The organism is Uliginosibacterium silvisoli, assembly GCF_036017035.1.
GTDB lineage: Bacteria > Pseudomonadota > Gammaproteobacteria > Burkholderiales > Rhodocyclaceae > Viridibacterium > Viridibacterium silvisoli.
This window is the reverse complement of the sequence record NZ_JAYXHS010000001.1, coordinates 535,257-592,927: the sequence shown is the minus strand read 5'-3', so window position 1 is coordinate 592,927 and position 57,671 is coordinate 535,257. Positions and strand designations below refer to the sequence as shown.

At 63.2% G+C, this 57,671-nt stretch carries 45 protein-coding genes and 1 riboswitch (1 of these 46 only partly in view); of the genes, 17 read left to right on the top strand and 28 right to left on the bottom strand.

All coding sequences use genetic code 11. From position 1 onward, the window contains the following. From VVD49_RS02730 to VVD49_RS02715, 4 genes are all read left to right on the top strand, one after another. On the top strand, positions 1-171 hold the end of the coding sequence (locus VVD49_RS02730) for a DMT family transporter (protein ID WP_327597591.1). The gene continues 756 nt to the left of window position 1, outside the view; the window shows 171 of its 927 coding nt (coding positions 757-927); the start codon falls outside the window, past its left edge; its stop codon occupies positions 169-171. 307 nt (positions 172-478) lie between these two features. Continuing rightward, positions 479-1,456, top strand: a complete 978-nt coding sequence (gene dctP / locus VVD49_RS02725) for a TRAP transporter substrate-binding protein DctP (protein ID WP_327597590.1) — start codon at positions 479-481, stop codon at positions 1,454-1,456. Between the two features lie 206 nt (positions 1,457-1,662). After that, positions 1,663-4,008, top strand: coding sequence for a fatty acid cis/trans isomerase (locus tag VVD49_RS02720; protein ID WP_327597589.1), 2,346 nt, complete (start codon positions 1,663-1,665; stop codon positions 4,006-4,008). Between the two features lie 73 nt (positions 4,009-4,081). Next, complete coding sequence (locus VVD49_RS02715) at positions 4,082-5,698, top strand: phospholipase D family protein (protein WP_327597588.1); 1,617 nt, start codon at positions 4,082-4,084, stop codon at positions 5,696-5,698. 158 nt (positions 5,699-5,856) lie between these two features. Here the strand turns inward: VVD49_RS02715 and VVD49_RS02710 are convergent, their stop codons facing one another. From VVD49_RS02710 to VVD49_RS02680, 7 genes are all read right to left on the bottom strand, one after another. Beyond that, on the bottom strand, positions 5,857-8,772 hold the full coding sequence (locus tag VVD49_RS02710) for an HD domain-containing phosphohydrolase (protein WP_327597587.1): 2,916 nt from the start codon (positions 8,770-8,772) through the stop codon (positions 5,857-5,859). A 68-nt stretch (positions 8,773-8,840) separates the two neighbouring features. Further along, complete coding sequence (locus VVD49_RS02705; RefSeq protein ID WP_327597586.1) at positions 8,841-9,104, bottom strand: hypothetical protein; 264 nt, start codon at positions 9,102-9,104, stop codon at positions 8,841-8,843. Continuing rightward, on the bottom strand, positions 9,101-9,529 hold the full coding sequence (locus tag VVD49_RS02700; protein ID WP_327597585.1) for a phage holin family protein: 429 nt from the start codon (positions 9,527-9,529) through the stop codon (positions 9,101-9,103). Before VVD49_RS02700 ends, VVD49_RS02705 begins: the two co-directional genes overlap by 4 nt. Positions 9,530-9,538: 9 nt before the next feature. After that, on the bottom strand, positions 9,539-9,844 hold the full coding sequence (locus VVD49_RS02695; protein WP_327597584.1) for an ElaB/YgaM/YqjD family protein: 306 nt from the start codon (positions 9,842-9,844) through the stop codon (positions 9,539-9,541). A 255-nt stretch (positions 9,845-10,099) separates the two neighbouring features. Then, the gene (locus VVD49_RS02690) at positions 10,100-10,678 is read right to left on the bottom strand and encodes a Yip1 family protein (RefSeq protein WP_327597583.1); all 579 of its coding nucleotides are present in this window, start codon (positions 10,676-10,678) and stop codon (positions 10,100-10,102) included. A gap of 128 nt (positions 10,679-10,806) precedes the next feature. Further along, entirely contained in the window at positions 10,807-12,738 is a 1,932-nt protein-coding gene (locus VVD49_RS02685) for a YhgE/Pip domain-containing protein (RefSeq protein ID WP_327597582.1), read from the bottom strand. Between the two features lie 342 nt (positions 12,739-13,080). After that, positions 13,081-13,407 (bottom strand): hypothetical protein, encoded by a 327-nt coding sequence (locus tag VVD49_RS02680; protein WP_327597581.1) that lies wholly within the window; start codon positions 13,405-13,407, stop codon positions 13,081-13,083. A 252-nt stretch (positions 13,408-13,659) separates the two neighbouring features. On the opposite strand from VVD49_RS02680, the gene VVD49_RS02675 reads away from it, so the two are divergent. From VVD49_RS02675 to VVD49_RS02660, 4 genes are all read left to right on the top strand, one after another. Next, positions 13,660-14,205, top strand: coding sequence for a hypothetical protein (locus VVD49_RS02675; protein WP_327597580.1), 546 nt, complete (start codon positions 13,660-13,662; stop codon positions 14,203-14,205). Positions 14,206-14,295: 90 nt separating this feature from the next. After that, the gene (locus VVD49_RS02670) at positions 14,296-15,009 is read left to right on the top strand and encodes a YebC/PmpR family DNA-binding transcriptional regulator (RefSeq protein WP_327597579.1); all 714 of its coding nucleotides are present in this window, start codon (positions 14,296-14,298) and stop codon (positions 15,007-15,009) included. Between the two features lie 97 nt (positions 15,010-15,106). Further along, positions 15,107-16,396: an aspartate carbamoyltransferase gene (locus tag VVD49_RS02665; RefSeq protein ID WP_327597578.1), complete on the top strand. Its 1,290-nt coding sequence runs from the start codon at positions 15,107-15,109 to the stop codon at positions 16,394-16,396. A gap of 192 nt (positions 16,397-16,588) precedes the next feature. After that, positions 16,589-17,260 (top strand): hypothetical protein, encoded by a 672-nt coding sequence (locus tag VVD49_RS02660; RefSeq protein WP_327597577.1) that lies wholly within the window; start codon positions 16,589-16,591, stop codon positions 17,258-17,260. Between the two features lie 66 nt (positions 17,261-17,326). Here the strand turns inward: VVD49_RS02660 and VVD49_RS02655 are convergent, their stop codons facing one another. From VVD49_RS02655 to VVD49_RS02645, 3 genes are read right to left on the bottom strand one after another with little or no spacing between them, the layout of a single operon-like run. Beyond that, positions 17,327-17,740 (bottom strand): secondary thiamine-phosphate synthase enzyme YjbQ, encoded by a 414-nt coding sequence (locus tag VVD49_RS02655; protein WP_327597576.1) that lies wholly within the window; start codon positions 17,738-17,740, stop codon positions 17,327-17,329. A gap of 14 nt (positions 17,741-17,754) precedes the next feature. Next, on the bottom strand, positions 17,755-18,318 hold the full coding sequence (locus VVD49_RS02650; protein WP_327597575.1) for a DsbA family protein: 564 nt from the start codon (positions 18,316-18,318) through the stop codon (positions 17,755-17,757). A 38-nt stretch (positions 18,319-18,356) separates the two neighbouring features. Further along, on the bottom strand, positions 18,357-18,902 hold the full coding sequence (locus tag VVD49_RS02645) for a glutathione peroxidase (RefSeq protein ID WP_327597574.1): 546 nt from the start codon (positions 18,900-18,902) through the stop codon (positions 18,357-18,359). 263 nt (positions 18,903-19,165) lie between these two features. Here VVD49_RS02645 and VVD49_RS02640 point away from each other — a divergent pair, with 263 nt between their 5' ends. Beyond that, on the top strand, positions 19,166-21,061 hold the full coding sequence (locus VVD49_RS02640; RefSeq protein ID WP_327597573.1) for a TonB C-terminal domain-containing protein: 1,896 nt from the start codon (positions 19,166-19,168) through the stop codon (positions 21,059-21,061). Between the two features lie 33 nt (positions 21,062-21,094). Here the strand turns inward: VVD49_RS02640 and VVD49_RS02635 are convergent, their stop codons facing one another. Next, positions 21,095-21,574 carry a CBS domain-containing protein gene (locus VVD49_RS02635; protein ID WP_327597572.1) on the bottom strand — a complete coding sequence of 160 codons (480 nt, stop codon included), beginning with the start codon at positions 21,572-21,574 and terminating at the stop codon, positions 21,095-21,097. Between the two features lie 540 nt (positions 21,575-22,114). Between VVD49_RS02635 and VVD49_RS02630 the strand changes: the two genes are divergently transcribed. Then, positions 22,115-23,686: an EAL domain-containing protein gene (locus VVD49_RS02630; protein WP_327597571.1), complete on the top strand. Its 1,572-nt coding sequence runs from the start codon at positions 22,115-22,117 to the stop codon at positions 23,684-23,686. Positions 23,687-23,708: 22 nt separating this feature from the next. Here VVD49_RS02630 and VVD49_RS02625 read toward each other — a convergent pair whose 3' ends face one another. After that, positions 23,709-25,937 (bottom strand): MHYT domain-containing protein, encoded by a 2,229-nt coding sequence (locus VVD49_RS02625; protein WP_327597570.1) that lies wholly within the window; start codon positions 25,935-25,937, stop codon positions 23,709-23,711. 379 nt (positions 25,938-26,316) lie between these two features. Between VVD49_RS02625 and VVD49_RS02620 the strand changes: the two genes are divergently transcribed. Continuing rightward, positions 26,317-28,443: a tetratricopeptide repeat protein gene (locus tag VVD49_RS02620; protein ID WP_327597569.1), complete on the top strand. Its 2,127-nt coding sequence runs from the start codon at positions 26,317-26,319 to the stop codon at positions 28,441-28,443. 18 nt (positions 28,444-28,461) lie between these two features. On the opposite strand, the gene VVD49_RS02615 is transcribed toward VVD49_RS02620, so the two are convergent. The 12 genes from VVD49_RS02615 to VVD49_RS02560 all read right to left on the bottom strand — a co-directional run bounded on the left by VVD49_RS02615 (position 28,462) and on the right by VVD49_RS02560 (position 47,951). Next, on the bottom strand, positions 28,462-29,535 hold the full coding sequence (locus tag VVD49_RS02615) for an acyltransferase family protein (protein WP_327597568.1): 1,074 nt from the start codon (positions 29,533-29,535) through the stop codon (positions 28,462-28,464). A gap of 131 nt (positions 29,536-29,666) precedes the next feature. Further along, positions 29,667-30,785 carry a glycoside hydrolase family 88/105 protein gene (locus tag VVD49_RS02610; RefSeq protein ID WP_327597567.1) on the bottom strand — a complete coding sequence of 373 codons (1,119 nt, stop codon included), beginning with the start codon at positions 30,783-30,785 and terminating at the stop codon, positions 29,667-29,669. Positions 30,786-31,200: 415 nt separating this feature from the next. Continuing rightward, the gene (locus tag VVD49_RS02605; protein ID WP_327597566.1) at positions 31,201-31,998 is read right to left on the bottom strand and encodes a right-handed parallel beta-helix repeat-containing protein; all 798 of its coding nucleotides are present in this window, start codon (positions 31,996-31,998) and stop codon (positions 31,201-31,203) included. Between the two features lie 489 nt (positions 31,999-32,487). Continuing rightward, positions 32,488-36,177, bottom strand: coding sequence for a methionine synthase (gene metH, locus VVD49_RS02600; RefSeq protein ID WP_327597565.1), 3,690 nt, complete (start codon positions 36,175-36,177; stop codon positions 32,488-32,490). 175 nt (positions 36,178-36,352) lie between these two features. Then, positions 36,353-36,448, bottom strand: a riboswitch (S-adenosyl-L-homocysteine riboswitch). 52 nt (positions 36,449-36,500) lie between these two features. After that, positions 36,501-37,121: an FMN-binding negative transcriptional regulator gene (locus VVD49_RS02595; RefSeq protein WP_327597564.1), complete on the bottom strand. Its 621-nt coding sequence runs from the start codon at positions 37,119-37,121 to the stop codon at positions 36,501-36,503. A 15-nt stretch (positions 37,122-37,136) separates the two neighbouring features. Beyond that, positions 37,137-37,649 carry a hypothetical protein gene (locus tag VVD49_RS02590; protein WP_327597563.1) on the bottom strand — a complete coding sequence of 171 codons (513 nt, stop codon included), beginning with the start codon at positions 37,647-37,649 and terminating at the stop codon, positions 37,137-37,139. A gap of 24 nt (positions 37,650-37,673) precedes the next feature. Continuing rightward, entirely contained in the window at positions 37,674-38,180 is a 507-nt protein-coding gene (locus VVD49_RS02585; RefSeq protein ID WP_327597562.1) for a hypothetical protein, read from the bottom strand. A 40-nt stretch (positions 38,181-38,220) separates the two neighbouring features. Then, positions 38,221-38,721: a hypothetical protein gene (locus VVD49_RS02580; RefSeq protein WP_327597561.1), complete on the bottom strand. Its 501-nt coding sequence runs from the start codon at positions 38,719-38,721 to the stop codon at positions 38,221-38,223. Positions 38,722-38,855: 134 nt separating this feature from the next. Then, entirely contained in the window at positions 38,856-41,213 is a 2,358-nt protein-coding gene (pbpC, locus tag VVD49_RS02575; RefSeq protein WP_327597560.1) for a penicillin-binding protein 1C, read from the bottom strand. Positions 41,214-41,445: 232 nt separating this feature from the next. Further along, a complete protein-coding gene (locus VVD49_RS02570) occupies positions 41,446-46,542 on the bottom strand; it encodes an alpha-2-macroglobulin family protein (protein WP_327597559.1) in 5,097 nt (1,698 codons plus the stop codon). A gap of 179 nt (positions 46,543-46,721) precedes the next feature. Continuing rightward, positions 46,722-46,913 carry an excalibur calcium-binding domain-containing protein gene (locus tag VVD49_RS02565; protein WP_327598934.1) on the bottom strand — a complete coding sequence of 64 codons (192 nt, stop codon included), beginning with the start codon at positions 46,911-46,913 and terminating at the stop codon, positions 46,722-46,724. 129 nt (positions 46,914-47,042) lie between these two features. Beyond that, complete coding sequence (locus VVD49_RS02560; protein ID WP_327597558.1) at positions 47,043-47,951, bottom strand: aldose 1-epimerase; 909 nt, start codon at positions 47,949-47,951, stop codon at positions 47,043-47,045. A 284-nt stretch (positions 47,952-48,235) separates the two neighbouring features. On the opposite strand from VVD49_RS02560, the gene VVD49_RS02555 reads away from it, so the two are divergent. The 5 genes from VVD49_RS02555 to VVD49_RS02535 all read left to right on the top strand — a co-directional run bounded on the left by VVD49_RS02555 (position 48,236) and on the right by VVD49_RS02535 (position 53,078). Further along, positions 48,236-49,351, top strand: coding sequence for a branched-chain amino acid ABC transporter substrate-binding protein (locus VVD49_RS02555; protein ID WP_327597557.1), 1,116 nt, complete (start codon positions 48,236-48,238; stop codon positions 49,349-49,351). Between the two features lie 195 nt (positions 49,352-49,546). Then, complete coding sequence (locus VVD49_RS02550; protein ID WP_327597556.1) at positions 49,547-50,479, top strand: branched-chain amino acid ABC transporter permease; 933 nt, start codon at positions 49,547-49,549, stop codon at positions 50,477-50,479. Between the two features lie 4 nt (positions 50,480-50,483). Further along, the gene (locus VVD49_RS02545) at positions 50,484-51,599 is read left to right on the top strand and encodes an ABC transporter permease subunit (protein ID WP_327597555.1); all 1,116 of its coding nucleotides are present in this window, start codon (positions 50,484-50,486) and stop codon (positions 51,597-51,599) included. Then, on the top strand, positions 51,596-52,363 hold the full coding sequence (locus VVD49_RS02540; protein ID WP_327597554.1) for an ABC transporter ATP-binding protein: 768 nt from the start codon (positions 51,596-51,598) through the stop codon (positions 52,361-52,363). Before VVD49_RS02545 ends, VVD49_RS02540 begins: the two co-directional genes overlap by 4 nt. Further along, on the top strand, positions 52,356-53,078 hold the full coding sequence (locus VVD49_RS02535) for an ABC transporter ATP-binding protein (RefSeq protein WP_327597553.1): 723 nt from the start codon (positions 52,356-52,358) through the stop codon (positions 53,076-53,078). The genes VVD49_RS02540 and VVD49_RS02535 overlap by 8 nt, the downstream gene beginning before the upstream one ends. 48 nt (positions 53,079-53,126) lie before the next feature. Here VVD49_RS02535 and VVD49_RS02530 read toward each other — a convergent pair whose 3' ends face one another. Together VVD49_RS02530 and glmU are read right to left on the bottom strand one after the other, a co-directional pair. After that, complete coding sequence (locus tag VVD49_RS02530; RefSeq protein ID WP_327597552.1) at positions 53,127-53,645, bottom strand: acyl-CoA thioesterase; 519 nt, start codon at positions 53,643-53,645, stop codon at positions 53,127-53,129. Between the two features lie 10 nt (positions 53,646-53,655). Next, entirely contained in the window at positions 53,656-55,017 is a 1,362-nt protein-coding gene (gene glmU, locus VVD49_RS02525) for a bifunctional UDP-N-acetylglucosamine diphosphorylase/glucosamine-1-phosphate N-acetyltransferase GlmU (protein ID WP_327597551.1), read from the bottom strand. A 160-nt stretch (positions 55,018-55,177) separates the two neighbouring features. Here glmU and VVD49_RS02520 point away from each other — a divergent pair, with 160 nt between their 5' ends. After that, a complete protein-coding gene (locus tag VVD49_RS02520; protein ID WP_327597550.1) occupies positions 55,178-56,368 on the top strand; it encodes an acetate/propionate family kinase in 1,191 nt (396 codons plus the stop codon). A 35-nt stretch (positions 56,369-56,403) separates the two neighbouring features. On the opposite strand, the gene queC is transcribed toward VVD49_RS02520, so the two are convergent. After that, positions 56,404-57,090 carry a 7-cyano-7-deazaguanine synthase QueC gene (gene queC / locus VVD49_RS02515; protein WP_327597549.1) on the bottom strand — a complete coding sequence of 229 codons (687 nt, stop codon included), beginning with the start codon at positions 57,088-57,090 and terminating at the stop codon, positions 56,404-56,406. A gap of 104 nt (positions 57,091-57,194) precedes the next feature. Next, the gene (locus VVD49_RS02510) at positions 57,195-57,638 is read right to left on the bottom strand and encodes a CBS domain-containing protein (RefSeq protein ID WP_327597548.1); all 444 of its coding nucleotides are present in this window, start codon (positions 57,636-57,638) and stop codon (positions 57,195-57,197) included. Positions 57,639-57,671 lie beyond the last annotated feature (33 nt).

The window sequence follows — 57,671 nt, the reverse complement described above, 5'->3', positions numbered from 1 at the left end:
GCAGTGCCGATTCTGGCCTTGCTGCTGTCCGCATGGTTCGAGGATTTTGACTGGTCGTGGTGGACCTTTGCGGGCATTACCTGCGCGGTGGCGGGTAACGCCATTGTGTTGGCGGAGGCGGCCTGGCTCGCGCAGCTCTGGCAGCGGCTCCGGCACACGCCAGGTCCTTGATTCTGTTGGACAAAACAATCGCCAAGCCTTCCGACCAACGGTTTTCGTGACATTCGTCACGGAATATTTCCGCGGCTGGACCTGCTCGAGGCACCCGCGCCGTGCCAAGTAACTGACAGCAAACGCTTTATTCGCGGGCGCCGCATGCCGTCGATGCCATGCAGGTTTTGGTGTTATTAGCAGATCTGAAGAATTTATTAAAAATACTTACTGGGGTTTACCCTAGTCCCTGTGCCAGCATTCCTCACATGTTCAAGGCTGCCTCGGGTTCCATCAGGCGGGCCAAACCGTCATGGAGGAAAACCGGATGTTGCGCAAACTACTCGTCGCCCTGGCTCTGCTGGGAACACTGAATGCCGCTGGCGCGGCTGAGCTCAAGGGCTGGGTGCTGGAAAGCCAGGACTATCCCAAGCACCAGGGCATGCAGTACTTCTTCGAACAGATCAAAGCCCGCAGCGGGGGCAAGTACGAAGGCAAGATTCTGTGGCGCGAATCGCTGGGCGACCAGAAGGCCGCTTTGCCACAGTTCAAGAAGGGGCAGCTCGACATCGCCGTGCTGAGTAACGCACCGCTGTACGAAGCCGTGCCGGAGATGGAGGTGCTGTCCCTGCCTTTCATCTTCAAGAACACCGAGCACATGCTCAAGACGCTCGACGGCGAAGTCGGCAAGGGGCTGGAGGCTTCGCTGGCAGCCAAGGGCTACATCGTGCTCGCGTGGTATGACGGCGGCGCGCGCTCCTTCTACTCACGCAACAAGCCGTTACGCAATCCGAGCGACTTCGAGAAGCTGAAGGTGCGCGTTGCCAACAAGGCGGAACTCAAGCGCATGGTGTCCGCGCTGGGTGCCGAGCCGAACACGCTGGCCTATGACAAGGTCAAAGGCGCACTCGAGCGTGGCGAGATCGACGTGGCTGAGAACGACCTCATCTCCTACCAGTTGTCTGAGCAGTACAAGTTCGCCAAGTACTACGTGATCAGCAACCACAGCGTGCTGCCTGAGGCCATGGTGGTGTCGACCCAGCTGTGGCAAAAGCTCTCGTCTGCCGAGCGCGAGATGTTCAAGCAGACCGCACGCGAATCGGCTGCACGCATGCACGAGTTGTGGGTCAAGAAGACTGCGACGATCCGCACTGCGCTCGAAAAGCAGGGCGTGAAGTTCTATGACATGAATGACAATTCCGGTTTCGTCTCACGTTTGCGCAGTGTCTACACTCCCGTGCTGTCTAACCCGAAATCGGGTGATCTGATGCTCAAGGTGATGACGCTCGCAGGCTCGCAAACCTGATCGGCGATTGACCTCTCCAGAATGCACAAGGGCCGCACATGCGGCCCTTGTGCATTCGGGCAACAGACGGCGGACGTTGCGCCGCAACGCGCGGGCTTCGTGTAAATTCACCGTCATGTCATGTGCTCATGGGAGGCTCGGCATGTTGTGCCGGGCGCCCGCAGCGTGCTCATGGTCTGTCATCGCTTGAATGGAGCAGGTTGGTTATGAAGAAGATTTACCTGGTAGCGACATTGCTGCTGCTGGTCGGTTGTGCCGGGCTCGTGCGCGAAAATCTGGAGGAGCTGTTCGGCAAGCCCAACCCGCAGCGTTTTGACGAAGCCACACCACCGCGTGGCGCGATGTCTTTCCGCGGCGATGTGCAGCCCATTCTCGACAAGCGCTGCGTGGTCTGCCATGCGTGCTATGACGCACCGTGCCAGCTCAAGCTGACCGCCTGGGAGGGCGTTGCACGTGGTGCTACGAACGAGACGGTCTATAACGGGGCACGTTTGCTGGAAGGCAGCCTGTCGCGACTGTTCATCGATGCAGACAAGCCTTCGGAGTGGCGCAAGCGCGGCTTCTTTCCGGTGCTCAACGAATACGCGGCCACGCCGCTGGCCGAGCAGCACGCCAGCTTGCTGGCACGCACGCTGGAGCTCAAGGACCAGCATCCGGTCACCCCGAACGCCTTGTTGCCGGCCGGCATGGATACCTCGCTCGATCGTGCGCAGCAGTGCACGCCCGTCGAGGGCTATCAGGATTATGCAAAGAGCAATCCTGATTGGGGGATGCCGTATGGTCTGCCGGGTTTGACGCCGGAAGAGTCCGGCACCATCCGCAGCTGGTTGCGTCTTGGCGCACCTTACGAGGGGCCGGCGCCGCTGACGCCCATGGCACAGCAACAGATCGCGCGATGGGAGCAGTTCCTCAACGGCAATTCGCTGCGCGAGCAACTCGTCAGCCGCTACATCTACGAGCACCTGTTCCTGAACCACATCCATTTCGACGCAGTCGGGCGGCCGCAGTTCTTCGTGCTGGTGCGATCCAGCACGCCTCCCGGCCAGAAGCTGCAGGAGATCGCGTCGCGTCGGCCCTTTGACGATCCGGGCGTAGCCCGCGTCTACTACCGCTTCCGTGCCGAAGGCGAGACCATCGTCGACAAGTCGCACATGCCTTATGCATTGACTGCGGAGCGCATGGCACGCTGGAAACAGCTGTTCTTCAGTACCGACTATGCGGTCGCCAAGCTGCCGACCTACAAGCCGGAAGATACGGCCAATCCGTTCGGTACCTTCCAGGCATTGCCGGAGAATGCACGGTATCGCTTCCTGCTGGAGGAGGCCCAATCGACGGTGATGGGCTTCATCAAGGGCCCGGTGTGCCGTGGTCAGACAGCGCTCAATGTGATCAACGATCACTTCTGGGTGTTCTTCCTCAACCCGGATTTCCTCAACGAGAGCGATGCCAGCTTCCTGCAGCGCGAGAGTCGCAACCTGACCTTGCCGTCGGAGAATGAGAGCAACTCGTTGGTCCTGACGCCCTGGCTGCGCTATGCGCGTCAGGAGCAGAGTTTTCTCGAGGCCAAGTCCGCCTACTACGAGGAGCGCCTCAATACACCGGACAAAGTCAGTCTGGATATGGTCTGGAATGGCGACGGCACGAATCCGAACGCCAGCCTGACTGTCTATCGTCACTTCGACAGTGCGACGGTGCTGAAGGGGCTGCAGGGCGAGATGCCGAAGACTGCCTGGGTCATGGGCTACTCGTTGCTCGAGCGCATTCATTACCTGCTGGTTGCAGGCTACGACGTGTATGGCAACGTGGGCCACCAGCTCAACACGCGCCTGTACATGGATTTCCTGCGCATGGAGAGCGAGTTCAATTTTATGGTCATGCTGCCGCGCGCCAGCCGGGTGGCCGTGCGTGATGCCTGGTACCGTGAGGCCAGCAGTGACGTGAAGGATCTCGTCTATGGCAAGTACGCGCACTTCAACCGCGAGAGCGGCATCGCTTATCCGGCAGACCGTCCCCCGGCCAGTGCCCTGATGGACATGCTCAAGCAGCGTCTCGCCCCCGTGGGGCGTTATGAGTACGACATCGACAAGCTGGGTGATGCGGATCTCAAGCGTTCGCTGCGTGATCTGGCCAGTGTGCGTGGCGAGGCACTGGCATGGATGCCGGAGGCCGCGCTCCTGCGCGTCGAGAGCCCGGGCCAGCCGACCCGCACCTTCAGTTTGCTGCGCAATACAGCCCATACCAACATCACCTATCTGTTGCGTGAGGGCAAGACACTCGTGCCTGCCGAGAACAGCATGGATGTGCTCACCGGCATCGCCACGGCGTATCCGAACGCTTTCTATCGCGTGCAGAGCAGCGACTTGCCCGCTTTCGCGACAGCCGTGCGCGGCCTTTCTTCGACCAAGGATTACGCAGCGCTGGTGAATCGTTTTGGCGTGCGGCGTACCAATCCGCGTTTCTGGGAGCTGAGCGACGCAATCAACGCCGACTACGTGAACAGCCACCCGATCGAGGCGGGGTGGCTTGACTACAACCGACTCGAGAATCGCTGACACGAAGAGTTGTGGCACGGCCGCCTGAAGCGGCCGTGCCCGTGTTCAGGTTCTCTCTATGGAGAGCGGCTGCATGGCAATCCGGGGTGTGCAAGGTATGGGATCTTTACGCAATATTTTCGTTGTCGTCTGGGTGGGTATGTTGGCGGCATGTGCGGGTTTGCCTCCGCGTGATGAGTTGCCGGTCACGCCGCAGGGGCTGTCGCCAACGACGGTCGATCCCGCAACGACGCGGCTCGGGCGCGCCGTCACACCGGACCTCGCAGCGCATCCCGGACAGGCAGGCGTCTATGCGTTGTCGGATGCGAGCGAGGCCTTTGCTGCGCGTGTGCTCCTGGCGGGGGCCGCCGATCGTACGCTGGACGTGCAGTACTACATCTGGCGCGGGGACTACACGGGTTACCTGATGTTCGAAGCGCTCTGGCAAGCGGCAGAGCGTGGTGTCAGCGTGCGGCTGCTGCTTGACGATACCAATACCGCCGGGCTCGACGACACTTTGCGAGCACTTGACGCGCATCCGAACATTGCAGTCCGCCTGTACAACCCGATGACCATGCGCAGCGCGCGCCTGCTCAATTTCGTGACGGATTTTTCGCGGCTCAATCACCGCATGCACAACAAGTCCTTCACGGCGGACAACCAGGCCACCATCGTGGGCGGACGCAATATTGGCGACGAATACTTCGGCGCGAGCAAATCGGTCGGCTTTGAAGATCTCGATGTCATTGCGACCGGGCCCGCCGCAAAGGACGTGACCGTCTCGTTCGAAGAATATTGGAACAGCGCCTCGGCCTATCCGGCGGCGAGCATCATCGGCAGCGAGGATTCACGCAAAGCCTTGCTCGAGCGTTTTGCCGAGACGCGTGCCGACGAAGGCGCCGAGCAGTACCTGCAGAGTCTGCGTGACACGAAGCTGGTGCGGGAACTGCTGGCGCAGACCTTGCCACTCCGCTGGGGCGAGACGCGGCTGGTGGTCGATGACCCTGCCAAGACCCTGGGCCAGCTCAATGCCAACGAGGGCCGCGAACGCCTGATGCTGGGCCGCCTCATGACGGCGATCACGCCGCCGCAGAAAAGCTTTGAGTTGATCACGCCGTATTTCGTGCCGGGCAAGGAGGGCACCGAGTCGCTGGCGGCGTTGGTACGCAACAAGGTGCGCGTGCGCGTGCTCACCAACTCCCTCGCCAGCTCCGACGTCACGGCGGTGCACGCCGGTTACGCCGAGTACCGCAAGGCCCTGCTGCAAGCCGGTGTCGAGCTCTATGAACTCAAGCGTCATCTCCCGCCGCTGGTTGCTGCTGAGGCGGGCGGAGCTGCGCCTGAGGACAAGCCCAAGCGCAAGACGCTCGGCGGCAGTTCGTCAGCCAGCCTGCACGCCAAGACCTTTGCCATGGATGGCCAGCGCATCTTCGTCGGCTCCTTCAACTTCGACCAGCGCTCTGCCTGGCTCAACACCGAGATGGGTCTGGTGATCGATAACGCACAGCTTGCAGGACGGCTCACGGATTGGTTCGACAAGGACCTGCCAGCCAGGGCCTACCACGTGGTGCTGCAGGACGATGGATCGCTGTGCTGGATCGAGCAGACCGAAAAGGGTGAAGTGCGCCACGACAAGGAACCCGGCTCTGGCCCCATGCTGCGTGGCTGGGTGAAGTTCCTGTCCATCCTGCCGATCGAGTGGATGCTTTAGGAGCCCGCCTCCAGGCGGGCTGCGCCAGTGGCGGGCGTTGCTGGCTCGTTCGCCGTGCAGATGCATTGCTCCGCGCGAGCCGCCTGGCCCGCTACATACTTTGCGCAAGGTCGCCTTTCAGCGGCTGATGGAGCCTCCTGCGGGGTTCCGCCCTGCGTTCAACCCACCCGTAGCAGCGCCTCGATATCCACTTCGTCGATCTGTGAGGCGAGCAGGAACTGTTCGGCATATTGTCGATAGATGCCGGAGCGCAGGAACAGTTCGAACAGGTCCGCATCCAGATGATTCTCGCGCGTCATGCGCGCCATGATGCCCAGCGATTCGGACAGGGTCTTCGGTAGCTTGTAGGGGCGGTCTGCAGCCGTGAGGGCTTCGAACACGTCGGCGATCGCCATGATGCGTGCTGGCACGCTCATGTCTTCGCGCTTGAGCCCCATCGGGTAACCGCGCCCGTCCATGCGCTCGTGATGCCCGCCGGCGATCTCCGGCACGCTGCGCAGGTGACGCGGGAAGGGCAGGCGCTCGAGCATGACAATGGTCTGCACGATGTGATCGTTGATGATGAAGCGCTCTTCTTCGGTCAGCGTGCCGCGACTGATCGCGAGGTTGTAGATCTCGCCGCGATTGAATTTGTATTTCGGCACCTTGATCTGGAAGCGCGCGTCCTTGCTGGCAGTGGCCTGCTCTTCGGCCGGGCGCGGGATGAGGTGCTCCGGTTTGTCGGCCAGCAGGGTTTCGACATGGGGCAGCGCCTGCGGCGGAATGCCTTGCAGCGGACGGGCTTCTTCGCGTGAGAGTCCCAGCCTGTCGTCCAGCGTGCGCATCCATGGACGTTGAGCGATGGTCTTGATGCGTTCGATCTTGGCCGGGTCGAGAAACTCGCCGCCGACGTTGCAGTCCGCAATGAAGGCGAAATCCTCATCCAGCGCTTTCCAGCGGGCTTGCAGCTCAGCCCAGGCCTCCTGTTCCGGCGTGCCTTGCGAGCGATTGCGCCAGTAGGCAATCTCGGCATCTCGTTTGAGGACTTCGAAGCGCGTACGGATCTCGTGAATGCGATTGAAGATGCCCTCCAGCTTGGTCGCCTTGTCGACGACGTACTCCGGTGTCGTGACCTTGCCGCAGTCATGCAGCCAGGCGCCGACGTGCACGGCCTCCCATTCATCTGCATTGAGCTGGAAGTCGCTGAAGGGGCCGTCGGTGGCATCTTCGGCGGCGTGCACCAGCATCTTGGTAAGTGCGGGTACGCGCTGGCAGTGGCCGCCGGTGTAAGGACTCTTGGCGTCGATGGCGCCGGCCAGCAACTGGATCAGCGATTCGAGCAGGTTCTTCTGGCTGTCGACGAGGTGACGCGTCTCGATCGCCACGGCCGCTGTGGATGACAGCGCCTCGATGAAGGCCAGCTGGGGATTGCGTCCGCCGGCCTGTACCGCGGCCAGCGACTGCGGCAGCTCCAGCACGATCGCCCCGACGAAATCCTTGCCCAGCGTTTCGAGGGCGACGGCGACCAGCTGCGGGCCGTCGGCTTCGGCTACGCCGACGATGCTGCGCCGGTTCGCGACGAGTTGGGTGGCGGGATGCGAGGGGTGGCTGGCCGCCGAGAGTGTCTCCGCATGACTGGCGTGCGCGGCGGCAGTGAGCTGCTCCTGCGAGCGCACCAGGGTTTTCGTGTCGGGGTCGTACAGATAGAGCGCCCCCGAGCGCGCATGCGTCGTGGCGATCACATCGCCCAACACGACTTCCAGCAAGCGCTCAAGACTCGTCTCGGAGTTGAGTGCGGCGCTGACGTCGATGAAGCGCGAGATCGTCGATTTCATCTGCATGGTGGCCGTCGCCAGCATGTCCACCTCGGCAATGCGCGAGCGACGCACATTGCTGCTGGCGAAATCGAAGCTGCTTACAGAGCGCGTGTCATGGGCCAGCGAGCGCAGTGGCTTCGCCAGTTGCTGGGTCAGCCAGTAGCCGGCAGGCGCGGAGGCGAGGATCAGCAGCAGGGTGAGCATCAGCTGACGCCGCAACAAGGTGCGGGCTTCGCGAAACAGCTCGGCATGCGGCACGGCCATCAGCAGGCGCAAGGCCTTGCCGTGCGCGCGCAATGTAATCGGCATGGACACCAGTTCCCAGTCGCTCCCCTGGATGCGCTGGTGCTGGCGCTGGATGTCGCGGACGGGCAGTCCGGCGGCCGCGCCCAGCGCCGGGGTCTCGATTGCCTCGACCTTCTGCGGGATGGGTTTGCCGCTGGCATCCACGACGATGTCGCGCGGGCCGTTGTCGCTGGTGACGACATAGTTGCCGCTATCGACGACGACGATGCGCGTTCCCGGTGTGACACGCAGGGCTGCGATCTCGTGCGTCAGGCTGGCAAGGGTGACATCCAGCCCCACGACGACGCCAGGCTCGCTCGTGCGTAGCGCCAGGCTGGAGCCGATGGCGCGTGTTGTCGAGAAGATGTAGGGCTCGACCATGACGGATTGGGCCGAGGCCACGGCGCTGATGTACCAGGGGCGGATCCGCGGGTCGTACACATAATCGTTGCGTGCTTCCAGCTGGAGCAGTTGTCCCTTGCTGTCGTAGTAACGGTATTCGCCGGCATTCCTGCCGTCTGCCTGGGCAGTCTGCGTCTGCACCAGCAGTTCCGCCTGCTGCGGGGCGCGGAACATCTGCTTGAGGGCGGGCGTGCGCAGGGGCCGGAAGAGGATGAACTCGCCGTTGGGGTAACCGGCATAGATGGCGTCGAGCAGGGGGTTGGAGGCGATTGCCGAGCGCATGACCGGCAGTGCGGCGAGACGTTGCTCTGGCGTATGGGCGCGGGCAATGTCGTAATTCGCCAGCAGATCGATCTGGTTTTCGGCGGGCTGCAGGATGCTGTCGATGCGGTCGCGCAGCACCCGCGAGACATGCGTTATGGATTCATCGACCGAGGACAGCAGGACCTTGCGCGTGCCGTTGTAGGCATGCCATGCCAGTACCGAGGCAACGATGACCAGCAACGCGATCGTGCCGACCGATGTGACAACGTGGAGTGGAATTTTCCAGCGCTCACCCTGCGCTGCTGCTGCCGGTTTGCCGAATGCCATTTTGTTCCCCGAAACAAAGGCTCATGGTTCCCATTAGAGCATGCTTCATGGCAACAGCATCCATTCGATCAGGTGCTGCGGGAGTTTCCGAGGCGGGTCAGGAGGCGCCAGCTCAGCACCCCGATGCTCAGGATGCGTCCCCACTTGCTCGGGAGCACCGACATCAGGCCGCCGAAAATCCCCAGCAGGTGGCGGCTGTCCGCACTGCCGCCCTTGCTGGCAAAGGGCTCGGCAATGCCGGACCACTCGTGACGCAATGCGAGGCGATAGTGTCGTGCTTGCAGACACAGGGCTTGCTTGCGGAGTTGCCGGACACGCTTGCTGTCTTTCATGTTCGGGCTCCTGGCGTAGGCGTGGTGGCGCTGGGCGGGCTGGGCGGGCTGGCGGGGGTGCCGCGCAGGGCCTGCTCGTCGCGCTTGAACTCCGCCAGTGTTTCGTTGAAGGGTTGCGGCGCACTGCGCACGCGCTTGATCAACAGGACTGCGCATGCCGCCGCGCCGACGACGCAGACCAGCGTTATGCCGGCGACCGCGGCCAGCAGATGGCCATGCTCCCACGCAAAGGTCAGGATCAACACTGCGGCGAAAACGAAGCCCAGTGAGCCGAAGGCGAACAGCCCGAGCAGCAGCGCCAGGTGCCCCAGTTGGCGCTCCAGCTCTTCCTGCAACTCCAGGCTGAACAGGCTCAGGCGCGTGCCGACCAGGCCGCTGGCGTTGGCGGCCAGGCGGCGGAAACGATCCACGAAGGGCAGGCGCATCGACAGGCCCTAGCGGCGCGCGATCAGCATGCCGACGACGACGCCGATGGCTGCGCCCAGGCCGACCGCCTTCCACGGGTTGTCACGCACATAGGTGTCGGTGGCTTTCGCCGCCTTGCCGGCCTTGGCCAGCGCAGCCTTTTCGGCCTCGCCGAGGCTGAGCTTGGCGCGCTCCAGCGCACGCACGACGCGTGCTTGCAGGGCTTTGGCTTCTTCACCTGTCGCGTTGACCGCTTCGGCCATGAGGGCCTCGGTCTGGCGCAGGATGTCCTGCGATTCTTCAATCAGGGTGGATGTGCTGGTTTCGTCGCTCATGTGAACCTCCTGTGACTGCGTGAAGAATGGGCCGATGTGGTGTCAGCGGAAGGCGTGCCCCTCTGGTGACGATCTGGCGTGCCGCGTCCGTCATCCATGGCGCAGCACTGCCGCATGAATTCCTGAGACCGTCTTTGCAGGCGAGTAGTTGCACGAAACACGCGCTGCTGAAATAGTAGGCCCGCCACAGGCGGATGTCATGCGATGTCAGCAGGGCGACGGGGCAGGGCGTGATCGTGACGCGTATCGAACGCCTCAGTGCACGCCGACGCTGGAAGCGATGCCGACGACTGCGCCGATGACGACCGAGACGACGATGGCGCAGATCACCAGTACCACGGTGTAGGGCGCTACCTTGTCTTCGGGAACCTTCATGAGCGTGGGCACGCCGAGGTACAGCAGGTACACGCCGTACAGCGAAGCCAGCAGGCCAAGTACGCCCAGTGCGGGGATCAGGCTGAAGATGCCTCCGAGCAAACCGGGTGTCATGCTGAAAGCGATCAGCTTGAAAGCGTTGAGCGGATTCTTCTGGCCGCCGAAGTTCGCCGTCAGGGCATCAGCGATCAGCGCGACGACGAACACCGTGACCAGGGACAGGGCATAGCCCAGGATCATGTTGGCGATGCCGGATACGATAGGTGTGCGCACGGAGACGCCGAAGGCCGAGTAGCCGATCAGTGACATGCCTATGAAGCCGGCGACCGCCGGAATCAGCGCCAGCAATACCAGGTATTCCATGTAGATGGACTTGACCGACGACGACTCGGCCTCGATCACCGGCCATTCGGACTTCGGTGACAGGAGGATGTTCTTTGCCCGCTCCACGATGTTCATTGCGCTCTCCCTGAAGAATATTGTCAGTGCTGCACGTATGCCGGGTATCCGCAGGCCCGGGCAGGCACATCATGCCCGTCTAGCCTTGGCGTAGTCCAGTACTGCTGGGCAGAGCGGGGCTGCCCGCCTCAGAGCTCAATGGCGGGGCGCGTATTGGCGCTGGAGTCGAAGCGCCATTTGCCGATCGTGCAGCCCATGACAAAGGCGACGGCGCCGCTCAGCGAGGCATACAACAAGGGGGTATGCCAGACGCTGTCAAACGCGCCGAACATGCTTGCCTTGAGTGCCTTGACCACCCAGGTGAGCGGCAGCCACGGGCTGAGCGTCATGAACAGCTTGCCGCTGAGCTCCACCGGCATGATGGCGCTCGAGGATGCCAGCTGCACGGCCAGCAGCACCATGCCGAGGGCCTTGCCGGCATCACCGAAGGCGCGTGCCAGGGCAAAGCTGATGAGCAGGAAACTCACGGAGGCGACGCCTATCGTCAGCGCAAATGCGCCGGGGTGGACCACTTCGACCTTGAGTATGAAGCGCGCGGCCAGCATCACGACGAGCGCCTGCACCAGTACGAGCGCAGAAGGCAGGATCACCTTGCCAAGCATCTGCGCGGGCGCTGCAAAACCCTCCGCTTCAAGCGGCAGGACGCGCACGTGCAACAGGAAGATCACGATGCCGGCGCCCAGCCACAATGCCATCGGAATGACGTTCGGGGCGAAGCCGCTGCCGTTGTTCTCCACGTTTGCGACGCGCTCGACGATGGGCTCGACGGAGTGCGCCAGCCCTTCAGGGCTGCCGTCCGGCTTGGTGATGTTGCCCGGCAGCGAGCGCTGCAGTTCATCGAGCCCCATGGCCAGCATCTGTGCGCCTTTGGCAACGCTCTGGTTGGCGTTTTCAAGCTTGCTTGCGCCAGAGGCGAGGATCTCTGCGCCCGAGTTCAATTGGTCGAGCTGGCTGTTCAGCGGGAGTCGCACGACCATGCTGTGGATGCCGTTGCCGAGGGTCCGTATGCCGCTGACCAGCTTGCCCACACCTGTACCGAGCTGGTCGGCTCCGTCAGTCAGCGCGCCTTGCGCTTCGCCGGCCGTGGCAATGCCGGCGTCCAGTTTCGTTACGCCCTGGTTCAGGCTGCGCAAGCCATCGGTGAGGGCGGTCGGCGCCCACAGGCTGGCGCTCGCTTCGGACTGGAATTGCTGGATGCCGTCGAGCAATTGCTGGCTGCCCGCCTTCAGGTCGCCCATGCCCTGGCGCAACTCGACGTTGCCGGCGGCCAGCTTGTCAGCGCCGATCTTGAGTTGATTCAGTTCCGTATTCGTCGGCCGGTGCGAATCCATCAGGCGTAGCCCGTTGTCGAGTTGCTTCACGCCGGCAGTCAGTTGGCCGACGCCTTCGTTGAGACGGTTACTGCCGGTCACCAGCGTCTTCGTACCCTCCGCCGTCTGTACCGCGCCCGAGCTCAGTTCGTGCGCGCCATGATTCAAGCGCGCCACGCCAGCGCGCAGGGCGGCGACGCTTTGCTGCGAACCGACGGCGCTGGCGAGCACCATTGCCCAGCGCTTCTCGTTGAGGCTCTCGTTGATCTGCTGGCCGAGGATTTCCGCGAAGTGCGCGGCCATGGCGGCACTTTCGTAGTTATTGCCCTCGGACACGTAAATCACCGGCTTGCCGGCACCGACGAGGATGCCGGGAATGGCGTTGGAGCTGAACTGCGGCGGAATGATCAGGGCGAACACCAGCTTGCCCTCGCGCACCAGTCGCCGCGCCTCGTTCTCATCGTGGAATTCCTTGAAGCCGAAGCGCCCGCTGGCCTTGAGGCGTGTCACCACGTCCTCGCCGATGTTGAACGTCTTCTCCTGATAGGTCATGCCTTCGTCCTGATTGACGATGGCCACGGTCAGTGCGCCCGTATTGGCCGCCGGATCCCACACGCTGACGAGGTAGATCAGCACATAGAGGGCCGGGATCAGCACGACGATGGCAGCGGCCAGCAATAACTTGGGATAGCGTGCGAAGTAGCCGAACTCGATGCGTGCAATGGTCAAAGCCTGACGGAGGAGATTCATGGGCGGATTCATCAGCGGTTAGGCGTGGCGGCGGGTGAAATGGCGGGTGAGAGCGCGTGCGCAAGACGCGCTTGTGCGACAGCTGCGCATTGTCGTTGATCAGGATATCCCCGGTGCATCCGGGATGTTTGCGTGACTTCCCGTTTTGTCGTGCTGTGTGCTGCTTGCAATCATCATTACGTCAGCGCTGGAGCGCTCTGAAGCGCCGCTCCCGCGACCCTTCGCTACCGCTGGGGCAAAACAGGCGCAGAAAGCGCAAGGAAGGCCGGGCGTGCAACACGCCCGGCCTTCCTTCTTTTACAGAGTCATGATGTGCCGGCTGGCCCCGGCGCCTTGACTGTCCTAGCGACGCCAGCCGCCGTGGCGACCATGGTCGTGGTGATCATGATGATCATAACGGCGATCGTCCCAGCGGCTATGGCGCCAGTCTTCGCGGTAGTAGCGCGGCGGTGGTGGGGGCATGCGGCGATACTCCGGACCGCGGTCGTAGGAGGTATAGCCACCGCGGACAACAATCTGTGGCACGGGCAGAGGCAGTATCGGGGGTGCGGGCAAGCGCACGCTGACGCCTGGCAAGGCCAGCTCGACACCATGGGCCTGACTGATGCCGGGGACAAGTGCTGCGGCGTAGCCCAGCAGCGAAAGAACGAGGGTGCGTACGGGTTTCATCGTGAGTCTCCTTGATCGGACATGACGTCCTGTGCGATCAACAACGCCCCGCAAAAGGCAGGCGCCGACATCAAGATGTAAGGTTTTGTAATGGTACAGGGCAGAACTGTTGCCACCCGGCGACAGATGCCTTCCTGGCTCGCCTGCATCCGGGGCGCGGCGGCAGACGGCGGAGCTGGCAGGACGGCTACTGTTCTTGCCTGCTATTCTTGCGCCTCTCCGTTTTTGTCCTGCTTGTTCAAGGGTTCCGCCATGCATGTCTCCCGCCGTCAGGCCTGTTTTTTCATTGCCGCAAGCTGCGCTGCCGCGCTCACGGGCTGTGCCGCCCACAACGGCAGGAAACTGGTCGAGCCGCCTGCGCCTGTTACCGGCATGAGCGTCATGATCGAAGCGAATGCGCCAATCGCTTGGCACGATGTGGCCGAGAAGGAGCATGCGGGTCTCGACAAGGTGGTGCAGCTCTTCATGGCCGAGCTGGGCAAGAACATTGCCCCGGGCTTTGCCGGGACCAGCATTCCCGTCAAACTACGCATCCCCGGTGCTGCGCTGCCGCCCGAACTGCCCTATGTGCTGGTGATCAAGCCGGTAGATGCCGACGTGATTCTCAACGGGGGCAAGATCGCGGGTCTGCGCACGATCGATCTGGATGTTTCCCTGGTGCATATCGCGCAGAAGTTGCCCGTGTGGCACTACAAGACCTTGCTCGATGGCAACCCGAAGCGTCCGATGACGCCGCAAGTGCAGGCCATCGCCGACGCCATGATCGATCAGGGGCTGATCCCCGCGGCAGCACGCTAGCGCCAGCCGTCTTGAAACACGTGCGTGCAGGAGGCGGATGTCTCCCGCCGTTCAAAACCCTATTCAGCTACATAACCAGGAGCACTCGCCATGGGCGCGCAGTGGAAAGCCAAACATAAAGACATCGCAGCCAATGCCAAGGGCAAGATCTTCGGCAAGCTGGCCAAGGAAATCATGATCGCCGCGCGCGGTGGTGCCGATCCCGCACTCAATGCACGCTTGCGCCTGGTCGTCGAGCAGGCCAAGAAGGCCTCCATGACCAAGGACACGCTGGAGCGCGCCATCAAGAAAGGTGCTGGCCTGACGGATGATCCGGTCAGCTTCGAGCACGTCATCTACGAAGGTTTCGCGCCACATCAAGTGGCCGTGATGGTCGAATGCCTCACCGACAACGTGCGTCGTACGGCGCCGGAAATGCGCGTGCTCTTCCGCAAGGGCCAGCTGGGAACATCAGGCTCGGTGGCCTGGGATTTCGACCATCTCGGCATGATCGAAGCAGAGCCCACGACCAAGGGCGTCGATCCTGAAGAGGCGGCGATCGAAGCCGGCGCGCAGGATCTGGAGGCGGGCGAGGAAGAAGGCACGACCCTGTTCTATACCGACCCGACCGAGCTCGATCTGGTCAGCAAGGCACTTGGCAACCACGGCTTCAACGTGCTCTCCGCCAAGCTCGGCTACAAGCCGAAGAACCCGGTCAGCGCAGCCAGCCTGAGCGCCGAGGCACTGGAAGAAGTGGAGGCCTTCCTCGCCGCCATCGATGAGAACGATGACGTGCAGAACGTCTACGTTGCCTTGACGGACTGAGTTCGTCACGGCTGTATGCGCTCTGCGCATGCAGGCGCGGCGCCAAAGCCGCGGCAAACTCCCGGAATCGAGATTCTTTCTTTTTCGGGAGTACGCATTGCGCACATATCAGCAATCCTTGTTGCGAGCGGCCATGAAGGCCCTCGGCATGACCCGCGACATGTTTTCCAACAGCCTCGGCGTCAAGCGCCGGGCGCTCGATACCTGGCTGTTGCCGGATACGTCGCGCGAATACCGGCAGATGCCCGATGCCGTGAGGCTGCTTATCGAAAGCCGCTGGCCGGGGCTTGCCAGCCTCGACACGGCTGTGGCGGCGTCGCTGCGCGACCGGATCTGTCCGCCTGAGGCGCCGCATCTTCTCAGCGTCACCCAGTTCCAGCGTGACTCCCTTGGCGATCTGTTGCGGCTGGCCGGCTCGCTCGAACCGGTTGCCCAACGCCACAAGACCTGCCGCGTGCTCGAAGGTGCGGTGCTCGGCAATCTGTTCTTCGAGCCGAGTACGCGGACCCGGCTGTCATTCGGCGCGGCGTTCTGCCGGCTCGGCGGCGCCGTGTGCGATACGACGGGCTTTACTTTCTCATCGATGGCCAAGGGTGAATCCCTCGCCGATACCAGTCGCGTCGTGGCCGGTTACTTCGATGCCATCGTCGTGCGCCACCCCGAGACAGGCTCGGTCGCACGCTTCGCCGAGAACATCGAGGTACCGGTGGTCAACGGCGGTGATGGCGCGGGCGAGCATCCGACGCAGGCGCTGGTCGACGTCTACACCATGGAGAAGGAGTTCGCGCGCCTCGGTAAGACGCTGGATGGTGCAACGGTGGCCCTCGTCGGCGACTTGCGCCACGGCCGTGCCGTGCAGTCGCTGTTCCGCATCCTCACCTTGTATCGTCAGCTGAGCTTCAAGCTGGTGGCGCCCGGCGGGCTGGAAATGCCGACGGAACTGATCGACGCGGCCGTGACGCTCGGCCATCAGGTCACGCAGCACAGCACGCTGCAGGGCGGTTTGCGCGACGCCGATCTTGTCTATGCAACACGCATCCAGAAAGAGCGCATGCAGGAAGAGGCGGCGGAGGGATATCCGGCGCGTTTCCGTATCGACAAGAGCGCCATTTCCCGCTTGGCCCCCGCCGATGTCGTGATCCTGCATCCGCTGCCACGCGACAGTGCGCCGGAAGCCAACGACCTCTCCTGTGATCTGGATGCTGATCCGCGTCTGGCCATCTTCCGCCAGACCGACAACGGTGTGGCCGTGCGCATGGCGGTGTTCGCCACATTGCTCGGCGTGGAAGCGCAGATTCCCGCCTGCCTGCGCGACGCAAACTGGCGACGCCCGGCGCGTATCGGCAAGGCTGACGCGAAATTCCATCGTCTTGCCGGCAGCGCATAGCCAGCGCGGGACCGGTTTTTTCGTGCGACAGGGAATTCCGGACGGCATGCCATGTTGACGAGGTATGGGCTGACTGTCTCGCGCTGGAAAGGCTTCGCCATATCCAGTTGCGCACAGGTCTGCTACCTTTTACCAGCGCCAGCCAGTTGCGCAGAGCTTGTTCCCCAACGCATGACATCAAGGAGTGTGCAGATGAAAAACGTGTTCGTCACAACGCTGTCAGCATCGCTGGCCCTGTCGTCACTGGTTATTGCTTCAAGCGTGTATGCCGCTGACAAGACGCCTGCGATGGGTTTCTTCGTGAGTAGTACCGGCGGCGGCAAGGGCGCAGACCTCGGCGGGCTGGCAGGGGCCGACAAGCTGTGCCAGTCGCTGGCCACGGCAGCGGGGGCCGGCAAACGCACCTGGCATGCCTACCTGAGCACACAGGCAACGGGTGGCGACAAAGCCGTCAATGCGCGCGACCGTATTGGCAAGGGACCCTGGTACAACGCCAAGGGTGTATTGATCGCACAGAACGTGGACGACCTGCATCGCGGCGGCAATCTCACCAAGGAAACTGCACTCACCGAGAAAGGCGAGGTGCTGAATGGCCGCGGCGACAAGCCGAACATGCACGACATCCTGACCGGGTCGGACACCCAGGGCATGGCTTTCGTGGGTTCGGATGACACCACGTGCGGCAACTGGACCAAGAGTGGCAGCGATGGCTCGGCCCAGGTGGGGCATCACGATCGTCAGGGCCTGAACGATATGCCCCCGGCAAAATCCTGGGTGAACTCCCATCCCTCGCGCGGCTGTAGCGATCCGGCGTTGGCTTCGTCCGGTGGCGCCGGGCGCCTGTATTGCTTCGCCGTGAAGTAATACCCGCACTTCCGCACTCGCAAAGGGCCGCAATTGCGGCCCTTTTTCATTGCGCAGATGCGCCGCTCAGCCCGTTACGGTAATCACGACCTCGCGCGCATGTGGGTGGGTACGATGCTCCCACAGGAAGATGCCTTGCCAGGTGCCCAGCAGCATCTCGCCATTGCCTATCGGCACGCTGAGCGAGACGGCGGTGAGCACGGTGCGGGCGTGGGCGGCCATGTCATCGTCGCCCTCGGCGTCATGCACGTAATCGGCATCGCCGTCAGGCGCCCAGCGCTGTGCCAGCATCTCCAGATCGCGACGCACGGAAGGGTCTGCGTTCTCGGTAATGATCAACGAGCAGCTGGTGTGTTGCGTGAATACGTTGACCAGGCCCGTCCGCACGTTCGCCCGTGACACGACTGCCGCGACTTCCCGTGTGATCTCGAGCGTGCCGCGGCGTGCCGTGCGCAGCCTGAGTATTTCCTGATGCGCCAAGGCAGGCCCTTCCGTCAGCCGAGCCCGAGCTTCTTCAGCCAGGCATCGATGTCATCGCCGCTGCTCATGTCCGGCACGAGCAGGCCATCGATCATGAAACTTGGCGATACGTGAATGCCATTCTGACGCGCATAGCGGGCCTGCCATTTGACGGCCAGTGTCAGCTCGCTCTGCTCGAATGCTGCGCGTAGCGCGATGCCGCTGCGCGCTTCGATCTGCGCAAGGATCTGTGCGGCAGACAGATCGAGCAAAGGCCCACGGCAATGCTCGACAGGTTCGAATTCCTCGCGATGCGCGTAGATGGCCGCCATCACCTTGCGCGCTGCGTCGCGCCCGCCCGGCACGGTCGATGCAGCGAGGATGGCGCGCGTCGTGATCGGCGAGAACATATGCCAGGGCTGCGACTGCAGGCGTATCTTGATCGTCAGTCTGTCTGCACCTGCACGCGACAGCAGGCCATCCAGCTTGCTGAAAGCGCGTGCCGAGTAAGGGCAGGTCGGCTCCAGGAATACTTCGAGAATCTTGCGACCATCACCCCATTCAAGTGGATCGGGTGTGGCGAATGTTTCATTTGTCATGCGAGTCTCTCCGGTGGGGCGCGTCGTGCGGGCGAGGCTCAGGCCTTGGCCAGTTCGCTGTCGAGTGCTTGCAACAGACGCGGATCGTCAGCCGTCACATCGGGCGAGAAGCGGGCCACGACTTCGCCTTGTCGATTGACGAGGAATTTCTCGAAGTTCCACAACACGTCAGTTGGGCCGCCCGTGGCGAGGCCCTTGCCGGCGAGGCGTTCGCGCATCGGCCCTTCGCCGATCGATGCCGGCTGCGCACCGGTGAGCGCGGCGTAGAGCGGATGCCTGTCGGCACCGACCACGGAGATCTTCGAGAACAGCGGGAACTGCACGTCGTAGGTCAGCGAGCAGAATTCGGCGATCTCCGCTTCCGTGCCCGGTTCCTGGCCCTTGAAGCTGTTGGCCGGAAAGCCCAGCACTTCCAGCCCCTGCGCACGCTTGTCTTCGTAGAGCTTTTCCAAGCCCTCGTACTGCGGCGTCAGGCCGCACTTCGATGCGACATTCACCACCAGCAGTACCTTGCCGCGATAGTCGGCCAGGCTGGCGGCGGCACCGTCGATGCGTTTGAGGGGAATGTCGTAGAGAGTGCTCATGGTGCGGCTCCGGTGTGTGGCGTGGGGCTTCATTGTAGGGCCGGTTTGGTCAGTGCCGGCTGCGCTGGCGACGCGCCACCCGACAGGCTGCTTGCGTACCTGCCCGCAGATCGTCGAAGATCGCCCGGACGAAGGCTGTGCGCCTCTCTCCTTTGCCCCTGACACCTGACCATTCCGGCCCGCATGGAACGCAGCGCCAAGATGACAAAAGACGAAGTGATCCGGCATCGCCCGAGGCGCCATCCCGCAACAGGGCTGCCGATTTGAGATCAGACCCCGATCGTCTGCGCGAGCCCTGGCGGCTGAGCACGGCAATGCTGTTGTCGCTGCTGTTTCATGCGCTGCTGCTGAGCCTCAGCTTTGGCGACGGCTTCGGGCTGCCGGGCCTGGATTTCCCCTGGAAAGAGAAGCGCTTCCGTGCAGATGATCTGCGCGTGGTGCTCGCGCCGCGCGTGACGCCGGCGCCGGTGCAGCTGCCGCAGACCGAGCTGGACGCCGCCACCGTCGGTGAGCGTGCGATTGATGCCGGGCCGACGGCAGACTCCCTCGCCAACCCGATGGAGAAAGCAGCGGCAGCGAGTGACCTGGCCGTAGCCGCGCCTACGGCCCAGGCGCGTGCAGGGGGGCCGGACGAAGGTACTCCGGTACCGGCGAGTGGGCAGCCGTCGACACCGCCTCCTGCGCCGGTCATGACGTCCCTCTTGCCATCGGCGGCGACCATCGTCGCCGTGCCATCTACGTCACCGCTCAGGTTGCCTGAGCTTGCCCCTGAACAAAGCGGCCCCGCGGCGGAGATTCCGGTGGCCATGGATGGGGCACAGGAACGCATCGAGAAGGTGGCGCGCGAGCGCGCCCTCGAACTGGCGAGGATCGAACGCGAGAAGGAAGACGCTGCGCAGGCGTCCCGACGGCAGGCTGCCTTGATCGAGATGACGCGTGAGGCCGAGCGTAAGGAGGCCGAACGCCAGGAGGCCGCGCGACAACAGGACGCGCAACAGGAAGTCGCCCGGCAGCAGGCAGCCCGTCTTGCCGCCGCACAGACCGAAACCGAACGCCTCGCAGCGGCGCGACTGGAGCTGCAACGTGCCGAGGCGGAACGTCAGGAGGCTGCGAAAAAGGAGGCGGCGAAGCAGGACGCAGCGAAGCAGGAAGCCATACGCATCGAGGCCGCTCGCGTGGCTGCGGCACAGCTCGAGTCGGCACGGCAGGCGGCTGCCCGACAAGAGCTCGAACGCGCCGAAGCCGCGCGCCAGGAAGCGGAGCGGCAGGAGCTTGCACGCGCAGAGGCGGCAAGACAGGAGTCCGCCCGGCAGGAGCGTGCAAGACAGGAGCAGCTTCGCCAGGAACAGTTGCAGCGCGAAAGAGCCCTGCAGGAAGCAGCAAGGCTGGAGGCCGCGCGACAGGCCGCAGCCAGACAGGAGCTTGAACGTGCTGAAGCGGCACGGCTGGAAAGCGAACGTCAGGAAGCCGCAAGGCAGGAGGCTGCACGGCAGGAGACCGCGAGACAGGAGCGTGCGCGGCAAGAGCAGGCCCGGCAGGATCAGCTGCAGCGCGAGAAGGCCCAGGAAGCGGCACGCCTTGAGGCCGCCCGTCTGGCCACGGCGCAAGAGGCTGCGCGACAGGAAGCTGCAAGGCAGGAGAAAGCGGATCAGCAGAAGAGCCGCGAGCAGATCGCTCAGGCGGAGGAAGCCGCCCGGGAGGCGCGGTTGCGCGCGATCGGCCGGCAACTGGACGAGGAGGCGGCCAAGCGTGATGCGGCTGCACGCACTGCCGGGCTTTCTCCCAAGCTATTGCCCATCTCGAGTGCGATTCGTCGCGGCCGGCTTTTCGGCCGCAGCGATCCCAACGTCGAGATGGTGTTGTACGGCGAAGCCTGGGTCCGCAAGATCCAGCTCAACACGCCGCCTGATACCGTCCGTGAGCTGGCCAGGCTGCGTCATACCCAGCCGCTCGTGACCGTGGCAATCCGCGCTGATGGCACCATCGAGAAAGTGACCTTCGTGACTTCCAGCGGCGTGCCAAGCGTCGACGAAGCAATACGCCAGATCGTGCAGAACCAGGCGCCTTACGCCGCGTTCTCGACAGCCTTGTCGCGCGAGTACGACGTCATAGAGATTCGCCGCAGCTGGATTTTCGATAGCGCCGTCCGGCTGGAGTGACACCTCCTCCAGTCCGGGGCTTGTCGCGGCGAATCACGCGCTGGCGATCAGCGCTTCCACTTCGGCAAAGGTTCGCGCGCGCTCATGCGTCTGAATCGGGATGCCCAGTTGCCGCGCGATCTGCGACACCGAAAATATCCCCACCAGCGACAGGGCGCCCTGTGCATTTGCGCTCACCACCAACGCGTGGGCGCGGCCGGCATTCTGGAGCGTGAGGGCGATATCACCGACCGATGATCTCCTGACGTCTTCGATGCTCATGGCTTCCACGTTGCTCACCGGCACCATGATGTCGGCGACCGTCAGATCGCTGCGCCGGACACTGCGGCTCTGTGCGGTCACCATCGGTTTCTCGCCGAGCGTGTCCGTCGAGGTGATGACGCCGACGATCCTGCTGCTCTCGCTGACCACCAGCAGCAGGCGGACGCCGCGCAGGATCATCGATTGATTGGCCTCTTCCACACTGGCAAGCGGCGAGATGGTTGCAGCGGGCACGCGCGACAGGTCGGTCATGGCCAGCACGGCCGCGGAGTCCGAATCGACCGCAGGAGGGTTGAATGCTTGCAGGACGTAACAGCCCGTCGCGGGAATGTGCGTCTGTGGCAGGGGGCGGTAGGTTGTAGCTTCCATCACTTTGATACTCCCAGTGAATCCAGGCCTTGCCGGGAAGTCGGGTGACGGCCTGCAAAATCAACGCGCTTCCAGACCGTATGGTCATGTTCATTCGACACGCCAAAGCCGTTCGCAGTGCAAACATTTACACGGATTTACAAGCGTGAAGCGCGTCTATCGAGTGCTGAGGAGATTCGTGACGCTGTCGCGCGAGGGCGTACTTGCGCATCAAGGAGACTGCCCGGTCGGCCGTGTGTGTCCGGGCAGCAGCTGCGTTGCCTGGGGCTTTCTGCGGGAAAGGCGGTACAGTTGTCGGGGGTGCTCCGGCAATGCCGCAGTCATTGCACAGGGCGATGCTCCGCGCGAGCGGGCCGTATTCATCCGGGGTCAGATCTTTGCTGATCCGGCAGGTCGCGATCGAGCGGCATGGAGGGAGGAGTGATGGACCGTTTGAAGGTTGCGTTGCTGGGCATGGTCATGGCCACCATCGGCGCTGCAGCGCCGATCTCCCTGATGGCATGGCTGTCCTGGCATGTGGCGCTGCGTGACGAGCAGGCCAAGCTCCAGTCCTTCGCTGCACGCGTGATCGAGCGTGCGGAACTCACCGCCACACAAGCCGAGGCTGCGCTCGGCGAACTCTCGGTACTGACCGCTCCGCCCTGCTCGCGGGAGCACATCGAGCTGATGCGGCAGATCGTGATCGGCAACCGTGCGGTAGAGGAGGCTGGCTACTACGAGAAGCAGCGGCTGGTGTGTACATCCTGGGGGCGTGTCGACCGGCCGGTGGCGTGGGGGCACGCGGATTACGTGGGCCCGGGCGGCGTCGAGGTGGTCACGAAGATGCAGGGTCGCGTCCTCAACGGTGAGCCGGTGCTGGCCCTGCGTGCCGGTTCATATGACGTTCTGGTCAACGCAGGCAGGTTTGCCGATGTCATCGCGGACGACGGCATTCACCTGGCTTTCGCCAGCAATGACGGCAACGTCATAGCCGAGTCCGGCGCACGCGATACGGGTGTGATCGCAGACATCCTGATGGGGCGACCCGACTCGAAGGAGCATCCCCATCTTCACGCCATCGCAAAGCGCGCGTCATGGCAGGCCATCGCGGTCCAGCACAAGCGCGACGTGCTGCCCGAGTTAAGACGCCAGCAGCGCTGGATGTTGCCGCTGGGGCTGTTCATCGGGCTGTTCATCGTTGCACTGGTGACCTTCCTCTCGCACAAGCGCCTCTCGCCGCTTGCCGAACTTGGCGTGGCCGTGCGTCGCAAGGAATTCCTGGTTCATTACCAGCCCACCATCGATCTGCGCACCGGGCGTTGCGTGGGGGCCGAAGCGCTGGTGCGCTGGCGGCGGCCGGACGGCGCGCTGGTGCGCCCGGACCTGTTCATCCCGCTGGCAGAGGATAGCGGGCTCATCCAGCCCATTACCGATCAGGTGGTCGACATCGTCCTGCGCGAGATGGGCGCTGCGCTGCGCGCGGATCAGGCCCTGCACATCGCCATCAATCTCGCTGCCGACGATGTCTGCAGCGGTCGTGCGCTTGCCGTCATCACGCGCACGGTCGGCAGGCATGGCGTGAATGCCAGCCAGATATGGCTGGAGGTGACGGAGCGTGGCTTCGTCGATGCCGACGCGGCACGTGCCACCCTCGCGCGATCACGCGAGCTGGGTCACACGACGGCTATAGATGATTTCGGTACTGGCTATTCGAGCCTGCAATACCTGCAGGGTCTGCCAGTGGATGCGCTCAAGATCGACAAGTCGTTCGTCGCCACGATAGGTATCGATGCCGTGTCCGGGCCCGTCATTGCGCACATCATCGATATGGCCAGGAGTCTGCAACTCTCCATCGTCGCCGAGGGCGTCGAGACACAGGCCCAGGCAGACTACCTGCGAGCGCGCGAGGTCGACTTCGCGCAAGGCTGGCTGTACTCGAAAGCCTTGCCGGCAGACGAATTCCTGCGCTTCTACCGCAGCATGCAAGGCAGTACCGATACCGATCGATCTGGCTGAATGCCGCGCGGGTCCGCGACGTTCAACCCGTAGCCAGCCCGCCGGCCAGTACGAAACGGCACTTGCCCGACTGCTTGGCTTCGTACATGGCGGCGTCGGCCTGCTCGATCAGCACTTCGCCGCTCGTGTGCGTAAGCACCGACTCCGGGCTGTGATCCGCGACGCCCACACTGGCCGAAATCGACAGTGACAGGTCTTCGATGCGGAACGGCTCGGACAGGCTGTTGACGAACTTCTCCGCCACCATGGCGGCGCCCGCCGTGCCCGGGTTGATCAGTGCCACGGCGAACTCGTCACCGCCCAGACGGGCCACCAGATCGCAGGCGCGCACATTCCTGAGCAGGCGCATGGCGGCCTGACGTAGCAGGGCATCGCCGATGGCATGGCCATGGGTGTCGTTGATGGCCTTGAAGCCATCGAGGTCCACGTAGAGCACGGCCAGTCCCGTGCGGTTGCGTTGGGCCAGCGCCAGTTGCTGATGCACCATCTGACGGAAGAGCAAGCGATTCGCCAGTCCCGTCAGCGCGTCGTGGTTGGCTTCGTGTTGGGCTGCATCGAGCAGGCGCGCTGCCTGTGTGAGCGCAGCGCCCACCTTGTCGGCTTCGGTCAGGCCCAGCGGTGGCACCGTGACGGCGATACCCGTGCCGAGCGCCAGCGCCGGGTCGGTCAGCGCTTCGACGGCATTGGCGATGGTGCCGCCTATCTTCCAGGCCAGCAGCAAGCTGGCGGCCAGCATTGTCAGCAGCCCCGCCAGCAGCCAGGCCAGTGAGGCCAGCAGGGGAGCATTCAAGGAGGTGCGCGGGATGCTGATCGAAGTCGACCAGCCCGTGCTGGCCGAGCGGCTGAAGGCCAGCAGCACGGGAATGCCCTCGAGCGAGCTCGTTTCCAGCGAGTCCTCGTTCACTTCCATGGCGCGCTTGTGCAACAAGGGCGTTGCGCTGGAGCCTGCGAAGCGTTCGTAGTCGTGACTACGCGCGACGATTGCGCCGTTCGCGTCATAAATCGCCACGATCCAGTCCGTGTCCACATGCTGGGCTCTCAGCAGATCCTGCATGTAGTCGGCTTTCAGCTCGGCGCGCAGGATGCGCTGGCCTGCAGGTGAGTGGGCGCCATTCGTGGCGGGCAGTGAAATCGAGACGCTGGCGCCATGATGAGCCTTGGTGCGCTCACCGCTCGAGGAGAAGCGCGAGCTTGCCAGTACGGCGCCGTCCATGTCCTGAAGCGTGATGACGCCGACATCCAGATGCCTAGCGGCCTCCTCTGCCTGGATCTCGAACGCCTCGATATTTCCCGAGGACAGCATGCGCGACGTGGAAAGCGCGAGCAGACCCGCCTCGACGCTGGCGACTTCCGTGTCTACCGCCGCAGCCAGGGTGCGCGCGCGGATGATCAGGTTGTCGACCTGCTGGTGGTGCTCACGCTGGTAGCCATACAGCATGGTGACGACGGCCATCACCGACACGGGCAGGACGGTTGCAACGATGAGGAAGACGAGGCGTGAGCGCACCGTGGGCGGAATCGCGCCATAGATCGAACTGAGAAGTGTTGTCAGCAGGAACAGCGCTGCCAGCCCGCTGATGGTGAAGCCCAGCCACGCGCCGCCAATGCCTGCTGCACCGGCCTGCCCTGCACGGCAGATGCTGTCTGCGGCAAACCCCGCAGCGGCCATGCCGGTGTAATGCATGCCGACGATGGCGCAACCCATGACCAGGGCGCTGAACAGGCGTTTGCGCAGGCCGCTGATGACTTCTTCGTGACGCAGGCGGAAGGTGATCAGCAGGGCGGCTGTCGCGGCGGCGACGGCAAACAGGATGGACAGCGTGAACAGCAGCGGATCGTAGCGGATGCGTGGCTGCATCTGCAGGGCCTCCATGCCGAGGTAATGCATGGTCGCGATGCCCAGACCCATCACCAGTCCGGCGGTCACGAGGCGGGGCCAGCCCAGCACGGCACGGCTCACCGTGTGCAGTGCCAGCGCGGAGGACAACACCGCCACCAACCAGGACGCGAGCGTGATGCGGACATCATAGGCCAGCGGTATCGGCAGGGAAAAAGCCAGCATGCCGACGAAGTGCATGGCCCAGATGCCGGTGCCCATCGCCAGCGCCCCGGCGGCCAGCCAGAGAGCTGCGCGACGTGGATGGCTGGCTGCTGCGGCAACACGCGAGGCCATGTCCAGCGCCACGAACGAAGCAATCACTGCTGTCAGGATGGACAGCAGAACAAGAACGGAGTCGTAAGTCCCCTGCATATACTCCCGTCTGATACGTTGGTACGTCGCAATCGCCCCGCAGTTGGCGGAGCTGCAGGCAGTCCGGTAGCAATCTTGTCGTTTCTGATGGAAATGCTAGCGCGGATTCCCCTATCGCGCATGACAAATCGCTGAATTGATCGCGTGGATACTCGATCTGGCCTGTCTGGTGTGGCATGCGCGGCCATGAACATGTCCATGATGGTGTGCGGAGCCTTGAGAGATGGCCCGGGAAACACCTCGCCGCGGCCGACCACAAGCGCCGGGTGCGCCGTTCGTGGGAGAACAACATTTTCGTCAGCTCCGGATTGCGCCGGACCGTGCCGTCGCCCAGAATCGTCAGGCCCGCCAGCCTGTCGGGATTCCTGGATGAGGACGAATGGATATTCTGGTCTTGTTCGCACTGGTGGCTGGTGCATGGCTGATCTGGCGCTGCTTCTTCCGGAACCTCGAAACCGGACGCAATGACGAGCCCGGCATGGCGACGGCCGAAGACCTCGAGCAGGTCACGGCCGAATTCATGACTCTCAGTCAGCGCCTCAGCAGCGCGGCGGAGCGGGACGACTATCCAGAGGCCATCCGCATCGGCGAGCGCGTGCTGGACATCGCAGAGAACAGCCTCGGCAACGACCCTGAGATCGTGCTGCCCCTCCTCGGCGCGCTGGCCAACTTCCACGATATCGCGGGTCATCCTGAGGAGACCATGACCTACCTGCGGCGCGGCATCGCCTTGCGCGAGAGATTCCCTGCGCTGCATGACGAACAGGCTGATGCCTTGCGACAGCTCGCGGCCCTCCATCTGCAGCGCGACGAAGCGCGGGAAGCGCTGCCCCTGATCCGGCGTGAGGTGGCATTGCGTCGCCGTCACGCCGCACCTGACGAAGCCTTGTTGCGCGCCCAGTGCAATCTCCTGTCGCTGAGCCTGGAAGAGCCTGCGATGGCCGAGCCCCTGCGCCGTGATGTCACGACGACGGCCCGCGAGTTGGGCAATGACGCCGTGGCCCGGTTGGCGAACGAAGCAAACGCAGAAGTCAGCGCAGCGCTCCGCGATGGACGCGCCCGCGAGGCATGGTCGGCTGCGGAGCAAGCCGCACTGCTGTCGGCGGTGGCGTACGGGCCGGAGCATGACAGCACCTACGTGTGTCGCAGCAACCTGGCGGAGATGCTGCGCCGGAATCGTCGCTTCGAAGAGGCCGAAGCCCAGTTCAAGCAACTGATTGCCGAAGAGGAAACGCGTGAGAGCGGCGTAGAGGGGCTGCGCGCGCTCTGCAACAACCTGGCGCTGCTCTACGACCAGTGTGGCCGCCCGGACGATGCGACCACTTGGCGTGAGCGCCAGATGAGTCTGTTGCAGGAAGGTGGCGCGAGCATCGGCTCATGCTTCAATGCGCTCAACAATCTTGCGGTCAGTCAGGACACCATCGGCGATGGCGCAACGGCTGCGCAAACCTATGCCGAAGCCTTCGCGTTGTCGCCAGAAGGCGCCGACGTCGATCCGAGGATCTGGGCGGAGACCGCCAACAACTATGGCATCACGCTGGTGAACCTCAAGCGCCTGCCAGAAGCCGGCCGCATGCATCAGAAAGTGATCGAGCGCAAGAAGGCCGGCATGGATATCCCGATGCCCGTCGTGGCCGCCAGCTTCAATGGCATCGGCATGGTCTACGACCATCTCGGCAAACTACCGCAGGCGCAGGACATGTTCGAGCGCGCGCTCGCTATCAAGGAGCAGCACCTCTCCGCCGATGACGTGTCGCTGGAGACGGGCCGGCACAATCTCGGCTCGATCTATGCACGGCGCGGTGACGCGGCGCGTGCCGTGCAGATGGGGCGCCTGGTGCTCGCCAGTCGCGAAAAGCGGCTCGGCATGGATCACCCCGAAACACGATCGGCACGCGTGAATCTCGAGGCCGTGATGACCGAAGTGGCGTCAGCCAGCGAGCAGCCTGCGCTGCCGACCGCATCCATGACACGCGAAGATGCCGATGCACTGATGGTGCAGATTACGGGAGGCAAGCTGCATCGCTACGCGACCTACGATTTCGGCCGTGCCCGCGACGAGAGCGTGAGCATGGTGCTGGTGCCGGAGGCGCAGTCCTACGCGCTCCAGCGCAAACTGACGCGCGCACTGCCAACCGGCTGGCGGTGCTACATCGGATCCACGCGCTGGCTCGGCGAGGAGAAGCACGATGGCATGGCCGAGCTGGTGGTCATTCGCGCCGCCTCGCGCTTCGACTGCCTGCGCGTCGCCCGCACGGATGCGGTGAACCACGATCTGGGTACCGAAGACATTATCCGCACCCTGCAGGATTACGATCGTCGCTTCGGCATCCGCATCCACAGCGCGGAGACCGACTCCGTCGGCTTCACGTTGCAGCGCCTGCCCGAAGACCTCGACGCCTTCGCGCAGGAGCTGCTGGAGTTCTGCATGGATCTCGAGGACGTGGGCCTCATCAAGGAGATGATCACCTCGTCGGGCAACAGGGTCGAGTTGTGGTGGGACTAGGGTGAGGGCTGGAACAGCCTAGACGGAACCGCGAAGTCCTTTCGGCCGGACTCGTGGATACACATTGGCAAGTCGCCGGCGGACGGGCTCCTCGATATGCTTCGTTGCCAGATGCGCAATGGCCCAGGACACGGGAATACACACGGCTGCCGCGAGCAACCCCGGATTCTGCTCGTGCGTCAGCGAGGTGAATAGCGAGTAGATCGGAAAGTGCAGGCAGTAGATGGGATATGAAATCCAGCCGAGATAGTTGAACGACCTGACCAGTATCGCGGACTTCGTGGTGGACGCCGCACCGAGCAGAACGAGCAGGGGCGCCAACAAGACCGCGCTCAGGAACCAGATGCCTGCGGACCATCGATGCCACAGTACGAGGCACAGCACCAGCATCAGGCTCAGCGAATTGATGACAGGCAGCCTGCGCTCGTACCTCCTGAAAACGTGATGAACCACCACGCCGGAAAAGAAGCCCAGCACTACTCGCGGGAAGCCGCCCTGCAGGTTCTCCGCACCCCAGCCCGGCGTCGCATCGCCCCCGGTCTTCTGCCATATCGCGAGCCAGACGACACCGATGACGCTCAGGATCAGGAAGCGCAATTGCGTGGCCTTGAGCGCGGCAAGACAGAACAGCAGGTTGGCGACGAACTCGAAGAACAGCGACCAGGCGGGATCATTGGTGGGAAATATCGCGCTCGGAATGGCGTCCTTCCCGACGATGACGAAGAAGTCGGCTATGTAGGGCAGGTAGGCTGCATTGAGAAGGATCGCAGCGACGGCCTGTGACCCATCGAGGCTTGTCTGCCCCATTGCAGATTTGACCAGCAAGGCAGCGGCGCCGATACACAGACCGATGAAGAACATCGGATAGAGGCGCACCACCCGTCTCAAGATGAACTCACCTGCAGACATCGAGCCATTCAGGCGATCGAGATAGGAGTGCGCGATCACGAAACCGCTCAGGCAGAAAAACAGGTCCACGGCCAGTGCCGCACCGGCGAAATAGGCGCGGCTGGTGTGCTGCGTCACGTGGAGGATCACCACCGCCAATGCAGCCACGCCACGCATGCCATCGAGCGTGGTGAATCTATGCACTTCGCCTGTCCTTGTCATCGGCCACAGCCTACCAGCATGCGACCTGCGACATTGGCGTGTGTGCCTACCTGTACATGCCGGAGGCTTCGCGGGCCGGCAAACACCGGCTGCGCGGGGGCAGGACTACGGCCTTACGCCATCTCCGCCGCCGCCATCAAGGCGCCGATGTAGCCATGCGGATGCTGCACGCCTTGCGCGCACGGCACCTCGACCGGACGGATGCCGATGTAGGCGGCGTAGTCCACCTGCACGCCCATCGCGGGCGCCACGGAGCGTACCTGCGGCCCGCCGTCGCTGAAGTACGCGATGTGTGTCTGGAGAGCCTGCCAGCCACGGCTGGCGTTGCTGGCGTACTGTTGCGGCAGCAAACCCGTGCGCACGCCTTTCTGCAAGGCATAGACCAGCATGCCGGTGGCGCTGGACTCCGGAAAGTTGCCTGCCTTGCCAGCATGGTCCAGCACCTGGTACCACAAGCCATCCGCGTGCTGATGGCGGGCCACGCCTTCGGCCAGGCTCCTGAGCAGGAACAGCAGTGTCGCGCGACCGGCGTGGTCGGCAGGCATGGCATCGAGCACGTCGACCAGACCCATCGCAAACCAGCCCGAGGCGCGACTCCAGAACTGCGACGAAGTGCCGGTGATCGGGTTGGCCCAGGGGAAGTTCTTCTCGGCATGCCAGGCGTGATAGGGCAGGCCGCTGGTGGTATTGAACGAGCGCTCGGAGATCATGAGGATCTGCCGCACGACGGTAGCCAGCGCTTCGTCATCGCCAAAGCGCGCCGCGTACTGCGCGAGGAAGGGATAGATCATGTAGATCCCGTCCACCGTCATGACGTTGCGGTACTTCTCCATGTTCTTGTGCCAGTAGCCGCCCTCGGTCGTGCGCCGGAAAGCGCTGGGCTTGTCAGGTGTGCCCAGGAAGTGGTCACGCATGATGCGAGCTGCTTGCCGATATTTCTCCTGCCCGGTCTGCTCGAACATGAACAGGCACAGCACGCCGGGATGCATCTCGTCGAGCGTGTCGGAGAGGTGGCTGACGCTACCGTCTTCCGCCACGAAGCGATCGACGAAGCGGCGGATGTATTCGAGGTGCTCAGGCTTGTGATGGCGGACGAATGCTTTGGCCATGCCACTCAGGATCGCACTGTTGGAGTGGTCCCAGCCCTTGCCGGTCATGGCATCGATGTCGGGCTGATAGCGCTGGAGCAGCGCGTCGCACAGGGCGAGGTCGAGGGGCTGGGTGTTGGGCATTCAGGTGTCCGGAGCTGCATTAGGGAGCAGCAAGTCTAGCCGTCAGCGGCTTGGCGGCAAAGACGTAGGGGGTGGCGCGCAGCAACCACCATTGGTGCGCGGAAAGCGGCGGCCCCCTAAGCTCTGCCACCCAGCAACCCGCAAGCCAGACTGAGGGCCATCACGCCCCACACACAAGGCGGGCTTCGGGCAATGCAACGATGAGTAGGGTGCGCATTGCGCACCATTCCGCTGGTGCCTCCAACGCGCGGGCCCGTAATCGGCGCCGTGCGGAGACAGGCGCGTGATCCGCTGGAATCGCATTGCTCGAGACGCGCGCTGCAAGGACAATCCCAATCATCGCGGAAGGCGAGAAATCGGCTGGCTCATGAGGGGAGCAAGAATCCGCGCCCCTCATTTCCATCTTGGGTGCAACTTAATTCTGGATTGCACCACCGCAGTCCGCTGCGATGGAATTGCCCGAACCACCACGGATGCGGCAGTTAGGCGTGCCGCGTACCTTGCCACTCAGCACTTTGGTGTTGGTGGAGTCCTGTATGTAGATACCTTCGCTCGTCGAGGAAGCGATATCCACCGTGTCGATCGTGACCCCGCCGCTCTTGCTCACACTGAAGAAACCGCGCCCTGAGTTGCGTGAATAGACCTTCTTGACGCGGATGTTGGGACCATTGCTGTTGGCGACGCGGAACGTTGCATAGCCGCCGCCCTGGTTGTTGTAGGTGCCGGTCACGGTGCCAATTGTTCCGTTCTTGCTCCCATCCAGCAACAGTCCGCTGCCACCGGAGCGGTCAATGCGGACATCACCAATGGTGAAGCCATTTGCATTCCAGATCTCGATGGCCTGCCCGCCCACGTCCGTGCCCGTGATCTTGTCCATCTTCAGGCCGTCGGAGATGCCGTCGATATCGAAGCGGATGCCACCCGCGCTGTTCGCCATCTTGGTCATCTTGAAGTTGGTGATGGTGGCATTGGTGCAGTTGCGAGCGAGAAGCGCATAACGCGGATTGTTTGTCACCGTCACGTTCTTGATCGTCACCTTGTCTTGACCCCAGCAGCGGAACAAACCGTTGTCCTTGATGTTGCTGCCATCCAGCGTGCGGCCGCCGAAGTCATAGGTCTGGCCACTCTGCACGACAATGGGCGATGTCGGCTTCGAAGGAATGCCGCTGGTGTCAGCTGCGCTGGCTTGAAAAGCGGCAGAAGAGGAAAGCATCAGAAAACCCATAATGGGTAATCTGAGCGATCTGACGGGAAATGAAATTGCAGGCATGACTATCTCCTTTGAGGACTTGATGTCTCTGATTCTGGTTTTTGGATGTGGCTGAAGATGCACAGCCAAAATCATGCTAGCACAGGAAAAAATGCCGACGTTCCAGGCGCAGCGTCTTCTTGTTGACACTCGCCACAAGCAACAAAAACGCCTAAATCACGTTACCGGGTACAGACCTCATCAACGCGATGCAATGGGTAGGGCGGAACTCCTCGGGAGGTTCCGCCAGCCGCCGGAAGGCGACACCCTCACTCGAACAAAGCCTGTCTGTGTTGTACCTCACAAACACGGCACAAGATGGCGACCTCGCGGCCGGAGCAAAACCTGGAGGCGGAACCTCCGGAGGAGTTCCGCCCTACCTGGGGTGTTCGTTGTACGCAGAACGAAAAACGGGCCGCGATTTGCGGCCCGTTCTCGTTCATACCATCAGCATCACAACAACGGCGCCAACCACCGCTTCGCTTCCCCTTCGCTGAAGCTCGCGCGCTGCGCCCAATCCTTCAGCTGGTCGTCCGCAATCTTGCTCACCGCAAAGTAATGCGCTTCGGGGTGGGCGAGGTAGAAGCCTGACACGGCCGCAGCGGGATTCATCGCGAAGGTTTCGGTGAGCTCCAGGCCGATGGCTTCCGTGGGGTTAATGAGCTTGAACAGCTCGCCCTTGGCCGTGTGATCCGGGCAGGCCGGATAGCCGGGAGCGGGGCGGATGCCAACGTATTTCTCGGCGATCATCTCATCGTTGCTTAGTGCCTCATTGGGTACATAAGCCCAGTACTCCTTGCGGACACGCTGGTGCAGCCATTCGGCGCAGGCTTCAGCGAAGCGGTCGGCAATGGCCTTGAGCATGATGGCGTGGTAGTCGTCGTGTGCGGCTTCGTAGTCGGCGATGCGCTTTTCGAGGTTGCGGCCAGCGCTGACGGCGAAGGCGCCGATCCAGTCAGGCGTGCCGCTGTCTGCATCGGCGATGAAGTCGCTGAGGCAGTAGTTAGGCTTGCCTTCGGGGCGTTCGTGTTGCTGACGCAGGCCGTGCCATTGCGCGACGACTTCGCTGCGCGATTCGTCCTTGTAGATCAGTACGCTGTCGTTCTTCGTCGCGGCGGGGTAGAGGCCGAAGACGGCGTGCACTTCGATCCAGCGCTGGTCGATGGCCTGCTTGAGCATCTTCTGCGCGTCGTTGAAGACGTTGGTCGCCGTCTCGCCGACAACCTTGTCGGTGAGGATCGCAGGGTAGGGGCCGGCGAGGTCCCAGGTCTGGAAGAAGGGGCCCCAGTCGATGTATTCGGCGAGCGTCGCGAGGTCGATGTTGCGCAGGCGCTGTGTGCCGGGGCGTGCGGGTTTTGCAGGCACATAGGCCGGATCATTGTTCCACTTGAAGCGGTTCTCACGCGCTGCGTCCAGCGTCACGAGTTTCACGCCGGCCTTTGCCGCGTGTTGCGTGCGTACCTTCTCGTAGTCGGCCGCGATCTCGGCGACGAAGCTGGCGCGGCCGTCGATGCTGAGCAGGCTCGTAACGACGCCGACGGCGCGCGAGGCGTCCGGCACGTACACGATGGGTTGTTCGTAGTGCGGGGCGATCTTGATGGCGGTGTGTGCGCGGCTGGTCGTCGCGCCGCCGATCAGCAGCGGAATGTCGAAGCCCTGGCGCTGCATCTCGCTGGCGACGAAGCTCATCTCTTCGAGCGAGGGCGTGATGAGGCCGGACAGCCCGATCACCTGTGCGCCGTGTTCCTTGGCGGCGTGCAGGATCTTCTCGGTCGGCACCATGACGCCGAGGTCGATGACTTCGTAGCCGTTGCAGCTCAAGACGACGCCGACGATGTTCTTGCCGATGTCATGCACGTCGCCCTTCACGGTCGCCATGATGATCTTGCCCTTGCCGGCTGCGCCGGTGCGCTTCTTCTCTTCCTCGATGTAGGGAATCAGATGCGCGACGGCGGACTTCATGACGCGTGCCGACTTCACGACTTGCGGCAGGAACATCTTGCCTGCACCGAACAGGTCGCCGACGACGGCCATGCCGGCCATCAGCGGACCTTCGATGACGGCGAGTGGCGGCTTGCCTTCAGCGAAGAGCTTGGCGCGTACTTCCTCGGTGTCTTCGACGACGAACTGCGTGATGCCTTTGACGAGGGCGTGCGACAGGCGCTCTTCGACGGGCCATTCGCGCCAGGCGAGATCCTGCGTGGACTCCTTGGCCTGACCTTTGACGGTGGTGGCGATCTCGACGAGGCGTTCGCCTGCGTCGGGATGACGATTCAATACGACGTCTTCGACCTTTTCGCGCAGCACCGGGTCGAGGTCGTCATACACGCCGAGCTGGCCGGCGTTGACGATGCCCATGGTCAGGCCGGCCTTGATGGCGTGGTACAGGAACACCGTGTGGATGGCTTCGCGCACGGGCTCGTTGCCGCGGAACGAGAAGCTGACGTTGGACACGCCGCCGCTGGTCTTGGCGTAGGGCAGGTTGGTGTGAATCCAGCGCACGGCTTCGATGAAGTCGACGGCGTAGTTGTTGTGCTCTTCGATACCGGTGGCGATGGCGAAGATGTTGGCGTCGAAGATGATGTCTTCAGGTGGAAAGCCGATGCCCGTGAGCAGCTTGTAGGCGCGCTCGCAGATCTCGATCTTGCGTGCGTACGTGTCGGCCTGGCCCTTCTCGTCGAAGGCCATGACGACCGCCGCTGCGCCGTACTGCATGCACAGGCGCGCGTGGTGCAGGAAGGCTTCTTCGCCTTCCTTCATCGAGATGGAATTGACGATGCCCTTGCCCTGGATGCATTGCAGGCCGACCTCGATGATCTCCCACTTGGAGGAGTCGACCATGATGGGCACGCGGCTGATGTCCGGCTCGGAGGCGATGAGCTTGAGGAAGCGCTCCATCGCGGCCTTCGAATCCAGCATGGCCTCGTCCATGTTGATGTCGATGACCTGCGCACCGTTCTCGACCTGCTGGCGCGCGACGGCCAGCGCATCTTCGTAGCGGCCCTCGATGATCATGCGTGCGAAGGCCTTGGAGCCGGTGACGTTGTTGCGCTCGCCGACGTTGACGAAGAGGCTGCCCTTGCCGATGGTGAAGGGCTCGAGGCCGGAGAGACGCTGGCGGATTTCGATGTCGGGCAGTACGCGGGGCTTGATGCTGGCCACTACATCAGCCACGGCCTTGATGTGCGCAGGCGTGGTGCCGCAGCAGCCGCCGACGATGTTGAGGAAGCCGGACTCGGCCCATTCCTTGATGTCACCCGCGAGTTGCTCGGGCGTTTCGTCGTAGCCGGTCGGTGCCAGCGGATTCGGCAGACCCGCATTCGGGTGAGCGGAGATGTAGGTGCCGCTGATGCCGGAAATCTCGGCGACGTACTGGCGCAGCTCCTTGGCACCCAGCGCGCAGTTGAGGCCGAAGGAAATCGGCTTGGCATGCGCGAGCGAGTTCCAGAAGGCGGTGGCCGTCTGGCCCGACAGCGTGCGGCCCGAGGCATCGGTGATGGTGCCCGAGATCATGATGGGCAGCGTGCGGCCGAGATCCGCGAACAGCTTCTGCACGGCATACACGGCGACCTTGGCGTTGAGCGTGTCGAACACGGTCTCGATCAGCAGCAGGTCGGCGCCGCCTTCCATGAGGCCCTTGGCGGACTGGTAGTAGTCGTCGGCGAGCGCTTCGAAACTGATGTTGCGGAAGCCGGGGTCGTTCACGTCCGGGGAGATCGACAGGGTGCGCGAGGTCGGGCCAATGACGCCGGCACAGAAGCGCGGCTTGGCGGGATTCTTCGCCGTGTATTCGTCGCATAGCTGGCGCACGAGGCGCGCGCCTTCGACGTTCAATTCATAGGCGATGTCTTCGAGCCCGTACTCGGCTTGCGACACGCGCGTGGCGTTGAAGGTGTTGGTCTCGATGATGTCGGCGCCAGCGTCGAGGTACTCGCTGTGCACCTCGGCGATGACCTCGGGCTTGGTCAGCACCAGCAGGTCGTTGTTGCCCTTGAGGTCGCGATTGAAATCCGCGAAGCGCGCGCCACGATAGTCCGCTTCGCCCAGCTTGTACTGCTGGATCATGGTGCCCATGCCGCCATCGAGGATGAGGATGCGGTCTTTAAGGAGGGCTTGGATTTCGGCTGTGCGGTCGGCTTGCATGGTTCTCTTTCGGTACGGGCGAGCGCCGCGTTGAACGTGAGAACTTGGACCGTCATGCCCGCGAAAGCGGGAATCCAGCGACGTTGATAGGGGGCGCGAAAGTCACTGGATTCCCGCTTTCGCGGGAATGAGGGTAGCGGGCTTGCCCGTACTCACCATCCAGCGCGAACGCATGAAGCGGTGAGCGCCGTTGAATCAGGCCGTCGCAGCAGGGCGGCGGTTTCCGAGCCTGGGACCACACGAACGGGGTCTCGCAGCGCTCCTCGGAAGGTCTCGCATTATAAGTGGCGGGGCAGGCATTGACCAGCCGGCCCCGATGGGTTTCAGCCGCCGAAACCCGCCGCCAGATTGCGCAGCATGAGGTTGGCCACGCCTTGCGCGTTCTCGTCTTCGAGCTGGGCGAGCCTGGTAACGATGCGTTGCTGATCGATCTTGCTCTCGTCCTGCGAGAGCTTGAACTTGGCCTCGACCTGCAGGGGCTCGAGCGCGAAGCAGTGGATGTAGTTGAGCATGCGGGCGCGCCCTTCCCGACTCAGGTGGCCCGGCTGGCCCGTGTCTTCGAAGGTGCTGGCGAGCGTGTCGAGCAAGGCCTGTGCGTCGTCGCCGCTGCGCACGTGGACGCGGCAGCGCAGGTGCACGACGGCGTAGTTCCAGGTCGGTACCGAGGCCTCCTGGTACCAGCCCGGCGAGATGTAGCTGTGCGGGCCGTTGAAGACGACCAGCACTTCCGCGCCATCACCGAGCGCCGCGCTGTGTGGGTTGGCGCGGGCAACATGCGCGGCGAACCAGTTCTTGCCGGCAGCCTCATCGAGTACGACGGGGGCGTGTGTGACGATCGGTGCGCCCTCGACGCTGCTGATCAGCATGGCGAACGGGGCTGCCGTGATCAGCTCGCGAATGATGTCCGGATTCGTCTCGACGAAGCGTGGGGGTGTGTAGAGCATGGCTGCGCGAGGAGATCAGCAGGACATGTTCGAGCTGCATTCACCCCGGCGCACCGTGCGCGATGCCGTGCGGTGGACGACGCCATTGCGGAAATACACGTTGAAGCGCACGTATTCACCGGGGCCGCCCGTGGTGTCCGTATTCCATTCCCACACATCCTCGCCGGATACGTAGGTGGCGACGCCGCGCGGCGAGCCGAGCATGCGTCGCACCTGGTCGGTGCTCATGCCGACGGCGACACCGTTGTTGCGCGGGTCCACTTCGATGCGCTGCTTGGCGAGTATCTTGCCGCCCGCATCGATGGTGACGAACCAGCTGGTCGTGCCACCGAGAGGCTGGTTGGAATAGTCCAGCGTGCGCGTGCCGTCCGTGTTGTTCCAGATATACACGGGCTTGCGGCCGGCGGCCTTGGTGGCGTCGGTTTCGGTGGCCGTGCCGACGTGAAGCTCGCCGATGTTCTCGACCGTGGCGCACGCGCCCAGGCTAAGCAGGACGGCGACGTAGAGGGCAAGCGTACGGAGTGACATGAAGTTTCTCGCGGGGTGGGTGGATCAGCAGAAGAACATGCGGCAGTCATTGCGGTCAATCGTCTTCGTCGATGTTCGCACGACCTTGCCGTCCTTGAAGTGCACATTGAAACGCACGAGGTAACCCGGGCCGCCGACCGTCACCGTATTCCAGTCCCACACCTCTTCGCCGGACATGTAGGTAGTGACCGTGCGCGGCGAGCCGAGCATGCGTCGTATCTGATCGGGGGTCATGCCGATGCTGACGTCGTTCCGCTCGGCGTTGACCTCGATGCGTTGCGTCTTGAGGATCTTGCCTGCCGCGTCGACGGTGACGAACCAGCTGGTGGTGCCTTCGAAGGGCTGGTTCGAGTAATCGAGCGTACGCGTGCCGTCGGCGTTGTTCCAGACGTACTCCGGTCTGCGGCCAGCTGCCTTGGTGGCGTCGGCTTCGGTGGACGTGCCGGGCGCGAGGCTCGCGATGCGTTCGACCGAAGCGCAGGCGCCCAGGCAGATCAGCAGGGCGCAGAGAACGAGTTGGCGGAGTGGCATGTGGCTTCCTGCGAGCTCAGGGACTGTTGCCCATCGCACTTCATGGTCGATTCGCATTCAGGTCAATTGTCTTGGTCGTTATCCGCACGACCTTGCCGCCGCTGAAGTACACATTCAAAAGTACCAGCAGACCGGGGCCGCCGATAGTGACCGTGTTCCAGTCCCACACTTCCTCGCCGGCCATGTAGGTCGTCACCGTGCGTGGCGAGCCGAGCATGCGGCGCACCTGGTCCGGGCTCATGCCGGGAGCGACATCGTTGTTGACGGGGTCGACATCGATGCGCTTGATGTCGAGCACCTTGCCTGCCGCGTCGACGGTGACGAACATGCTCGTGGTGCCGCTGAAGGCCTGGTTGGAGTAGTCGAGCGTGCGCGTGCCGTCAGGGTTGTGCCAGACATACTCGGGCTTGCGCCCTGCAACTTTGGTGGCCTCTGCTTCGGTGGCGACGCCGGGCTGCAGCTTGCCGATGCTGACGACCGAGCCGCAGGCATTCAAACCCAGCAGGATTGCGGCGGTGAGGAAATGCATCCGGAATGACATGAGACCTCCTGTGAGCGCGAACGAATGTGATGTCGAAGCCGCAATTCAGTATGGCACCGCTGCGGTAAGTTGAAGCCCTGTTGGTGAACGTTGAGCGACGGCGGCTTATTCCGTCTCTGTTGCGTGTTCTGCTGCTATTGCCTGATCCCGTCCACGCGGAACGAAACGCTGTCGTAGTGGCCAGCGGCATCCATCACCGCGATGCTGTGCGCGCCCTCGCTGGTGAGGGTGAATTCCTGCTGTTTCTTGCCGCGTGCGGGCTCGACCTGCTGGCCGTCGAGCAGCCAGAAATTGCGCCCGGTGCCGCCAACGGCTTCGAGCTTGACCACCAGATTCTTCTTGCCCGGCGTGGGGCGCAGACGGGCGTCGTCTTGCAGGCCCATCAGCTTCACGCTGCCAACCGAGCTGGCTTGCAGGCAATCTGGCGACCAGGCGACCAGGCCCAGTTGCTGGCGCTGTGCAGCGGGTAGCCAGGCTTCCAGCAAGGCTGGCCAGTGTGCGACTTCGCGCGCTTTCGCATCCTTGTTGCAGGCTGGCGTGGTGCGCAGGCCGTTGTGCGGGTCGAGCCAGATGGTTTCGAGCAGGCTGCGCGAGCGCAATCGGTCGGGCAGGGTCGGCGGGATCGTACCGCGCAGCACCCAGGCTGTGTGCCTGGCATGACAGTGTTCTGGCGGCGTAATCTCGGTTGCGTTACCCAGTGGCCAGCAGATCTGCGCGGTACTGACTTCGGCGGGCTGCGCAGGAAACGGCAGTTCGCTGGCGGGCAGGGCGCTGGCCATCTGGTGCAGGAGCGGGGCGGCGATGTTGGCGCCGAAGAAGCCCGGGTTGGGCGTGCCATCCGGGCGGCCGATCCACACGCCGAGCGTGTAGCGCCCGCTCACGCCAACTGCCCAGGCGTCGCGGAAACCGTAGCTGGTGCCGGTTTTCCAGGCGAGGCGTGGCCCGGCGGCTTCGACGAAGGGTTGGTCGGGGTGGCCGCCGCCTTCGAGGATGCTGCGGATGATGTAGGCCGCGCCGGCGCTCATCATGCGCGACTCCTGCACGGGGGCATCGGGCGTGATGCGTGGTACGCCGGCCATGCCGCCCATCGCCAGTGCGCGATAGCTGCCGACCAGTTCTTCGAGCGTCGTGCCTGCGCCACCGAGGATGATGCTGAGGTTAGGCGTGCCGCCGCTGGGCAGGCGCAGGCGTATGCCGCCTTGTGACAGGCGCGCGGCGAAGCGCGTCGGACCGAGGCGGTCGAGCAGGTCGACGGCGGGCACGTTGAGTGAGCGCTGTAGCGCGTCCGAAACGCTGACCGGGCCGGAGAAGTTCGCCTGGAAATTGCCGGGGTCATAACCGCCGAAGGATTGCGGCGTGTCGGCCATCAGGCTCTCGGAGTGGATCAGCCCTTCGTCGAGTGCCATGGCGTAGAGGAAGGGCTTGAGGGTCGAGCCGGGCGAGCGCACGCCGCGCACCATGTCGACATGGCTGAAGCGGCGCGGATCGGAGAAGTCTGCCGAGCCGGCGTAGGCCAGCACCTCGAGCGTCTTGCTGTCCATCACCAGTGCCGCCATCGACACGAAGCGCGGCAGTTGCGCGACGCGGTCGGCGAGCAGGCGTTCGAGCATGGCCTGCATGTCGCGATCGAGTGTCGAGCTGACGATGGGCACATGCCGTACGCCCTTGCGCATGTCGCGCTGCGCGGCCTGATGCAGGCGCTCCGACGCAAGCGGCGCCAGCCAGGCTATGCGCGGCGGGTTGGCGCCGACGCGCTCGACCAGCGCGTCATCCACCTCGGCCTGCGTCCAGTGATGCAGTTCGGCCATGCGGCGCAGCACCTTGTCGCGGGCGCGCTGTGCGCGTTCCGGGTGACGGTCGGGGCGCAGCCGTGACGGCGCCTGCGGCAGCACGACGAGCAGCGCGGCCTCGGCGGACGAGAGTTGTGCAGCGCTCTTGCCGAGATAGCTGCGGCTGGCCATCTCTACGCCCTCGACGATGCCGCCCATGGGCGCGTGGTTGAGGTACAGCGTGAGGATCTCGCGCTTCGACAAGCGCAGCTCCAGCTGCACGGCGCGACACATCTGGCGCAGTTTGCCGTGCAGGCTGCGGGGCACGGGTTCGATGGCACGCGCCACCTGCATGCTCAGCGTCGAGCCACCCGACACGATGTGGCCTTGCGTCGCCCACTGCCAGCCGGCACGCACCAGCGCCGCCGGGTTGACGCCGAAGTGCCAGTGGAACCAGCGGTCTTCATAGGTGAGCAGCGCATCCAGGTAGCGCGGCGACACCTGCTCAGGCGTGACCGGGTAGCGCCATACGCCATCGGCATCCGGCCAGCCGCGCAGCGGGGAACCGTCACGCGCGACGACGACAAGGCCGGCTTCCTCGCGCGGGACGGGCGGCGGGAAGAGCTGGTCGAGGAGAAGGAACGCGGTGAGGAGAGCGGCGAGGCTGGCTCGGACGGGGTGGGTGCGTAGCCAGGCTTTTATTCGGGTGAGGCGGTCAGGCATCGCGGTATGCCTGTTGGTGGAGGTTTGCGCATGCTATGCGGTGCTTGGACAGGCGCCACGATTTCCCCTCTCCCGGCCTCCGGCCACCCTCCCCCTGGGGGGAGGGAACGGCTGAGATCGCGTGCTCGCTGCAGTCCCCTCCCCCTCGGGGGGAGGGTGGCCGGAGGCCGGGAGAGGGGGAGGCGTACAAACGGGACAGCTTCAACTTCAACGAGACGATTTCAAACCCCGATCACTTCGCCACAGCACGCGGATCCACCACCGTCACTGGCTCCACCGACGGACCATGCGCACGGATGTCCGGACGGTACATGTCTTCCGCATACGGTGCCGGCACGTTGAACTTGCCCGGCGTGACGACACGCAGCATGTAGAACAGGCGCATCACATCGCCATCGAGACGCACGGCCGCGACGAAGCGGTCGTCGCGATACTCGCGGTGCTTGATGCGCTCGTTCTTCATGGCTTCGCCGACATTCACGCCGTCGATGCTGAACTCGCCCGATTGTGGTCCTTGCGACAGGTTGAGGTTTTCCACTTCAAGACCAGCCGGGATGTGGTCGACGATGAGGCCGTCTTCGATGCGCTGCTTGGCCTGTGCCGTGACGCGCACGATGAGCATGTCGCCGACCTTCAGCGGGCCGCCCTTCCATGGCTTGCCGTCGGTGGTGTACCAGCTGCGCGTCAGCGCGATCTTGTCGCTGCTGGCGACCGGCGGCTTGAGCGGGTAGCCGCTGGCTTCGACTTCGAGCCACAGCGGGCCGTTGCCCCGGTTCTCGATGGTGATGCCCTTGGCTGCCAGCGCCGGATCGAAGTTGCGCATCTCGCTGTTCTTCGATGTCAGCATGGTTTCGCCATCCGCCGTCTTGATGACGGCATTCCAGCCTTCGCCCGGCGTGCCGCCTGCTGCACGTGCGGCGAGGAACAAGGCGATGCGCTCCTGCGTCGAGAAGTAGCCGCGTGGCTTGCCGAGGCGATCGGCGAGATTGACCAGCATGTTCTCGCGCTGCGGATGGCTGACCTTGTGACGCAGCATCAGCGCGTACGACAGGGCCTGGTCACGCACGGCCGTGCCGTAGTCGCCCAGCCAGTCCCACTCCCAGTCGGTGCGGATCCCGTATGCCTTGGTCATGGCTTCGGCAATGGCGGCATCGCCGCGCTTGGCGTCGCCCATCATCTGCAGTGCTATGCCCAGATGCACGAGCGGTAGCGGCGAGCGTGCGCGGTCGCGGTACTGGTCGTAGAGCAGGCGCAGCGATGCCAGCGGTGCCTTCTGCTGGCGCGCCAGCATGTAGCCGATGTGCGCCAGTTCGGCGAAGCGCTGGTGGCTGTTGCGCAGCAGGTCGTAGTCACGCCAGGCGTAACGACCATTGGCGTCGGGCTTCATCGCCGCAGGCAGCGATGGGAACTCGTTGCCCGCGCCGTTGAGGCGTTGCAGCATCCACTGCTCGGCGCGCTTGGTCATGGTTTCGGGGACATTGAACCCGGCTTCGCGCGCATCCATGAGGAAGCCCGTGACATAGGGCGTGAGCCACTGCTCGTAAGGCCCGCTGTCGCCACTCCATAGACGGAAACCACCCGATTCGCCTTGCATGCCGGCGATTCGGCCGATGGCGCCCTCGATGAACTTCGCGCGCTCGTCACGCGTGCGTGGTTTCAGACCGACCGCCTTGGCGCCTTCCTCGTCGATGAAGACATGCGGATAGGCCGCGCTGGTGGTCTGCTCGAGGCAGCCATATGGATAGTCGAGCAGGCCCTTGACTAGGCTGTTGACGTTGAGCGGCGGTTTGCTCGACATGGTTGCGCTGAGCGTCGCCGAGCCACGGAAGAAACGGTCCACCATTGCCGTGTCGAGACGCTGGGTGCTGCCCGGCTCGATGCGGATGCGGCGCGCATCCTGTTCGCGCGGCACGGGCGGCTGGATCTGCAGTGCGAACTCGCGGTGAATGACGACTGGTTTTGGCCCTGCTGTCTTGACATCGAGCATCACGCGCGACAGGCCATATGGTTCGGTCGGCTCGGCCGTGAAGCGCAGGATGCTGCGCTGCTTGTCGGCCAGTTTGAGCGAGCGTTCGCCGTCGGCAATCTTCAGCAGCTTGTCGGATGTCAGCTTGATGCTGACGTCCTGCGCGCTGCCCATCATGTTGGTCACATCGAGTGCGAAGCTCGAGCTGTCGCCCGGGCCGATGAAGCGTGGCATGGCGATCTCGGCAACGATGGGGGCCGAGACGGTGACTTCACGATCGGTGCTGCCGTAGGCTTCCGGCGTGGAGGCGACCACCATCAGGCGCAGCGTGCCGTTGAAGTCCGGCACGTCGAGCGGCACGTCCGCTTCACCGTTCGCATTGAGCTGGATCGGACCGGAGAACAGGTCCACCAGCTTCACCTTCTTGGGCATGCTGCGCGTGTCGCGCATGCCGGCGTCGCCGCCCCACTTGAGCTTGCCGGGCGTGCCGTCCATGCGCTCGATGATCTTGCCGTAGAGGTCAGAGAGTTCGGCGCCGAAACGATGCTTGCCGAAGAAGAAGTCGAACGGGTCGGGTGTCTTGAAGCTGGTGATGTTGAGAATGCCGACATCGACGGCCGACACGGTCACCATCGCCGTCTTGCCGGCGGCACCCTCGACCTTCACGTGGGCTGTCATGCGTTTCTCGGGCTCGACGCGTGCCGGTGCTGTGACGCTCACCTTGAGCTTGCGTGCCTCGCGTGCCAGCGGCAGCCAGGTCAGGCCGATGGCGCGTGCCGGCGTGACGCGGTCGCCTTCGCTACCCGGACGGAATACCACGGTCGAGATGTACATGTCCGAGCGGTTCCAGCTCTTGTCGATAGGCACGTTCACCGTGGTGCCGTCGGTGCTGACGGTGACGCGCGTGCTCCACAGCACCTTGTCAGCCTCGACCAGCACCAGGGCCTCGCCATCGTGCGGAGGCGTAATCTTGAGCTTCACGCTGTCGCCGGGTTTGGCCGGTGCTCCTTCGAGTTGCAGGCGTACGCGGTCGGGGCGGTTGCCGACACTCTCGGTGTCCTGCGCATTCCAGCCCGCGTAGAAGCGGTAGCGCGTGACCAGTTGCGTTTGCGGATCGGTGATTTCGAGGCGGTAGGTGCCCCACTGCACGGGCAGGGTCAGCTTGGCGCGCGCCTTGAGTTGCAGCGCGCCGGCCTGCACGGTTTCTTCGGCTTCGGTGTAGCCGGAGTGCCAGCCGCGGCCGGCGTCGTAACGCCAGTAGTACTGGCGGTCTTCGCGCACGAGACGGAACGGTGCTTCGTTGAGTGCGGCGAACTTGCCTGCTGGCGTGACGCGGATCAGTTCGAATTCGGCCATGCTGCCTTCGCGCGCGACGTCGCGTTCGAAAGCCGGACGCAATGCGATGAGGGCGTCGGCAGGCCACCACACGCGCTCGATCGAACGCACGACAGGCCGGCCGCCGGATTCGAGCAGGCTCAGCGAGGCGCGTACCCGCATCGGTGACTTGTTGTCGGTGCTGAACGGGATGTCGATGACGCCCTTGCCGGCGTCATCAAGTGCGGTCTCTTCCAGCTCGGCGCGACTCTTTTCCTTGTCGTCGGCGAAGTCGCCGAAGATGAAGCCCGGCCATTCCTTCTGTAGCGGATTGCGTGCGCGCTCCTGTGCCACGCTGCCGAGCAGGCGGTTGCCGGAGGCGGGTGCGCCGTAGAGGTAGTCACCCTGCACGGCGACGCTGAAATCGTCCTTGCTGCCCAGTGGTTTCGTGTCGCTCTTGAGCGTCAGCTTCATGCGTTCGGGCAGGAACTCCTCGACCTGGAAAGTCCAGATCGTGTCGGGGCGCTTGGCTGCCGGGTCGGCGCGGAATTCCAGGCTCCACTTGCCGGTGGCCGCATCGGGTGGCAGGTCGATGCTTTGCTGCAGGTAGCCGGCTGTCTTGGCGTTCGGTTGCCACATGGTCGAGTTGACCACGTCGCCATCGGGCTTCTTCAGATCGACCTTGATGGGGGCGGGTGGCAGGGCGGTCCCATCCGCATTGCGCGCCATCAGCGAAACGGTGAACTTCTCGCCGGGCCGGTACAGGTCGCGGCCAGCCCAGGCGAAGAGTTTGGCATCGCGCGGCAGGTGGCCACCGATGTCGAATTCGGCGAGATCAAGGCCCGGCTCCTGCAGGGCGATGATGGAGGTTTCCTTGCCACGCTTGGCGAGCAGCAGGCGCGCGCCGTCCGGCAGGCCCGGCAGCACGCCATGGCCATCGCCATCGGTCTTGCCTTGCAGCAGTGACTTGCCTTCGTCGCCGAGCACCTCGAGTTCGATACCGCCGACGGCCTTGCCGGTCTTCAGCGAGGTTGTAAACACGTCGGTCTGCTTGACCTGACGACGCACGTGCAGACCGATATCGCTGACGTAGAAATGGGTGACCTGGTAGTCGTTGTCGAAGAAGCCGGGGCGGCTCATGACTGCGACGTAGATGCCGGGCTCCTTCAGCTCGGAGATCTTCTCGACGGGCAGGAAAGTGACCTTGCGGCTGTTCGGCACATCGTTGGTCAGGAAGCGGCCGTTGTAGACGCTCTCGGCCATCTTCTGCAAGGCATTGAGCTGCCAGCCCGAGGTCTGGCCCTTGAGGCGATTGCGGTTGCTCCAGTAGTCGTAATAATCGTTCTCGCCCTCTTCATCGCTCTCTTCGTCGCCGGACGCGACGTGGCGCTTGCCGACCACCATGTCGATGAACTGCGGCATCTTCTCGGGCGAGACACGCAGGAACTGCACATCGACTTCGGGAATGTTGACGGTGACCACCGGCAGGCCGCCGTTGAGGCCGGCGGGCAACACCGTGCCCTTGCTGGCGAAGAAGTAGGAGGGCGACATCTCGTCGCTGGAGACATCACAGCTTTGCTGCGTGTCCAGTTTCCGGCCAGAGGCAGAGGCGAGCGCCGCGCTCAGCTTGATCGTGTATTGGTGGCCGGGTTTGACGAAGGGAAAGAGCAGGACGTGCGGGTTGTCGGAGACGATCCAGCCGCCCTTGACGACTTCCGCGACCGGACCGGATGCGGCCTTGTCTTTCTTCTTCGCATTGTCGTCTTCCTTGGGCGTCGCGCCGCCATCGGTTACTTCAATGAGCTTGTCGAGTGCCTGGTCGGCGTCGACATTGTCGGAGAACATCACGGCCAGTGCCGGCTTGTCGTCGTGCAGGCGAGCCAGACAGGAGCTGACTTCGAACGGGCCGTTGGCTGCAGGCAGCACGGCGTCACCGGAAATCTGGCCAGGCGCACGATGCTTCTTGAACCACCAGCCGCCGGCTGCGCCTGCACCTACGCAGACCAGCAGCAGGATGAGGGCCAGTTTCTTGTTCGTGCCGAGTGCCATGACATGTCCTTGGGGTCGTCGAAATTTGCGGCAACTCTAGCAGAAGCGGCGTCTAGTGCTGGAGCATGTCATTGGGCTATACGGGCATGGGCGACGAATGGCTGTCCGCTGTCCTGCGGTACATTGTCGCGATTGCCCTGTCCCACCGGGGCATCCATTCAAGTGACTGTCTGATCTTGCTATCTACACCATTGTTGTTCGCACGGAACGCCGTCGTTGTTTCCATCCATTTTCACGCCTGGACAATTCCTGAGGAAGTATGTTGCCTCGTCACAAGAAGTCATTTGTGAGCAATGAGTTCGTCCATCGCATTTGTAGTTGCTGGTTCGGGTGTTGCTGTATTGCGTGGGTTGGGTCTGTGTTTGCCGCATGACTTCGCCAAAGGACTCTGGCCGGTTTTCGGATCTTTCATCATGGGATGACCGATACTTCCCATAGCCTTGCCACGCGATGGTTGCGATTACGATTAGAACAATCAGGCGTCTCATGTCCTCTCCTGGCTAGGGATGGATGTGTGACAGCTTTTGCACCACCTCCAGCGCCATGCGCTCGCCCTTCTTCAACATGCGCATGCCGGGCATGCCAGGGCGATGGAATGCGTCGGTGATGTGCGTGATCGGCTCGAAGCAGAAGAAGGGCAGATTCTCGGGGCGGAACAGGATGGAGGTCGTCAGGTTGTCCGGCTCCGTGGTTTCCCAATCGATGCGCAGGTCGATGTCGTCGCGCTCCATGCGCATGCGCCCATCCCAGCCGGAGAAGTTGTTGTCGATCTTACCGTGACCGAGCGGGCGCAGCGCGTTGAAGTCCCGATCCGCGGGCAGGTCTTCGACGAGCTCCTGTGGAATGCAGTCGTCGCCGGCGAGCCAGTAGCCATCCGCGCGGAACTGCAGGCGCGGGCCTTCGGGATTGTCGCCACGCAACTGGAAGGGATGCCAGGCGAGTCCGTAGGGCATCGGCTTGTCGCCGAGGTGTTCGACTTCAAGGCGCATGGTCATGCTGTCGTCGCCAAGGCTGTAGCGCTGCGTGGCGAAGTAGTCCCATGGGTAGCCGTGCTTGCGATGCGACTCGACGCTCAATTCGATCACCTGCGCGCCGTGCTCGCGCGTCTCCCACTCGTGCATCCAGCCAGTGCCGTGGATCGGTGTCGGGTCGAAGCGGTTCGGCGTCATGGGATGGAACTCGCCATCGACAGTGATACCGCCGCCGGTGACGCGATTGGAGAAGGGCACCAGCGGGAAATTGCCGACCGTGCGGCGACCATCTGCCGTGGTGGGGGCGTAGGGGCGCCAGATGGCATGCCAGCCATCGTTGCGGCGCACTTCCCAGAAGGCGACGCTGCCGCCGAGTTCGGGCAGCAGGCCGAGGCGCTGTCCGGCGGTTTCGATTTTCAGGATGACGGGGTCGCTCAAGGCTCAATCCTTTCTTGTGACGCTGCTTGTTGGTTTGCCGAAGTTGTCAGGCAAGCCGCTTCGCAGCATATGCCTGCGCGCGTCCGCAGACCAGCATGGCATAAGGCCGGGAGACGAGCGGGTGGGGATGTTGCGCAGCATCGAACAATCGTTTTGTTGTGGCTGCAACTTCTGTAACATCCGAGCAGGGTGTAGGCTTCATGTGCCTGCAGCCGCACGAACCGGTTGCTGCCCGTGCATCGGGTTGTCCCTTGAACAAGAGAGTCGTCTTTGCGGAGGTCGTCATGAAAAAAACAATCATTGCTCTATCCCTGGTTGCACTCGGGATGGGCGTGGCACAGGCACAGGAAGTTGTCGTAAAGATCGGCAGTTCGGCTCCACTCACGGGTGCGCAGGCCCACCTTGGCAAGGACACGGAAAATGGTGTGCGTCTTGCCGTTGAAGACGCCAATGCCAAGGGCGTCACCATCGCCGGCAAGAAGGTCAAGTTCGAGGTTGTCGGTGAAGACGACCAGGCGGACCCGAAGCAGGGTACGGCCGTTGCACAACGCCTTGTCGATGCGGGCGTGAAGGCCGTCATCGGCCACATGAATTCAGGGACCACCATCCCCGCGTCGCGTATCTACAACCAGGCCGGCATCGTCATGATTTCGCCCTCGGCCACCAACCCGACGCTGACCCAGCAAGGTTTCGAGAACATCTTCCGCGTCATGGCGCATGACGGCAAACAAGGCCCTGCCGCCGCGAAGTTCGCAGTCAGCAAGCTGGGCAAGAAGGTTGCCGTCATCGACGACCGCTCCGCTTACGGTCAAGGCCTGGCTGACGAGTTCGAGAAGGCCGTGAAGGCCGCTGGCGGCACGGTGACGACGCGCGAGTTCACTACCGACAAGGCCACCGACTTCATGACCATCCTGACCAAGGTCAAGTCGCAGAACCCGGATGTCATCTTCTTCGGCGGTATGGATCCGCAAGGTGGCCCGATGGTCAAACAGGTCAAGCAACTCGGCATTGGTGCCAAGTTCCTGATGGGTGACGGCGGATGTACGCCCGAGCTGATCAAGCTGGCCGGCGACGCGATCAAGGAAGGCACAGCCTATTGCACGCAACCGGGCGTGCCACTCGACTCGATGCCGGACGCCAAGTTCAAGGATCGTTTCAAGAAGCGTTTCAATGCTGAAGTGCAGGCTTACTCGCCGTACTCCTACGACGCAACCTCCACCGTCATCGAAGCCATGAAGACCGCAGGCTCGGTCGAGCCGGCCAAGTACCTGCCTGCGCTGAAGAAAGTCGCGCACAAGGGTGTAACCGGTACGATCAAGTTCGACGAAAAGGGTGACCTCAAGGACGGCGCGATCACCGTTTATGAGTTCAAGGCCGGCAAGTGGGAACCCATGAAGTGATCTGCATCAAATTGAGCTGATGAAAATGGCGCGAACCTGCGGGTCGCGCCATTTTTTTGAGGATGTGCGATTGCGGTGCGGATTTGTCATTTGCAGCCAGCCCTCACCCGGCCTGACGGCGAACTTCCGCATATCAACGATTTGGCGTAACCAGAAACCCAACAACCAAGCCCGTTTCTTGCATACAAAAAAGATATGGAAACGCTACTCCAGCAAATCATCAATGGTCTCGTCGTGGGCAGCATGTATGCGCTTGTCGCCCTCGGCTACACCATGGTCTACGGCATTCTTGGCCTCATCAATTTCGCCCACGGCGACATCCTGATGATCGGCGCCCTCGTAGCGCTGCAGGCCATCAACTTTGCGCAGCACACCTGGCCACATCTCGGTGCATTGCCGACACTGGCTTTCGGCCTGCTGGTGGCGATTCCGGTATCCATGCTGATGGGCTACGTCATCGAGCGTGCGGCTTATCGCCGCCTGCGCAATGCGCCGCGCCTGGCGCCTCTGATCACGGCGATCGGCGTGTCTTTCCTGTTGCAGACGATGGCCATGATCATCTGGGGCCGCAACTACTACAGCTTCCCGCAACTCATCTCGACGACGCCGCTGCAGCCTGTACCGGGCGTGTATATCGCGCCGGTGCAGATCGTGATTCTCATCGTCTCGGCACTGCTGATGATCGGCCTGACCGTGCTGGTAAACCGGACGCGCATCGGTCGTGCGATGCGTGCCACGGCCGAGAACCACCGCATCGCCAGCCTGATGGGCGTGGATGCCAATCGCATCATCTCGCTGACCTTCGTGCTCGGCTCGGGTCTGGCCGCAATTGCTGGCGTGATGATCGCCTCGAATTACGGTATCGCGCACAGCACCATGGGCACCCTGCCTGGCCTCAAGGCTTTTACTGCTGCGGTGCTGGGTGGTATCGGCAATCTGGGCGGTGCGATGCTGGGCGGCATCCTGCTCGGGCTGGTCGAGGCCATCGGGGCCGGCTACATCGAACAGTTCAGCTTCGGCTTCTTCAACTCCAGCTACCAGGATATTTTTGCCTTCGCCATTCTGGGCGTTGTGCTGATCTTCCGACCTACAGGTCTCCTCGGCGAGCGCGTCGCGGATCGAGCGTAAAGACATGGAAGAACTCGCCCGCATCGTGCCGTACTTCGGCACACACAATCCCAAAGCCGCACGCAGCATTGTCATCGCCATCATGCTGTTGGCACCCATCGCGGCACTCGGTGTCGGCCCGGCCTGGGTGCGCATTCTCGACTTCGCGCTGCTCTATGTGATGCTCGCCGTCGGCCTCAATCTGGTGGTCGGTTTTGCCGGCCTGCTCGATCTCGGCTACATCGCTTTCTACGCCGTCGGCGCCTACACCTGGGCCTTCCTTGCCAGCCCGCACTTCGGCGTGCATCTGCCGTTCTGGGTCGTGCTGCCGCTGGGTGCTGGCTTCGCCGCACTGGCCGGTGTGATCCTCGGCTTCCCGGTGTTGCGCCTGCGCGGTGATTACCTTGCCATCGTCACGCTGGGGTTCGGCGAGATCGTGCGTATCTTCATGAACAACCTGAACCACCCGATCAATATCACCAACGGACCGCAGGGCATCAACATGCTCGACACCCTGCACATCTTCGGTTGGGACATTTCGAAGCGTGTAGCCATCACCGATGATTTCAGCATCAACCCCTTGCTGTTCTACTACTACGTCTTCCTCGGCTTCGTCGTGCTGTCGGTGATCCTCGTCAAACGCATGCAGGTGTCACGCATCGGGCGCGCCTGGGCAGCGATCCGCGACGATGATCTGGCTGCCAAGGCAGTCGGCATCAATCTGCGCAACTGCAAGCTGCTGGCATTTGCGATGGGGGCTACGTTCGGCGGTGTGGCAGGTGGCTTGTTCGGTGCCTTCCAGGGCTTCGTGAGCCCCGAGAGCTTCTCGCTGATGGAGTCCATCATCGTGCTCGCCATGGTGGTGTTCGGCGGCATGGGCAATATCGGTGGCGTCATCGTTGGCGCGCTGATCCTGTCATGGTTGCCGGAGGTGCTGCGTAGCTACGCGGTGCCGATGCAGACGGCCGTGTTCGGGCATGTGCTGCTCGATCCGGAAATCCTGCGCATGCTGGTTTACGCGCTGGCCTTGATCTTCATGATGTTGCTGCGGCCGGCGGGTCTCATGCCGGCGCACTCGCGCTACTCGAAGCCCGAGCTTGTGTTGGGCAAGGGCGGCAAGGGTGCAGAGGTGCAGGCATGATCAAGCTGCTCGAAGCACGCGGCATCCACAAGCGTTTCGGTGGTCTGCAGGCGCTCACAGATGTCTCCTTGTCGATCAACAAAGGCGAGATCTACGGCCTGATCGGGCCCAATGGCGCCGGCAAGACGACCTTCTTCAATGTCCTCAGCGGGGCGTACACACCCGAGTCAGGCGAGTTCGTGTTCTCCGGCTCGGAGCTGCCTTACGGCGAACCGCACAAGATCGTCCAGCGCGGCATTGCGCGCACCTTCCAGAACATCCGCCTGTTCCGCGAACTGACGGCGCTGGAGAACGTGATGGTCGGCCACCACACGCGTTCGACGGCGGGCCTGTTCGGCATCCTCCTGCAACGCAAGCATGTGCGCGAGGAAGAGCGTCTCGTGACGGAGCGCGCCTTCGAATTGCTGCGCTACGTCGGCATCGAGCGCTTCGCCAATACCGTATCGAAGAATCTGTCCTATGGAGACCAGCGCCGCCTCGAGATTGCACGTGCGCTGGCCACCGAGCCGCAGCTGCTGGCGCTGGATGAACCCGCTGCCGGCATGAACGCCACCGAGACTTCGCATCTGCGTACCCTGATCGAAACCATCCGCCATGATGGTGTCACCGTGCTGCTCATCGAACACGACGTGAAACTGGTGATGGGACTCTGTGACCGTGTGGCCGTGCTGGACTTCGGCAAGAAGATCGTCGAGGACGTACCTGCCATCGTGCAGAAAAATGCCGCCGTGATCGAAGCCTATCTGGGAGGCGCACATGCCTGATCACGTGCCCATTCTCGAACTGAAGCAGGTGCAGATTGCTTACGGCCAGATCAAGGCGGTCAAGGGCATCGACCTCGCGCTGCATGCTGGCGAACTGGTTTCACTGATCGGCGCCAACGGTGCAGGCAAGACCACCACGCTCAATGCCATTGCCGGCACCTTACCGATTGCCGCGGGTGATCTGATCTACGACGGTGCCAGCATCAACAGCCTGCCAGCGCACAAGCGTGTGCAGCGCGGCTTGGCCCTGGTGCCGGAGGGGCGCGGCATCTTCACGCGGCTCACCGTTGAAGAGAACCTGCGCATGGGGGCTTACATCCGCACCGACAAGGCGCAGATCGAAACTGACATGCAGCGTGTGTTCGAGATGCTGCCGCGCGTAAAAGAGCGTCTTGCGCAGGTCGCGGGCACGCTTTCCGGCGGAGAGCAGCAGATGCTGGCCATCGGCCGTGCCTTATTGTCGAAGCCGAAACTGCTCCTGCTGGATGAGCCCTCGATGGGCCTCGCGCCACTCTTCGTCGAGAAGATCTTCGAGGTCGTGCAATCCATCGTGCGTGAAGGCGTGACGGTGCTGCTGGTCGAGCAGAACGCCAATCTCGCCCTGCATTTCTCGCAACGTGCCTATGTCATGGAGAGCGGCCAGATAACGCTGACCGGGACAGGTGATGCGCTGCTGCACGACCCCAAGGTGCGCAGCGCGTACCTCGGTGAGTGAGCTGGTGACGGCTTGATGGCGCAGGCGGGCCGCCCTGGCCCGCTGACATTACATTGGCGCTGAGCCCGAGCTTGCTGCGCGCAGCATGGCTTCCTGGATCTCGCGCTGACGTCGCTCCATCTCCTGACGCAGTTCGCGGCGCACCTTGGCCGAGGCGTGCCGGCGCAATTCGTCGGCGGTTTGCGGTTGCAGCGCGGGTACCTCGGTGGCCTTGCCCTTGTCGTCGACCGCCACCATCGTGAAGAAGCAGCTATTGGCGTGGCGCACGCTGCGTTTCTGGATGTTCTCGGTAATCACCTTGACGCCGATCTCCATCGAGGTGCGTCCGGTGTAGTTCACCGAAGCGAGGAAGCTGACGAGCTCGCCGACGTGGATGGGTTGGCGGAAAGTGACCTGGTCGACCGACATGGTGACGACATAGCGGCCGGCATAGCGGCTGGCACAGGCATAGGCAACCTGATCGAGCAGCTTGAGCACGGCACCGCCGTGCACATTGCCGGAGAAGTTGGCCATGTCAGGCGTCATCAGCACGGTCATGCTGAGCTGGTGAGAGGGTTGTGCGTCCATCTGCGTGTTCTCAGGCCGGTTTCTTGACTGGGCGCTTCCAGCCCACGATGGTGCTCTGGCGCGTACGCGACATGGTCAGCTCTCCGGCCTGCGCATTGGAGGTCAGCGTTGTGCCCGCTGCAATCGTTGCACCGTCGCCCACCGTCACGGGCGCGATGAGCTGACTGTCCGAACCGATGAAGACATCATTGCCGATGGTGGTGCGGAATTTATTGGCGCCGTCATAGTTGGCGGTGATCACGCCCGCGCCGATGTTGGTCTTGCTGCCGAGGTCGGCATCGCCCAGATAGGCGAGGTGGCCGGCCTTGGTGCCTGCGGCGATACTGCTGTTCTTGACCTCGACGAAGTTGCCGATATGCACGTCTTCAGCCAGCTGCGTGCCGGGACGGATGCGCGCGTACGGGCCGATCGAGCAATCGGCGCCTATCGTCGCGCCCTCGATATGACAGAACGGTGCGAGATGGGTGCCGGCAGCGATCTTCACGTTCTTCAGCACGCAGTGGGCACCGATGCGCACGCCGTCACCGAGCTCGACGGTGCCTTCGAAGACACAACCCACGTCGATCTCCACGTCCGGCTCGCAACTCAGTTCGCCACGCACGTCGATGCGCGCCGGGTCGATCAGGGTGACGCCGTTTTCCATCAGGCTGTCGGCGATATTGCGCTGGTGGATGCGCTCCAGCTCGGCGAGCTGCAGCTTGTTGTTCACGCCCAGCGTTTCCCACACCGCAGAAGGCTGGTGCGCAGCGACTTCGACGCCATCGCCCACTGCCATGGCGATGATGTCGGTGAGGTAATACTCGCCTTGCGAGTTGTTGTTCGAGAGGCGGCCGAGCCAGTCGCGCAGCTTCGTCACAGGCACACACAGGATGCCGGTATTCACCTCGGTGACGCGGCGTTGTTCGGGCGTCGCATCCTTCTCTTCGACGATGCTTTGCACGTTGCCCGCAGCGGAACGGATGATGCGGCCGTAACCTTTGGGATCGATCATGTTCACGGTCAGCAGTGCGACGCGTTTGCCTTCGCTGGCTGCGATGAGGGCCTGCAAGGTCTCGACGCGCGTCAGGGGTACGTCGCCATACAGGATCAGGGCTACGCCATCGTCCTTGATGTGCGGCATGGCCTGCTGCACCGCGTGGCCGGTGCCGAGCTGTTGTGCCTGCTCGGCCCAGGACAGGTCGGCATCCGGCAAGGCGGCGCGCACCTGGTCGCCACCGTGGCCGTATACCACGCAGATCTTGCTGGACTGCAGCTTGCGGGCAGTGGCGATGACGTGGCTGAGCATGGCCTTGCCGGCAATCGGCTGCAGCACCTTGGGCAGGCGCGAGCGCATGCGTTTGCCTTGGCCGGCAGCGAGAATGATGACTTGCATGGTGTGGGGGTCCGGATGTGGAATTGACCTGGATCAGGCGGCGAGGATGAAATGATTTTATCATCGGCTAGGCTTGTACATTGGCCGTTACAGACGTAACGCCAGGCGGACGACCCTCGGGGCGACGCCTTGATTCACTCTGAACTGAAAGGTTGTCGCAATGCAGGGTTTGCTGATCATCAACGCGGGTTCGTCCAGCCTCAAGTTCGCCATGTTCGAGGCGCCTCTCGCAGCCAACGCGCTGGCTCTTTTCAGGGGGCAAATCGACGGCATCGGTGCCGAAACGAAATTTGTCGCCAAGGACGTGAATGGCGCAACGCTGAGCGACACCGTCATCCACGCGCCGGCTGGTACCGACCTCGAAGGCTTGCAGCAATTTGCGCTGGAGCATTTGTTGAGCTGGATCGAGGCGCAGAAGGTCGAGCTGCAAGCCGTCGGGCACCGCGTGCTGCATGGTGGCGAGGACTACAGCGCACCTGTGCGCATCACGCCGGAAGTGTTCGCCACGCTGGAGTCCTTCATTCCACTGGGCCCCTTGCATCAACCGCACAATCTGCGCCCGATCCGCATGCTGGCCAAGAAGTATCCGCAGCTGCCGCAGGTCGCCTGTTTCGATACCGCCTTCCATCGCACGCAACCGTGGCTCGCGCAGACCTATCCGATCCCGCGCAAGCTTACGCAGGAGGGCGTCAAGCGCTACGGTTTTCACGGGACGTCCTATGAGTACGTGTCGCGCGAACTGCCCGCCGTCATCGGCGCCAAGGCGCAAGGCGCAGTAGTGATCGCGCACCTTGGCAACGGCGCGTCCATGGCGGCCCTGCGCGATCTCAAATGCGTGGCGACGACGATGGGTTTTACTGCTGCCGAAGGTTTGATGATGGGCACGCGCAGTGGCACCATCGACCCTGGCATCCTGCTCTACATGGTGGAGCGCCATGGCTACGGTGCCGAGGAGCTGACGCGGGCGATCTACAAGGAGTCGGGCCTGCTCGGCGTGTCCGGCATCAGCCAGGACATGCGCACGCTGGAGGGGAGCGACGCGCCTGAGGCGAAGGAAGCGGTCGACCTGTTCTGTTATCGCGCAGCGCGCGAAATCGGTTCGCTGACCATGGCGGCAGGCGGTCTGGACGCGCTGGTCTTCACTGGCGGGATCGGTGAGAACTCAAGCCATGTGCGCGCCAGCATCGTGAAGTATCTCGGCTGGCTCGGCGCCAGGCTGGATGCGGATGCCAACGCCCAGCGCGGCAAGGCGCAGTGCATCAGCACGCCGGACAGTGGTGTGGTGGTAGCCGTGGTGCCGACTAACGAAGAGTGGATGATCGCGCATCACACCTCGACCCTGCTGGGGTGATGCCGGTCTTGATGACGATGCCGCGCCTTGCGTGGCTATTTGTTGCGGTAGCGCGTCGGGTCGGCTTGGCCCGCTGCCGCAAAACCTTCGCTACGCAAACGGCATGAGTCGCAGACGCCGCAGGCGCGGCCCTCGTCATCGGCCTGATAGCAGGAGACCGTCATCGAGTAATCCACGCCGAGGCTGCTGCCGAGGCGGATGATGTTCGACTTCGACAGGTCGATCAGCGGCGCATGTATTTTCAGGCTGCCGCCCTCGACTCCCGCCTTGGTGGCCAGCTTGGCGAGGTTCTCGAAGGCGGTGAGGAACTCCGGTCGGCAGTCCGGGTAGCCCGAATAGTCCACCGCATTGATGCCGACGTAGATGTGGCCCGCGCCAAGCACCTCGGCCCAGCCCAGGGCCAGTGACAGCATGACGGTATTGCGGGCGGGAACGTAGGTGACCGGGATGCCTGGCTGCACGCCGTCTACCGGCACGTCGATATTGGTATCCGTGAGTGCAGAGCCGCCGAACTGCCCGAGCTCCACTTGCGCGACGCGATGTTCGCGCGCGCCCAGCGCAGCTGCCACGCGCGCGGCTGCTGTCAGCTCGGCCATGTGGCGCTGACCATAGGCTACGGACAGCGCATAGGCCTCAAGGCCCGCATCGCGGGCAATGGCCAGGCAGGTGGCGGAGTCCAGCCCCCCGGAAAGCAGTACAACGGCGCGGTTCGGATTGATCATGATGCGGTGCGAAGAGACGGGCAGATGGACGAGCCAATAGACGAAAGAAAGGCCAAAGCCGGATTATCGCCTGCCATCATGCCCGGGCGACAGAGTGGCCGCGCTCAGGTTGCGATATCGCCCGAGATGTAGCTTGAGAGCTGTGCAATGGTCTGGCGTTGTTCTTCCATCACGGCTTTCACCGCGTCGCCAATCGTGACGATGCCGGCGAGCCGGCCGCGGTCCACCACGGGCAGGTGACGGAAACGGTTTTCGGTCATGATTGCCATGACGTCGTCCACATCCTGGCTTGGTGAGACGGTCAGCAGATTCTCTGTCATGACTTCGCGGATCCGCGTGTCCTTGGAGTTACGGCCGCGCAGCGCGACTTTGCGGGCGTAATCGCGTTCGGTGAAGATGCCCACCAGGCGTTCGCCTTCCAGCACGAGCACGGCACTGATGTCCGTGCGCGCCATCAAGTCCAGCGCCTCGTAGACCGAGGTGTCCGGCGTGACAGAGTGGATCTTGCTCGATTTTCCCGACAGGATTTCGTGAACCGACGTGCTCATGGCTGTCTCCTCTGGCTGGTAGATTCGAGTTTG

What these genes read in the sequence shown, in the direction of transcription:
- VVD49_RS02535 (WP_327597553.1), top strand. Translation starts at nt 52,356, where the DNA reads ATGCCTGATCACGTGCCCATTCTCGAACTGAAGCAGGTGCAGATTGCT.
- VVD49_RS02635 (WP_327597572.1), bottom strand. Translation starts at nt 21,574, where the DNA reads ATGACCGACCTGTCGCGCGTGCCCGCTGCAACCATCTCGCCGCTTGCC.
- VVD49_RS02540 (WP_327597554.1), top strand. Translation starts at nt 51,596, where the DNA reads ATGATCAAGCTGCTCGAAGCACGCGGCATCCACAAGCGTTTCGGTGGT.
- VVD49_RS02670 (WP_327597579.1), top strand. Translation starts at nt 14,296, where the DNA reads ATGGGCGCGCAGTGGAAAGCCAAACATAAAGACATCGCAGCCAATGCC.
- VVD49_RS02580 (WP_327597561.1), bottom strand. Translation starts at nt 38,721, where the DNA reads ATGTCATTCCGGATGCATTTCCTCACCGCCGCAATCCTGCTGGGTTTG.
- VVD49_RS02710 (WP_327597587.1), bottom strand. Translation starts at nt 8,772, where the DNA reads ATGGCATTCGGCAAACCGGCAGCAGCAGCGCAGGGTGAGCGCTGGAAA.
- VVD49_RS02550 (WP_327597556.1), top strand. Translation starts at nt 49,547, where the DNA reads ATGGAAACGCTACTCCAGCAAATCATCAATGGTCTCGTCGTGGGCAGC.
- VVD49_RS02700 (WP_327597585.1), bottom strand. Translation starts at nt 9,529, where the DNA reads ATGCGCCTGCCCTTCGTGGATCGTTTCCGCCGCCTGGCCGCCAACGCC.
- VVD49_RS02715 (WP_327597588.1), top strand. Translation starts at nt 4,082, where the DNA reads ATGGCAATCCGGGGTGTGCAAGGTATGGGATCTTTACGCAATATTTTC.
- VVD49_RS02555 (WP_327597557.1), top strand. Translation starts at nt 48,236, where the DNA reads ATGAAAAAAACAATCATTGCTCTATCCCTGGTTGCACTCGGGATGGGC.
- VVD49_RS02675 (WP_327597580.1), top strand. Translation starts at nt 13,660, where the DNA reads ATGCATGTCTCCCGCCGTCAGGCCTGTTTTTTCATTGCCGCAAGCTGC.
- VVD49_RS02585 (WP_327597562.1), bottom strand. Translation starts at nt 38,180, where the DNA reads ATGCCACTCCGCCAACTCGTTCTCTGCGCCCTGCTGATCTGCCTGGGC.
- VVD49_RS02570 (WP_327597559.1), bottom strand. Translation starts at nt 46,542, where the DNA reads ATGGCACTCGGCACGAACAAGAAACTGGCCCTCATCCTGCTGCTGGTC.
- VVD49_RS02680 (WP_327597581.1), bottom strand. Translation starts at nt 13,407, where the DNA reads ATGAAACCCGTACGCACCCTCGTTCTTTCGCTGCTGGGCTACGCCGCA.
- VVD49_RS02705 (WP_327597586.1), bottom strand. Translation starts at nt 9,104, where the DNA reads ATGAAAGACAGCAAGCGTGTCCGGCAACTCCGCAAGCAAGCCCTGTGT.
- VVD49_RS02690 (WP_327597583.1), bottom strand. Translation starts at nt 10,678, where the DNA reads ATGAACATCGTGGAGCGGGCAAAGAACATCCTCCTGTCACCGAAGTCC.
- VVD49_RS02605 (WP_327597566.1), bottom strand. Translation starts at nt 31,998, where the DNA reads ATGCTTTCCTCTTCTGCCGCTTTTCAAGCCAGCGCAGCTGACACCAGC.
- VVD49_RS02630 (WP_327597571.1), top strand. Translation starts at nt 22,115, where the DNA reads ATGGACCGTTTGAAGGTTGCGTTGCTGGGCATGGTCATGGCCACCATC.
- VVD49_RS02695 (WP_327597584.1), bottom strand. Translation starts at nt 9,844, where the DNA reads ATGAGCGACGAAACCAGCACATCCACCCTGATTGAAGAATCGCAGGAC.
- VVD49_RS02590 (WP_327597563.1), bottom strand. Translation starts at nt 37,649, where the DNA reads ATGTCACTCCGTACGCTTGCCCTCTACGTCGCCGTCCTGCTTAGCCTG.
- VVD49_RS02720 (WP_327597589.1), top strand. Translation starts at nt 1,663, where the DNA reads ATGAAGAAGATTTACCTGGTAGCGACATTGCTGCTGCTGGTCGGTTGT.
- VVD49_RS02520 (WP_327597550.1), top strand. Translation starts at nt 55,178, where the DNA reads ATGCAGGGTTTGCTGATCATCAACGCGGGTTCGTCCAGCCTCAAGTTC.
- VVD49_RS02530 (WP_327597552.1), bottom strand. Translation starts at nt 53,645, where the DNA reads ATGGACGCACAACCCTCTCACCAGCTCAGCATGACCGTGCTGATGACG.
- VVD49_RS02595 (WP_327597564.1), bottom strand. Translation starts at nt 37,121, where the DNA reads ATGCTCTACACACCCCCACGCTTCGTCGAGACGAATCCGGACATCATT.
- glmU (WP_327597551.1), bottom strand. Translation starts at nt 55,017, where the DNA reads ATGCAAGTCATCATTCTCGCTGCCGGCCAAGGCAAACGCATGCGCTCG.
- VVD49_RS02650 (WP_327597575.1), bottom strand. Translation starts at nt 18,318, where the DNA reads ATGACAAATGAAACATTCGCCACACCCGATCCACTTGAATGGGGTGAT.
- VVD49_RS02620 (WP_327597569.1), top strand. Translation starts at nt 26,317, where the DNA reads ATGGATATTCTGGTCTTGTTCGCACTGGTGGCTGGTGCATGGCTGATC.
- VVD49_RS02645 (WP_327597574.1), bottom strand. Translation starts at nt 18,902, where the DNA reads ATGAGCACTCTCTACGACATTCCCCTCAAACGCATCGACGGTGCCGCC.
- VVD49_RS02625 (WP_327597570.1), bottom strand. Translation starts at nt 25,937, where the DNA reads ATGCAGGGGACTTACGACTCCGTTCTTGTTCTGCTGTCCATCCTGACA.
- VVD49_RS02510 (WP_327597548.1), bottom strand. Translation starts at nt 57,638, where the DNA reads ATGAGCACGTCGGTTCACGAAATCCTGTCGGGAAAATCGAGCAAGATC.
- VVD49_RS02660 (WP_327597577.1), top strand. Translation starts at nt 16,589, where the DNA reads ATGAAAAACGTGTTCGTCACAACGCTGTCAGCATCGCTGGCCCTGTCG.
- dctP (WP_327597590.1), top strand. Translation starts at nt 479, where the DNA reads ATGTTGCGCAAACTACTCGTCGCCCTGGCTCTGCTGGGAACACTGAAT.
- VVD49_RS02685 (WP_327597582.1), bottom strand. Translation starts at nt 12,738, where the DNA reads ATGAATCTCCTCCGTCAGGCTTTGACCATTGCACGCATCGAGTTCGGC.
- VVD49_RS02610 (WP_327597567.1), bottom strand. Translation starts at nt 30,785, where the DNA reads ATGCCCAACACCCAGCCCCTCGACCTCGCCCTGTGCGACGCGCTGCTC.
- queC (WP_327597549.1), bottom strand. Translation starts at nt 57,090, where the DNA reads ATGATCAATCCGAACCGCGCCGTTGTACTGCTTTCCGGGGGGCTGGAC.
- pbpC (WP_327597560.1), bottom strand. Translation starts at nt 41,213, where the DNA reads ATGCCTGACCGCCTCACCCGAATAAAAGCCTGGCTACGCACCCACCCC.
- VVD49_RS02565 (WP_327598934.1), bottom strand. Translation starts at nt 46,913, where the DNA reads ATGCGGCAAACACAGACCCAACCCACGCAATACAGCAACACCCGAACC.
- metH (WP_327597565.1), bottom strand. Translation starts at nt 36,177, where the DNA reads ATGCAAGCCGACCGCACAGCCGAAATCCAAGCCCTCCTTAAAGACCGC.
- VVD49_RS02545 (WP_327597555.1), top strand. Translation starts at nt 50,484, where the DNA reads ATGGAAGAACTCGCCCGCATCGTGCCGTACTTCGGCACACACAATCCC.